This is a genomic window from Pseudoalteromonas sp. R3 (assembly GCF_004014715.1).
Taxonomy (GTDB): domain Bacteria; phylum Pseudomonadota; class Gammaproteobacteria; order Enterobacterales; family Alteromonadaceae; genus Pseudoalteromonas.
On sequence record NZ_CP034834.1, the window covers coordinates 1,153,429 to 1,211,099 of the forward strand.

At 46.9% G+C, this 57,671-nt stretch carries 39 protein-coding genes (2 of these 39 only partly in view); 21 read left to right on the forward strand and 18 right to left on the reverse strand.

Annotation, left to right across the window (positions count from 1 at the left end; genetic code table 11):
• The 10 genes from ELR70_RS04210 to ELR70_RS04255 all read right to left on the reverse strand — a co-directional run.
• Window positions 1-23: the 5' portion of a hypothetical protein gene (locus tag ELR70_RS04210; RefSeq protein ID WP_054013517.1), read on the reverse strand. 403 nt of this gene lie to the left of the window's left edge; only the first 23 of its 426 coding nucleotides appear in the window; the start codon lies at window positions 21-23; the stop codon falls past the left edge of the window.
• 30 nt (window positions 24-53) lie between these two features.
• Complete coding sequence (locus ELR70_RS04215) at window positions 54-839, reverse strand: DNA-binding domain-containing protein (protein WP_054013516.1); 786 nt, start codon at window positions 837-839, stop codon at window positions 54-56.
• Window positions 832-1,668 carry a DUF692 domain-containing protein gene (locus ELR70_RS04220; protein ID WP_235577042.1) on the reverse strand — a complete coding sequence of 279 codons (837 nt, stop codon included), beginning with the start codon at window positions 1,666-1,668 and terminating at the stop codon, window positions 832-834. The genes ELR70_RS04215 and ELR70_RS04220 overlap by 8 nt, the downstream gene beginning before the upstream one ends.
• A gap of 94 nt (window positions 1,669-1,762) precedes the next feature.
• Entirely contained in the window at window positions 1,763-2,221 is a 459-nt protein-coding gene (locus ELR70_RS04225; RefSeq protein ID WP_054013514.1) for a hypothetical protein, read from the reverse strand.
• A gap of 298 nt (window positions 2,222-2,519) precedes the next feature.
• Window positions 2,520-3,638, reverse strand: a complete 1,119-nt coding sequence (locus ELR70_RS04230; protein WP_054013513.1) for a DUF3466 family protein — start codon at window positions 3,636-3,638, stop codon at window positions 2,520-2,522.
• Between the two features lie 241 nt (window positions 3,639-3,879).
• On the reverse strand, window positions 3,880-4,134 hold the full coding sequence (locus tag ELR70_RS04235; RefSeq protein WP_054013512.1) for a hypothetical protein: 255 nt from the start codon (window positions 4,132-4,134) through the stop codon (window positions 3,880-3,882).
• A 25-nt stretch (window positions 4,135-4,159) separates the two neighbouring features.
• On the reverse strand, window positions 4,160-4,552 hold the full coding sequence (locus ELR70_RS04240) for a hypothetical protein (RefSeq protein WP_054013511.1): 393 nt from the start codon (window positions 4,550-4,552) through the stop codon (window positions 4,160-4,162).
• 1 nt (window position 4,553) lies between these two features.
• The gene (locus ELR70_RS04245; RefSeq protein ID WP_054013510.1) at window positions 4,554-4,862 is read right to left on the reverse strand and encodes a DUF883 C-terminal domain-containing protein; all 309 of its coding nucleotides are present in this window, start codon (window positions 4,860-4,862) and stop codon (window positions 4,554-4,556) included.
• Window positions 4,863-4,994: 132 nt separating this feature from the next.
• Entirely contained in the window at window positions 4,995-6,110 is a 1,116-nt protein-coding gene (locus ELR70_RS04250) for a DUF418 domain-containing protein (protein WP_054013509.1), read from the reverse strand.
• A gap of 129 nt (window positions 6,111-6,239) precedes the next feature.
• On the reverse strand, window positions 6,240-6,686 hold the full coding sequence (locus tag ELR70_RS04255) for a helix-turn-helix transcriptional regulator (RefSeq protein ID WP_054013508.1): 447 nt from the start codon (window positions 6,684-6,686) through the stop codon (window positions 6,240-6,242).
• 415 nt (window positions 6,687-7,101) lie between these two features.
• On the opposite strand from ELR70_RS04255, the gene ELR70_RS04260 reads away from it, so the two are divergent.
• From ELR70_RS04260 to ELR70_RS04325, 11 genes are all read left to right on the forward strand, one after another.
• Window positions 7,102-9,054: an alpha-amylase family protein gene (locus tag ELR70_RS04260; RefSeq protein WP_235577045.1), complete on the forward strand. Its 1,953-nt coding sequence runs from the start codon at window positions 7,102-7,104 to the stop codon at window positions 9,052-9,054.
• Between the two features lie 630 nt (window positions 9,055-9,684).
• On the forward strand, window positions 9,685-10,644 hold the full coding sequence (locus tag ELR70_RS25295; RefSeq protein WP_241566279.1) for a hypothetical protein: 960 nt from the start codon (window positions 9,685-9,687) through the stop codon (window positions 10,642-10,644).
• Window positions 10,644-11,894: an RHS repeat-associated core domain-containing protein gene (locus ELR70_RS25300; protein ID WP_241566280.1), complete on the forward strand. Its 1,251-nt coding sequence runs from the start codon at window positions 10,644-10,646 to the stop codon at window positions 11,892-11,894. Before ELR70_RS25295 ends, ELR70_RS25300 begins: the two co-directional genes overlap by 1 nt.
• 1,179 nt (window positions 11,895-13,073) lie before the next feature.
• Complete coding sequence (locus tag ELR70_RS04275; protein WP_128064479.1) at window positions 13,074-13,412, forward strand: hypothetical protein; 339 nt, start codon at window positions 13,074-13,076, stop codon at window positions 13,410-13,412.
• Between the two features lie 188 nt (window positions 13,413-13,600).
• On the forward strand, window positions 13,601-14,362 hold the full coding sequence (locus tag ELR70_RS04280) for a hypothetical protein (protein ID WP_054013503.1): 762 nt from the start codon (window positions 13,601-13,603) through the stop codon (window positions 14,360-14,362).
• Between the two features lie 1,154 nt (window positions 14,363-15,516).
• Window positions 15,517-15,765: a hypothetical protein gene (locus ELR70_RS25835; protein WP_206613302.1), complete on the forward strand. Its 249-nt coding sequence runs from the start codon at window positions 15,517-15,519 to the stop codon at window positions 15,763-15,765.
• Between the two features lie 524 nt (window positions 15,766-16,289).
• The gene (locus ELR70_RS25060; RefSeq protein ID WP_347232115.1) at window positions 16,290-21,449 is read left to right on the forward strand and encodes a PQQ-binding-like beta-propeller repeat protein; all 5,160 of its coding nucleotides are present in this window, start codon (window positions 16,290-16,292) and stop codon (window positions 21,447-21,449) included.
• A complete protein-coding gene (locus tag ELR70_RS04310) occupies window positions 21,446-21,991 on the forward strand; it encodes a hypothetical protein (protein ID WP_054013501.1) in 546 nt (181 codons plus the stop codon). Before ELR70_RS25060 ends, ELR70_RS04310 begins: the two co-directional genes overlap by 4 nt.
• Window positions 21,992-22,560: 569 nt before the next feature.
• Window positions 22,561-23,532 (forward strand): hypothetical protein, encoded by a 972-nt coding sequence (locus tag ELR70_RS04315; RefSeq protein WP_054013500.1) that lies wholly within the window; start codon window positions 22,561-22,563, stop codon window positions 23,530-23,532.
• A 49-nt stretch (window positions 23,533-23,581) separates the two neighbouring features.
• Window positions 23,582-24,802: a hypothetical protein gene (locus ELR70_RS04320; protein WP_128064480.1), complete on the forward strand. Its 1,221-nt coding sequence runs from the start codon at window positions 23,582-23,584 to the stop codon at window positions 24,800-24,802.
• A gap of 116 nt (window positions 24,803-24,918) precedes the next feature.
• The gene (locus ELR70_RS04325) at window positions 24,919-25,161 is read left to right on the forward strand and encodes a hypothetical protein (RefSeq protein ID WP_128064481.1); all 243 of its coding nucleotides are present in this window, start codon (window positions 24,919-24,921) and stop codon (window positions 25,159-25,161) included.
• A gap of 72 nt (window positions 25,162-25,233) precedes the next feature.
• Here the strand turns inward: ELR70_RS04325 and ELR70_RS04330 are convergent, their stop codons facing one another.
• Window positions 25,234-25,407 carry a hypothetical protein gene (locus ELR70_RS04330; RefSeq protein ID WP_235577041.1) on the reverse strand — a complete coding sequence of 58 codons (174 nt, stop codon included), beginning with the start codon at window positions 25,405-25,407 and terminating at the stop codon, window positions 25,234-25,236.
• 582 nt (window positions 25,408-25,989) lie between these two features.
• Between ELR70_RS04330 and ELR70_RS04335 the strand changes: the two genes are divergently transcribed.
• Together ELR70_RS04335 and ELR70_RS04340 are read left to right on the forward strand one after the other, a co-directional pair.
• Window positions 25,990-26,907 carry a triacylglycerol lipase gene (locus ELR70_RS04335; protein ID WP_054013498.1) on the forward strand — a complete coding sequence of 306 codons (918 nt, stop codon included), beginning with the start codon at window positions 25,990-25,992 and terminating at the stop codon, window positions 26,905-26,907.
• Window positions 26,904-27,767: a lipase secretion chaperone gene (locus ELR70_RS04340; protein ID WP_054013497.1), complete on the forward strand. Its 864-nt coding sequence runs from the start codon at window positions 26,904-26,906 to the stop codon at window positions 27,765-27,767. The genes ELR70_RS04335 and ELR70_RS04340 overlap by 4 nt, the downstream gene beginning before the upstream one ends.
• A gap of 8 nt (window positions 27,768-27,775) precedes the next feature.
• Here ELR70_RS04340 and ELR70_RS04345 read toward each other — a convergent pair whose 3' ends face one another.
• Together ELR70_RS04345 and ELR70_RS04350 are read right to left on the reverse strand one after the other, a co-directional pair.
• A complete protein-coding gene (locus tag ELR70_RS04345) occupies window positions 27,776-28,162 on the reverse strand; it encodes a DUF393 domain-containing protein (protein ID WP_054013496.1) in 387 nt (128 codons plus the stop codon).
• A gap of 130 nt (window positions 28,163-28,292) precedes the next feature.
• Window positions 28,293-31,289 (reverse strand): hypothetical protein, encoded by a 2,997-nt coding sequence (locus tag ELR70_RS04350; RefSeq protein ID WP_054013495.1) that lies wholly within the window; start codon window positions 31,287-31,289, stop codon window positions 28,293-28,295.
• A 634-nt stretch (window positions 31,290-31,923) separates the two neighbouring features.
• Here ELR70_RS04350 and ELR70_RS25670 point away from each other — a divergent pair.
• Window positions 31,924-32,208, forward strand: a complete 285-nt coding sequence (locus ELR70_RS25670) for an MCP four helix bundle domain-containing protein (RefSeq protein ID WP_277749858.1) — start codon at window positions 31,924-31,926, stop codon at window positions 32,206-32,208.
• A gap of 11 nt (window positions 32,209-32,219) precedes the next feature.
• Window positions 32,220-33,551: a methyl-accepting chemotaxis protein gene (locus ELR70_RS25675; RefSeq protein WP_277749859.1), complete on the forward strand. Its 1,332-nt coding sequence runs from the start codon at window positions 32,220-32,222 to the stop codon at window positions 33,549-33,551.
• A gap of 16 nt (window positions 33,552-33,567) precedes the next feature.
• On the opposite strand, the gene ELR70_RS04360 is transcribed toward ELR70_RS25675, so the two are convergent.
• Complete coding sequence (locus ELR70_RS04360; RefSeq protein WP_054013493.1) at window positions 33,568-34,455, reverse strand: LysR family transcriptional regulator; 888 nt, start codon at window positions 34,453-34,455, stop codon at window positions 33,568-33,570.
• A 139-nt stretch (window positions 34,456-34,594) separates the two neighbouring features.
• Between ELR70_RS04360 and ELR70_RS04365 the strand changes: the two genes are divergently transcribed.
• Window positions 34,595-35,773, forward strand: a complete 1,179-nt coding sequence (locus ELR70_RS04365) for an MFS transporter (protein ID WP_054013492.1) — start codon at window positions 34,595-34,597, stop codon at window positions 35,771-35,773.
• Window positions 35,774-35,942: 169 nt separating this feature from the next.
• On the forward strand, window positions 35,943-37,127 hold the full coding sequence (locus ELR70_RS04370) for a GTP-binding protein (protein ID WP_054013491.1): 1,185 nt from the start codon (window positions 35,943-35,945) through the stop codon (window positions 37,125-37,127).
• A gap of 54 nt (window positions 37,128-37,181) precedes the next feature.
• Here the strand turns inward: ELR70_RS04370 and katG are convergent, their stop codons facing one another.
• Window positions 37,182-39,497 (reverse strand): catalase/peroxidase HPI, encoded by a 2,316-nt coding sequence (gene katG / locus ELR70_RS04375; RefSeq protein WP_054013490.1) that lies wholly within the window; start codon window positions 39,495-39,497, stop codon window positions 37,182-37,184.
• Window positions 39,498-40,409: 912 nt separating this feature from the next.
• Here katG and ELR70_RS04380 point away from each other — a divergent pair.
• From ELR70_RS04380 to yidD, 3 genes are all read left to right on the forward strand, one after another.
• Window positions 40,410-52,793 (forward strand): Ig-like domain-containing protein, encoded by a 12,384-nt coding sequence (locus ELR70_RS04380; RefSeq protein ID WP_054013489.1) that lies wholly within the window; start codon window positions 40,410-40,412, stop codon window positions 52,791-52,793.
• Between the two features lie 489 nt (window positions 52,794-53,282).
• Complete coding sequence (locus tag ELR70_RS04385; protein ID WP_054013488.1) at window positions 53,283-53,735, forward strand: nuclear transport factor 2 family protein; 453 nt, start codon at window positions 53,283-53,285, stop codon at window positions 53,733-53,735.
• 37 nt (window positions 53,736-53,772) lie between these two features.
• Window positions 53,773-54,129, forward strand: a complete 357-nt coding sequence (yidD, locus tag ELR70_RS04390) for a membrane protein insertion efficiency factor YidD (RefSeq protein ID WP_054013487.1) — start codon at window positions 53,773-53,775, stop codon at window positions 54,127-54,129.
• On the opposite strand, the gene ELR70_RS04395 is transcribed toward yidD, so the two are convergent.
• Genes ELR70_RS04395 through ELR70_RS04405 form a run of 3 tightly spaced genes read right to left on the reverse strand, consistent with a single transcriptional unit; the run spans window position 54,130 to window position 57,268 of the window.
• On the reverse strand, window positions 54,130-55,644 hold the full coding sequence (locus tag ELR70_RS04395) for a polyamine aminopropyltransferase (RefSeq protein ID WP_054013486.1): 1,515 nt from the start codon (window positions 55,642-55,644) through the stop codon (window positions 54,130-54,132).
• A complete protein-coding gene (locus ELR70_RS04400; protein WP_054013485.1) occupies window positions 55,645-56,433 on the reverse strand; it encodes a hypothetical protein in 789 nt (262 codons plus the stop codon).
• Between the two features lie 10 nt (window positions 56,434-56,443).
• Window positions 56,444-57,268, reverse strand: coding sequence for a DUF350 domain-containing protein (locus ELR70_RS04405; protein WP_054013484.1), 825 nt, complete (start codon window positions 57,266-57,268; stop codon window positions 56,444-56,446).
• A 168-nt stretch (window positions 57,269-57,436) separates the two neighbouring features.
• Here ELR70_RS04405 and ELR70_RS04410 point away from each other — a divergent pair, with 168 nt between their 5' ends.
• Window positions 57,437-57,671, forward strand: the 5' portion of a protein-coding gene (locus tag ELR70_RS04410; RefSeq protein WP_054013483.1) for a hypothetical protein. 203 nt of this gene lie beyond the right edge of the window; only the first 235 of its 438 coding nucleotides appear in the window; its start codon is at window positions 57,437-57,439; its stop codon lies beyond the right edge, outside the window.

A 57,671-nucleotide genomic window follows, 5' to 3' on the forward strand; every position in this document is an offset into this window, starting at 1 on the left:
CGGATTTTTTCACTAAGTTTCATAGAGTTCCTGGTCCATTTAGACGTGGCGTTTTATGGCAGCTGATAGTCACCCAGCCAGTTTGCTGCGAGAGCTTTTTGTAATAACTGCATGACTGCGAGCGTGCCAGCCTCAGCATCGTGATGAATATTAGCTGCGGCCTCGCAAACGAAGCTAAAGGGCAAGCCTCGGCCCATCGATTGCAGGCATTGATACTCATGTAGTGATAAAGGATGAAAGGTAGTGCGCAGATCGGTCTCGCGAATAACCAGCCAATAGCGTTCAGACTCAAGCTCTGGCGAAGGGGGCGAATTCCCGTGCTTAAGTGCCTGCCAGCTTTCAACCGCGGCAAACTGACAACACAGCAGTCGTGCGCTTGGGTGCAAAGAAAAAACAATATTCGGCCATAAATCAGCGGGGATTTGTTGAATATCAGACAGGGTCAGGCGCTTAGTGTCAGGCGCATCGAACGCCTGTAGCAGCTGACGCTCAAACAACGCGATTTCACTCAGGATCCCATATTCAGAAAAAGGAAGCTGACTGGCAAGAAAGTGGGGGAGTTTGTCGCCAAAATGCCTTAACGAAGGGTCATTTGAGGGATGCTGAGCCAAATATCCCGTCACCATTTCATCAAACAAATCGTCACCCAGATAGCGCCCCAGCATCTCATGATCTTGCTCTAATACTTTGGTGAGGCGGATGCGGTAAGCATTTTGGTAAATGAGGGCTCGGTGCTTGGCATCCAAACCAGGTTGTGGCGCAATATGGTTAATCAAATCCTGATCAGTGCCGTTAAGCAAGGCCATAAACGCTTGTTGAATGCTGGCCAGTTCAGTCATTAGCTCTCCAATTCAAAGGGGCAAGCTTTCTTGCTTGATTTAACTCGGCCATCAGAGAATCAAAAGGCGGGAAATTATCGTCTCTTTCGATCATCGAATTGATAGGTAAGCGAGATTGTGCGTAACGCTGAAATAATTGCCATACTGCGTCACAAACAGGCTGATCATGTGTATCCACAATATGGCTGCCAAAATCACTGTGACCAGCCAGATGGATCTGTGCAACGGCTTGCTGTGGAATGGCATTGAGGTAATCCATGGCATCAAAGCCATGATTTCTGGCGCTGACATAGACATTATTGATGTCGAGCAAAAATTGACAGCCCGATTGTTGATGCAGCGCAGCGAGAAACTCCCATTCGGTCATCTGAGATTGATGATACGTCAGGTAGCTGGAGACATTCTCCAGGATTAGTGGGCGCTCCAGGTAGTCCTGAACAATTCGCAAGCGATCGCATAAATGTGTGAGTGCCTCTTCGGTGTAAGGGAGTGGCAACAAGTCATGACTATTAAAATCGCCAAGAGATGAAAAACACAGATGATCAGATACCCAGGCTGGGCGGATGCGCTCTATGGTGCGCTTCAAATCTTTCAGATAGTCGAAATTGACCTCCGTGGTGCTGCCAATTGACATTGAGACACCGTGCATGGCTATGGGGTAGCGTTCTTTTATCTGATCAAGATAGTGCCAGGGCTTGCCACCCTCAACAAAGTAGTTTTCTGAAATAACCTCAAACCAGTCGACTTCAGGCTCAGAGTTGATGATGTCTTCAAAATAACAGGTACGTAGTCCCAGGCCAAAACCCAGATAGGGAGGTGATGTGTTCAAAGTTAGGTCCATTTGGGCTAGTGGCTTTGTTTAGCTTGCGATGCGGATTCGTATCACAAGCTAAAACTGGGCCGTAAATTGTAATACGGAACGATTAGCTTTCGACTTTGCCGCCGATATCCTGGCAAGCTTTGACAGGCATTTTTACAAATCCCGTGCCTTTACATGAAGCATGACCACCACACGCGTTGTTGGCAGTTTTACAGTCGTTATGGCCACCGCAGATATTGACATCATGGCATTTAACCAGATCTGACTTGGCAACAGAACCGACCCATTTGTCTTTCACTTTACCGCCTACATCTGCGCACGCTTTACCTGGCATAGCGACGAACCCAGTGCCTTTGCAACTGGCTTGTCCTGAGCAGGCATTGTTGGCGGTTTTACAGTCATTGTGACCACCACACACATTCACATCATAGCAATGTACCAGATCGGTGCTTGCACCGCTCGTACCTGTGGTTGCTGCATTGGGTGATGAATTGTCTGTTGCATTACAACCTACCAGGCCTGCAACCATGACCGCCATAGCGGCCCCCGTTAGTGCTTTCATTTTATCTTCCTCATTGAGTGTGTGCCAAACAGAGTATGGCGGTTACCGATCCATAATTGCTGTTGTCATAGAGTGGAAAGGTAGTTCAGCAGCATGTTCAATGCCCGTACTTATTGGTAGCCAATTGCCACCTGAACATGCTGCTGTAACGACAAGACCTGCCCTGACCAAGTTTCATTTCAGTTTAGTCGAAAATTTTTTATTGTAGGGAGGAGGGAAGTAGGGAATATGGTGGGATCCCTGACCAAACCTCACGGCCAGGGATCCAGTTGCTAATTAACGTCTCAGGGGAGCGTGATTACTGTACTTCTAACAAAAAGGCACGACGCTGGTTGTCCTTGTTAACGTAAATGCCCACAATGTCTCCACGTTCATTCACTGCTTCAGCTGTTTGCAGCCAGCCCGGTACTGAAACCAGGCGGTTTAAATCATACAGTTTGCCTCGATAATAAACAGTGGCCTGTATGGTGTCAGAGGTCGATGAGAAACCAACGGCAGTACCTGAGCGGTTAATGTCATTGAAGGCTGATTCTTCGCGTGATGTTTGCTGTAGTCCGCCGACAACATGTTCTGCAACACCCCCAAGCATAGAGGGATACCAGATGGTTGCTTTCAGCGGAGTCATGGCACGGACCATCTTAGAGCCGGCAATCATGCCATAGTCATTGATTGCATTCATTTCGCTCATAACGCCTTCATGCTCATCTATCACCGATACCTGTCCGTGTTTATAAATAAAGGCTCTGTTGGGCTTGTATGACCAGGCTTCATATTCAAAGCCAATAATATCACCCAGATTATTCAGGCCAGTGGCGCGTCGATAATAAGTGTTGTGCTGTGCTTCTGTTGAAATGATATTGTTCTGCCAGGATACCAAAGTGTCCTGGCCGCTATGGTTGTCAGCCCAGCCAATGATTTTGCCCTGGTCATTGATATCAGCGGCCATAGCACTGTCAAGAGGCTTGTTACTGAGTACCGGCAGAGCTTGGGGAGCACCTTGCTCAAATCTGACTGGTTGATGATAGCTCTCCCCCATTTTTGTATCATTGTTAATGCCGCGTAAAATCTCATATCCCACGGCCACTGAGTGATTGTTTATGGCTACCGCATGTGAAGACTGTACTGTGTCCTGACTATGGCCGAGATCAATCATGACACCGTCTTGATACTTGAACGCATATTCACAGTTCATCGGTTTACTTACCGGAGAAGTACAACCCATATTGTTATCTCGGGTGGACCAGCCAACTATGACTCCGAGGTCATTTATATCCAGCGCAGCCGCTTCACTTCCTCCCAGAGTACCCAGGTCGACAAACCGGTATGAGGGCGACTCAGAAGCCAAAGTCGTGGCAGAAAAAGTGCAAAAAACGGTACTAGCGATTAGCGTGGCAGTGAGAGATTTAATGTAATACATCTTAATACTCCTTTTAGTTACATTAATAAAAAAGAATGGGTTTTGTAATCTGTTGAGACTAAAATTACCCATTAATGATGACAGAAAAAAGTATTAATCGTTAAGGTAAAATAACAGCACCTATTGATCTGGAGCAATAAAGGTACATTTTATTAGTTTCTATATCATGTAGATAGCTTATAAAATGTTCAGGCCAGGTTCTGTTAAGGGTTAGACTGCAGACGTAGGATCGCATGGCCGCCTATGTTTGCCGGATCAAGCGCCTGAGCATGACCAGCTTTCGTAATACTGAAATTTTGTGTTTGCTTTTGAACAACAGCACACCGCCAAGTGCCAACAGTGCAATACCTTCAGGTGTGCTCGCCATGGCCTTGGTTTTGCAGCAAAAGCGCCTTTTATTGAACTGCGCATGATATAACTGCTTCATAAGGCGCAGCTGTTGCTGCTGCACCTCTTTGTGTGCGGTTTGGTAAATGAAACGTGCAAGCCAGTTCATTATAACGCCCTTCGAAAATCTTGAATCAAAACACATCAAGCAGATCGTTAGTGGTTTTATCGAACAACTGTATTGCAGTTGCTATCAGGTAGTAAATCAGTGCCAGGTTTAGCGTCATCAGCAATCCCGCGGATACAAACCAGCTCAGACCGGCTTGTACCATCGCATAGGCAATCAAGCCCTGAAGAGACAGCCAGGTTACTGTAATAAGCAGTGCAGAAATCATCAGCAGGATAATACAGGCAAGGATAGCTTTAAAATGGGCACGAAGTTTGGCCTTTAACAATGCAGCGCAAGCGCGGGCAAGTTCAGCATAGCTGGTGGTAACTGACTTACCTGCGTGCAATAGCCCTTGCAACTGCGCACCCATGCTTGCCGATTGGTGATGTCCAGCGTTATTGCCTGATGACGCGCTCATATTACTTACCCCGCAATAGCATGGTCAGAAGGACACCGGCACCAAATGCAATGCCCGCTGTTTTAACTGGGTTTTCGGTTGCGTATTCCTTAATACCCGAGGCATTCCATTTTTTCTCAAGAAGGCGTTTCTGTGCTTGCAGAGCCTGGCTTGAGGCATCGCCCTTGTGCCTTAATTGCTCTTCAGTTTTGGCTGCTGTGTCGTGCAGAGCATCAACGGTGGAATGCAGAGAATCAGCTAACTGATCTGATACCGGGTGTGTGTGCTCTTGGTTTACCTGACTGTTAGCGGCCGATTTTTTGGTACTCATAATAACTCCTTGATTGCGAGAATTAGTATGGTGTTAGGTGCAAGCAGCTTGCCATAAAAATTCTTCCATTAATCAGGGGATTAGTTGTTTTTTGTGAGTTGGAATAGGGGGATTTACCGGTTTGTGAATATTTTACTCTGTATTATTTACGCGCAAGATCCTATTTGAACAGGTCTCAGCACGTGAAATGAGGTGCCTGAATAACCACTCGACGGGACCCTGAGTAAATCGTCGGTGCCATAGTGTGGCAAACAGCCAGGCTGACAAGCAAAAAAACAGACTGCTACATAGAGCCATCTCAATTGATTGACCTCCGAGCATATTCATTGCCTCTAATATGCCCATACCAATAATAATGTGCGCAATATAAAATGTGAGTGATAACTTACCTGTTGCTTCCAAAGAGCGAAATAGCGCTGTATGGTGATAACTTTGTGCCAGCCTGATGCAGATGATCAGGACTATCATTGAGCTGGCGGTGGCAGAGAGCAAGTACTGGGGTAAAGGCGGGATAGGCCCTGTACTCAGTAAAAAGGTGATTTCTTCACCATGCATACCCAGGTTTTGTGCCATCACACGGAAGAGATAAAACGCGCTTTCAATGAGTATTAACACCAAAAGTGCAACTTTAAACAATCGTTTTTGAGTTGCCTTCTGATGTAACGGCTGGCGGCCAAGCCACATGCCAAACACCAGTAGTGCAAACCAGGGTAAAACAGGATGAAAGCCATTATAAAAAATGCGCCGAAGCATCCCTTCTGGAGTCCAAAGTTCAAGGTAAGTTAGGGTATCCCAGTGCCAGCCCTGCGAGTAGTCAATGATGAGTAACAGGGCCGGAAACGTCGAGACAATTGCAGCACAGAGCACAAGTAAGGTGCGATGAGATGCAAATAGTAACCAGGAAGCCAATATAAAGTAGCAGCCATAAAAATGCAGAATATCAGCAGGCCAGACTGGCAGGTAAACCAAACCTAAGCACAACAGTAAAATACCGCGCATGGCGACTTTATTTTGCAGTTGCTTCCTTTGCAGCAGGTTGTGTTGCTCGGCTTTTCGACAGCTCAGTGCCAGACCAACTCCGGCAAGTATCACAAACAAAGCAGCAGCACGGCCTTCAAACAATGCACTTGCTGATATCAACAAAGTGCTGCCTGTGGTCGCGCCCATCACGAGTTTAAAATTAACGACCACCATACCAAAAATTGCCAACGCTCTGGCAAGGTCAATACCATGGATCCGCTTACTCATTAGTGTGCCCGCTTGTCTGTTCAGTGTGTCTTAAGTTAATGGGTGTGGGCAGAATATTCCGTTAATAAATGTATAAATTTGTAATTGATACGGGTACGGGCTAAGCGCTTAAAATACTTGCCTGCTAACTTAGCTTCCTGACCAGATTGAGAATTTATCTCCCAGATATTTGCTGTAGCGAATGAAATACGCATTGACGAGCAATAATAATCCACCAACGAGCGCCGCTTCGCTGAACAGACCTATAAGGCAAAAACTTAAACCAAAGGCATGTAGTATAAACTCCAGACGTGTCAGAAGTCGTCTGTCGGGTTGGCTTTTAAACGTTCCCAGAAAAAACCATACTTTGAGCCACAAAGGTAATGGGCGAATGGATGCGTCTTGATTTGGCATAAATGACTCCTTTTGTAATGTATTAATGTCGGTCTCCAATGCAGCAGCAAGGCATTTTAGAGACTCCATGCTGGGCTTATGTCCTTGTTCGATACGTTGAATGGTTCTGATATTGAGTCCTGACATCATGGCCAGTTGAGCCTGAGTCAGGTGCTTGCTTAATCTGAGTTGTTTTAGGATCATAAGTAACTCGCTACATGGTGATGTTGAAAAGTGTTACCAGAAGTTCTGAAACAGGCAAGAAGTTACGGTCGGCTTTTTTGTGACAAAGTATAAATATCAGTAAGTTACATTATTTAAAAGTTACTGAAACAGGCAATTAAGTCGAGCTTTTTAATCGTGTCAGAGTGATGCCGTTCGATTGCTAAAAATATAAAACTTGGTTGGAACGGAAGAAGTTAGTGTGCTTTTTGAACGAATTGTGTGGTGAACAGACTGGCGCGCTTTTATGCATACGTATTCAATAGACGTTTAATCGGATCTCTCTATATTGTTACCGTGATGTAAATATTATCGTTATGACAACAACAGAGAGCACACAATGGTTAAACAGTCACTCAAAGCGTTGAATACTGCGCTAATTACCGCAGGGTTGGGCATGTCCGCTCAGGCACTGGCAACTCCCACTACTTTTGTTCATTTATTCGAATGGTCCTGGCAGGATATCGCCACCGAATGTGAAACTTTTCTTGGTCCAAAAGGCTATGCTGCGGTTCAGGTATCTCCTCCCAGTGAACACATTACCGGAGCGCCGTGGTGGACACGTTATCAGCCAGTCAGCTATCAACTTGAGAGCCGCAGCGGTAATCGTGCCCAGTTCACCGATATGGTGGAGCGTTGTAAAGCCGTTGGTGTAAATATCTATGTTGATGCAGTGATCAACCACATGGCACACGGCAGCGGCACAGGCGTGGCTGGCAGTACTTTTGGTGATAAACACTACCCTATTTACAGTCCGCAAGACTTCCACGAGACGTGTGCAATTAACGACGCTGATTATGGCAACAATGCATGGCGAGTACAGAATTGCGAACTGGTTGGCCTGGCCGATCTAAACACCTCTTCAACTTATGTTCAAAACACATTGGCGGCTTACCTAAACGATCTGGTTGGAATCGGTGTAGCCGGGTTCAGACTCGATGCCAGTAAGCACATGGCCGCATCGGATATTGCGACAATCATGAACAAAGTAAATGGTGAGCCTCTGGTCTTCCAGGAAGTGATCGATCAGGGAGGTCAGGCTGTGCGTGCAGATGAGTACTTTGGTAATGGATTGGTGACAGAATTCAAGTACAGCACCAAACTGGGGGATACTTTTAAGTCGGGCAAACTGGCCTGGTTAAACAGTTTTGGTGAAGCCTGGGGTATGATGCCAAGTCACCTTGCAGTAGTCTTTGTGGACAATCATGATAACCAACGAGGTCACGGCGGGGCCGGAAATGTGGTGACTTATGAGGATGGCGCACTTTATGATCTGGCTAACGTATTTATGCTTGCCTTCCCATATGGCTACCCCAAAGTGATGTCGAGCTATGACTTTAACCATGATGGTGATGCAGGCCCTCCGGGAAGCTCTGTACATCAGGGCAGTACCCTGAATTGTTTTGCTAATGAGTGGCAATGTGAGCACCGTCGCGGCATGATTGCGGGAGCCATGGATTTCAGAAATAACACCACGGGTCACTGGACGGTAAACAACTGGTGGGACAACGGCAATAACCAAATTGCATTTTCGCGCGGTAATGAAGGCTTTGTAGCGATTAACCGTGAAGGTGGGTCGCTTAATCAAACGTTGCAAACAGGTCTTGTCGAAGGTGTGTACTGTGATGTTCTGAGTGGCGGAAAAAACACCGCAGGTAATGGTTGCTTAGGCAGTCAGATTACCGTGTCGCAAAGTGGCGTTGCCAATATCAACATCAGCCCGATGAGTGCAGTTGCAATTCACCACAACAGTAAAATCGGCGATACTCCGGATGTTCCGGTGGGTGACTGGCAACGGACTGTGATCTTTATTAAGGCCGAAACAGCTGCGGGCCAGGATATGTTTGTCCGTGGTGGCTTAGATCACACTTTTGCAGCCACCTTAGGCCGTGACTGTGCTCAGGAACCCATGCAGTGTGCGATGCCTGTTCGTCACAATAATCTGAAAAACCCGACTACACAAGGCTGGAAGCAGGGTGATAACTTCCTTGACTGGCAAGGCGCGGAGTCTGGCCAAAGTGCAGATGCCCAGGGCAGCGCACTGGACTGGACCACCAACTTGTGGCCTGCCCAGTGGGGAGCCAAAGCCACGGTTGAAAGCAATGGATATGGTGAAACGCAGCTGAACCAATGGGGTGCTCATTACTGGATGTTGGATGTAGATATGGACTGTAGCCAGACCCACAATGGCTGGTTTGAGATCAAAGCCTTTGTTAAAAACGGCCAGGGCTGGGAAGGCGACATTAGCCAGATCAACACCCCCTACAACAGTAATAATCACTTCGCTCGTTGCGGACAAATCTCAGTATTTGAATTTAATCAATCGACTGCGATTTACAGTAATTTCTAACCAATAACGCCGGGTCTGCGGCGGTCAGTATTCGGTAGCGGTCACTCTCCCTGGTGGCCGTTGCCTCTTGCAAACTCTGCTTGCTAAGTTGTCTGCATCCGTTTATCGACTTTCAAAGCGACGCCAGTAAAACAGTCTCCTGGGTACTTTCCGCTATGAATACCTTCCTAATCTGTCTCCCTTTTATGTACAAATTCACAACTTGGCAGGTCACTGTTTTGGCTGGATTGATGTGAGAAAGTAGTTGTTTCTATTATGGTATAATTTTGCCCTATATTAAGGTTAAATAAACTTCTTTAGTAGTAGATAGATAAGTTTTTTATAGTGAGTTTGTTTACGAACCTTCACCAATTCTGGAAGCAACTGGAAACAAACTTACTATTACGACATCTTTGGGCGATCATCCTCCACGCTGACGTCACTGGATGGAACGGCTCAATGTACTGGTAAAGTTGAGCCCAATGAAACAACGGCAGATTTACGTATTACTGATGGCTCTAACCTGGACCCAATCGAAAATCGCTGTGTGATCCAGCAGAACTTTTACGATAGCTACAGTCGGTTAGCGTTGCAGTTGACGATTATCGCCGCACGGAGCAGGGCAAGTTTATTGAAGCCCGCGGTGTTGCAATGACTTATCAGAATGGTCAGCTGTTGGAAAAAAGAGATGCGCGCAACAGCAACACAGGACAGGTTTACTACAAAGTTGCTGCACTCAATGAGCGTGGTCAGGTCACCCAGTATGAAAAGGGTGGCGTTACTATGAACATATCGTATGACCAACAAGGCATGGTCGAGACGATTTCAGACAGTAGCCGTAATATTCAAAACGATATTTATAGTTTTGATAGCCTGGGTAACCTGAAAACCCGCTCTCAAATTGGGATGGCGGTACGTACTTATCATTACGATGCTCTGAACCGTGTGCTGGGCGTAAATCAGGTCGATCTGTTTAAGTACTCAGCGTCAGGTAATCTTATTGAAAAAGCCGACTATCTGGTTGGTACTGACATCGAATGTTCTGGGTATGGAGAGACTTCGGTCATGGTGTTGGGTCGCTGGACTCAAAAGTATGGTGAAAGCAACGCGCCGCTGCATGGCATTTCATCTAGGAGCCGCGCAAGCAATTCTGGCTGTTTTGGTACCCTGCCAGGCAAGACTGAGTCGTTCAGATATGATGCCAATGGTAATCAGGTTGAACGGGTTGGCAGTGACGGTACGACATCAATCGATTACAGCGCCCGAAACAAAGCGACTGAAATCTCTGGTAACGGAGAAACAGTTACCTTTAGTTATGACGCAAACAACCGTCGCTACAAGCGAGTCGACAACACGAATACCGTGTACTACGTTGGTGCGCTGGAACTGACTATCCCGAAGGCGAAGGACGGTAAGCCTGTAATCAACCGTTATATCGGCAATGACGCACAGCAAACGTATTATGATACTAAGCTGAGTAAAACCAAATGGCTGTTTACAGATCATCAGGGCTCAACGATCGCGGTAACCAACAGTGAGCATAAAGTCCTGACGCGTTATGCGTACGATATCTTTGGCAAACAGCGCGAGGTAGAGTCTAACCCGGGCTGATGGGGGATGTGTTTAGCAACATTAACGACAACCTGAGAGCGTACACGGGCCATGAACCGGTTTCACTGGGTGGCGACAAGCGTATCATTCATATGAATGGGCGTATCTATGACTCAGAGACTGGTCGATTTATGCAGGCGGACCCGGTGGTACAGGCGCCGAGTAATTTGCAGAATTACAATGCGTATTCTTATGTGTTGAATAATCCGCTGTCATATACGGATCCGAGTGGGTATTTGTTTAAGAAGCTTGGGAAGTTTATTAAGAAGTACTGGCGACCAATGCTTGCTATTGTGGTTGCATATTACACTGGGGATTGGGCGAATGGTTTAGAGCTGTTTACAAATCCTATTGCACAAGGTGCTGCAACAGGTGCTATAGCTGGTGGTGCAGCTGGCGCTGTAGGTAGTGGCTCACTCAAAGGTGCGCTAACTGGCGCGGCCACAGGTGCTGCTTTTGGAGCGATAGGAGCCAACTTTACGGGGGCTGCTGAGGGAAGTTTTGAGCATATTGCATCACATGCATTGGCAGGTGGAGTACTTGCTGAAATCCAAGGGCAGAACTTTGGTCATGGATTCTGGAGTGCGGGCCTAACGAAAGGGATGGATGTCAACGGGTTTATGCCTGGGGTTGGTGCTGGAATGAATATGGCACGAACTTTAGTTGCTGGTATTATTGGTGGTACTGTATCTGAGTTGGTTGGTGGCAAGTTTGCTAACGGTGCAGTTACAGCGGCTTTTGCTCAGGCATTTAATGGTAATTCATTTTGGGATAGGGCGCAGGAATACGGAGAGTTAGCTTTAGAGTTGGCACCGGGTTATGACCTGGCAATGTGTATGAGAGCGGCAGCAAGTTGTAGTACGACTGAGTGGGCCATGGCTATGGCTGATTTTACGCCATTAGCTGGTATTGCTAAGGCTAAGAAAGCTTATAATTTAGTTGATAAGGTTACAGATAAGGGATTGGGCTCTACTCGCAAAAGAGTACGGGAATATTTAAACAATATTGAGGATGTTCCTCGGGAGCAATTAGTTAAAGATTTAGAAAAAGCGGGCTTTGAAAAGGTATTTGATGGAAATGGCATGCAACATTTTCAACGAGGAAAGTGGAAAGTTAGGATAGACCCTCCTCATGGTAAGACTGACTATAATCACATGCACATCAATCGAGGTGGAAACAAAAATGCTTTTGATAAAAACTTGAAGCCGGTTTCTCATAAAAGTCCAGATGCGCACATATCGATACAGTAATGAGGTGAAAATGTGAGTTTTTTTGAATATAGTTTCCCCGATGAGATTGTAGAGTCTTTTTTATACGACTCCAAAAACAATTTAATAGAAATTAGTTTCGAGTCGTACAGTAGAAATGGTGACTTTATTGAGACGCCATGCAAATTAGTTATCAAAGATTGGGTTCAAGCTAATAGTAAACTTCATAACGCTAAAGAGTATGGCCCTTTGGAGTCATGCTTGGGAGTGATTAGCCTTATTTTAAGTATTACGAGCGATAAAGAACGGGTATGCATTGTTGCGAATACTATTGACGATAAGTATATCGATTTGTTGTTCACTAATCCTTATATATATGTGGAAACCTTATCTTAATGTAGTGGTGAATTATCAAGGACACCCACCCAAAATCGCAGGCATTCAGTCTGGATATTTGGTAGCCGCATGGACATATATGGACGCTCCAGCTATGTCAAGCCGAGCAGGCCTGCTGGATAGCGAGTTTTCGGTACTCGCATGTAGCCGCATAGACAGCAACCCAAAAATGGCGTACGGACTGTACGCCGTCTAACTTTAGGTAACACTCATTAACCACCCTGAATGGTTGCATAATTTTAAAAGGGAAACCATCCCAAACTGGCGATTCAAGTTTTGGTAAAACCATTGACTCCAGAGTAAAGGAATTTAGGCACGGTGAATAAAGTGAGTGATGTTATAAAAATCTTTGGAAGGCTTTCTTATAGTTCGTTTGCAGCTAGCTTGGTTTTTTTTTGCGTTTCTTACGCTATTTATAGTGGTAAGGAAGTAGGGTGTAAATATACTGAAACTAAGATATGTGACGACTTCTCAGAACCTTTAATTATTGGTCTGGTATTAGCTGCGTTGTCCGGACTCTTTCGTTACATTTATTGTAAATTAAGGGACCAATCTCGCAGGTAGACACTACCTAAAATAGTGCCCTGGATTAGTTGACCATTACACGCTGATGTTTATGAGGGTTAAGTTACTATGAAAAAACAATCAATAGGTATAATCATGATCTTGGGGTCGTTTTTCTCTTTGCTCTTAATGGCTTTATTGGGGAAGGAAGTAACTGACTCCATTCCTTTGGTCATCAAACTATTACTTTTTTTAACCTTTATTATCGGTATGATTTTAACGGGAAGACATATAAAGCTTTAGTTGAAAAACCAGTTTTAGATGAATTTTCAAATGATTATGGATATTAGAAAGTACTGGTCACCGTTTTTCTGGGGGACGTTTATTTATGCATTGGTTGGACAGTTTACGGTTGTTCTTGTGCTTCAGAGCTACGGACAAGCAGGTGTCGATAGTTACAAAGCAATAGAAAAAGCTTGTCTTATGATTACTATGCTTGTGATGTGGGGGTATGCTTTTACTAGAGCATTTAATGCAAGTACTCTTCCCAGGAAAGCAGTATTAACCTTTTTGTCAGTAGTACTTATTTTCGCTTCAGGCTACCTTTTTTATGTATATGATATGATCAAGAAATACAATAAAGCCAGTGTCTTACGATGATTAAAATAGGTGGGTTTAAACTCACTTTTTAAATGTCGAAGTTATGAGAGAAGAGGAATTAAGAATTTCAAGGGTACCCACTAAAAATCGCAGGTGGAAAGCTCTTTATATAATAACGTGATGACGTATTTAACTGCTTTTGCAGGGGGGGAATCTTGCAGTCTCAATCCCCCATTAGGAGGTAGGTAATGAAGTTAATAATTTTGCTATTAATTTTTTCTAGTTTTTCTTTGAAAGCCGAGTTGACTCTTAAGGATGTTGAAGTTGATATTTTTAAGGAAGGCAAGTTAAAGAAAGATGATGTAATGAGCTTGTTGTTGTCGGGCTCTCATGAGGATAAGAATTTATCTAACTACTTGTTATCTTTAGTATATGGTTATGGGCTTTATGGTGTAGAAAAAAACATTGAAAAGTCTGAATATTACTTTTTACCCTTGTTAGAACTAAAGTATAGAGATATTTTCTTTGTGGCTGGCACTTTTTGGTCTAATTCCAGGAACCCAGAGAAATTTAAAAGAGGAGTGATATTGCTAGAGAAGGCTTCTGAGGAAGGAGATTTGGATGCGTTATATAATTTGTACTCTTTGTATAATCATGGGCGTTATACTAATAAAGATAAGCTCGGGGACATTCTGGGTAGAAACTATGATAAAGGTGATAAGGAAATCGCACTGCAGTATGGCAAGGTGATGATAGATGGTCTTATTGAGAAACAAGACAAACTTGGAATGCTAAAAGTTTTAGATAATCTGAGCCGAATAAGTTTTAAAGGGTATGAAGGAGAGTACTATTATGTATTGGCTGGGTTCTATGGTTATACAAATTCTCCGTTATACGATGAAGAAAAAAGGAACTACTACCTAATTCGCTCTTATGAAAATGGGTATTACGCTGCTGAAAAGTTATTGAAAGGAATGGGAATGCTACCGGATTTACCTATAGAAAAGTAAGTTTGGGTGACAGTTACAAGTTAGATGGACATATATGGACGCTCCAGCGATGTCAAGCCGAGTAGGCCTGCGGGATAGCGAATTTTTGTTATCCCGTTCGTTATGTTACCCGTGTTGCCATGCCTGATGTTTGGTCCGCCCCTGGGTTACCAACAATGTAAAATAACCGTGGATAAATGCTTGTGAAACTAATTTATAACGTCCTTGCTGGGGTTTTCTTCTTTTTAGCCTACTATGCAATTGAAATAGAGAGTCACTTACTTTTAAGTTTTTTTATTAGTTTGTGCCTAGTATGTATTGCCTTATATATTCGTGAAACAAAGGTTAGGTTTTCTGTTTTCTATTATTTTTTGATATCTATTCTGACTTTTTTGGTTTGGAATAGCTATTTTCTGAAAAACTGAAGAGCAGTTATGAGTCAAGTGGAGCTCCTAGGACAGCCGCCTTAAATGGCGTACAGACTGTATGCCATTTAAGCTAATACTCATAGCCACTCTGAATGGTTGCGCAGTTTTTACAGGGAGCCCTCCCCTAAACTGGCGGTTCAAGTTTTGGAAGAACCATTGACAACAGAGTGAAGGAATTTAGGCGCGGTGAATAAAGTGAGTGATGTTGTAAAAATCTTGGGAAGGCTTTTTTATAGTTCTTTTGCAGCTAGCTTGGTTTTTTTCTACGTTTCTTACGCTATTTATAGTGGTAAGGAAGTAGGGTGTAAATATAGTGAAACTAAGATATGTGACGACTTCTCAGAACCTTTAATTATTGGCCTGGTATTAGCTGCGTTGTCCGGACTTTTTCGTTACATCTATTGTAAATTAAGGGACCACTCTCGCAGATAGACACTACCTAAAATAGTGTCCTGGATTAGTTGACCACTACACTGATCACACAAGGCAAGATTAGTTCAATGATTTAGGAAACAACGCCTATGTCGGGTCAAACTTTTCTATGAGTTTGAAAGTTAAAGTATCTTTCTGTCTTATGAAATTTTATTTAAATTTTTACAACATTGTGGTTTCTTTTCGGGTAGTCATTTATACTCTTTCCCTTTTTTAGGTACAGTAATCTAGAGACTTGGCTCAGTGTTGGTCACCATGTGAGACATTGAGGCGAATTATTGGACGCTAACTTTTTCACATCATATGGAGATTTTGATGGTGATTAACTCTCGTTGCTTCGTTGTATTGTTCACTTTGTTCACTCTGGCTGCATGTGGCGGTGGTGGTGGCGATGCTGCGACGAGCACAAACGTAAAAAATACTGCTACTAAGCCGCTGGACAGTGATGCTGATGGTTTACCGGATAACGCAGATTCAGATGACGATAACGACGGTGTTGAAGATGCACAAGATGCATTCCCGCTGGATGCGACAGAAAGTGTCGATACCGATGGGATGGCATAGGTAACAACGCCGATAACGATGATGATAACGACGGCGTTGAAGATGCACAGGATGCATTCCCGCTGGATGCGACAGAGAGCATTGATACAGATGGTGACGGCATAGGCAACAATGCCGATAATGATGATGACAATGATGGTATTGAAGATGCGCTGGATGATTATCCTCTTGACCCCGCTAAAGGTTTAGATTCAGATAATGATGGTATTAATGATCAGCAGGATGCTTATCCTTTTAACAGCGAGCCAGTCTTATGGTCTACCTTTCAACAGTCTGAAAAACATCAAGGTAGTGTAAACTTTTCTGTTGCACCGGAGTACTTTTCTGAGTTGTGGCATGCTGAGTTTTCAAATGGCGCTAGTAATAGCCAAACTTTTATTGCTGCAAGCGAATACCATGTTTTTAGGTCGGCAGGTACCAAGTTACACGCGCTTGACGCTTACTCGGGTGAGGAGATTTGGCATGCTGACTTCTCAACTAGAGATTCACTAAACCCTCCGGCCTTTGCAAACGGAAAAGTTTATGTGCAAACCGGTGGACATGATAACGCTTATTTATGGGCTTTAGATGAAACAGACGGAAATATAATTTTTAACTCACGATATGGAAATCAATGGTCCACGTATTATGCGCCAACAATTGAAGACAACATTGTATACATTGCTGGTGGGTCTTATGGCGGGATGTATGCATTCGACGGTACCACAGGTGATGAGCTATGGTTTAAAAGCTTAAACCAATACGATCAATTTACGCCTGCTATTTCTGGTAATTATGCAGTGGCGTATACCGGTGACTATGCTCCAGCGTTAACCGTGGTGGATAAACTAACCGGTACAGAGGCGTTCTCCATAGCGGATCCCGATTTTGAATGGCGTGGATGGAGTATGGATGCAGTTCCATTAGTTGGTAATGAAAACAATATTATTGGCTATCAAAATAATCGCCTGGTAAATTTTGACCTAAAGCAACAAAGTATTAGCTGGGATCTAAGCGGAGATTTTGTTGGCCATCCCGCCATTGCCGAAGCAGGCATATATGTTGTAAACAATAATCAAATTGAGTTAATCAGTGAAACAGATGGTCGCGTTTTATGGAACTGGCAAGCAGCCTCAAATATTACGTTAACCGGTCAAATTATCCCTGTAATTGATCACCTTTTTGTGTCGACAGCTCTTGGCGTTGAGCTCATTCATATTGCTACTAAGGAAACTGTCTGGAGTTACGACAAAACGGGTATGTTAGCGCTAAGCAATGGAGTGTTATATGTGTCCAGCCGGAACATGGTATACGCGATTGATGTTGAGGGTGACAGAGATAACGATGGATTGCCACAGGGGTGGGAGCGTCGCTATGGTGGCGACCTTGACCCGGCTTCAGATGATGATGGCGATGGCCTGACAGCACTGGAAGAATATACGGTAAATACATCACCGATAATCTCTGATACCGATGGTGATGGCCTGTCAGATGGTGACGAGGTCAACGAACATGGCACTTCACCCCTTAAAACCGATAGTGATGGCGATGGCCTGAGCGATGCGGCAGAAGTACTTGAGTGGTTTACTGATCCCTTGTCGGTCGATTCGGACAGTGACGGAATTGATGATCAGGCAGAAACACGTGCAGGCCTGGATCCCAACGATGGCACTGATGCGGCGCTGGATAACGATAATGACGGCTACTCCAATGCCCATGAAATATATGCCGGCTCAGATTTGAATGATGCTCAGTCCATTCCTGTGGTAGGAGATTGGGCGATGGTGCAGGGGAATGCCAGCCACAATGGGTTTCAGGCCCTGATGCTGGATGCGACTAATTTCACACAGCGCTGGACTCAGTCATTTAGGTACTCTGTATCTACGCCGGCCATTGCGTCAGGTCAGATTTTTGTCACGGGTAATGGTAGTGTGTTGGCTTTAGATGCCGGGACGGGCGCAGAGCGTTGGTCGAATGCCTCTGTCACAGGCAGTATCAGTGCACCGAGCGCAGGTAATGAGCTTGTTTATGTGCATACGGGCGGGCACGGTGATACTGCTCTGTGGGCATTCAATGCGCAAACGGGTGAGCAGGTATTTCGAGGTACACACGGCTCACAGTGGCCAAACTACCGCGCCCCTACCATTTTCAATGACCGTGCGTATATCAACGGTGCTTACTCTGGCGGTATGCAGGGATTTAATGCCCTGACGGGAGAGCACTTATGGGAAGGCACAGCCAGCTGGGCTGATCACTGGGAGCCAGCCGTCAATGATGACTATGTGTTTGCCCCGTATAATGGTGATATTGCGGTGTTAAATCATGATAATGGTGAGGTGCTGTTTTCGCTTGATGCTAATCTCGACTCACAAACACCGGTGCTGGGCACACACAATAATGTGATTACCTATGGGGCTCAGCTCGTCAGTTATGATATTGAGACACAGGCAGTGCTCTGGACCGCAGGTGCATCGGGTGGTGATTATCAGATGCCGGCGGTAGGTGCAGGTCTGGTGGTCACCGTGCAGGACAATGTACTTAAAGCCTTTAATGAACTCAATGGAGCGCAGTTATGGCAGTGGGCCCCGTCGCAGCATCTTCAGTCCAATATCATTCTGACAGCAAGTCATGTATTCGTTGCTTCCGGCAGTACAACGTTTGCCATTAACCTCAGAACACAGGAAGTCGACTGGGAATACAGTCAGGGTGGTCAGTTGTCATTAGGCAATGAGGGGGCACTGGTCATTAGCAGTGGCACAGTTATTACGGTAATTGAGGTTGAAGGAGATACCGATCAAGATGGTTTGCCACAGTGGTGGGAGCGTCGCTATGGTGGCGACCTTGACCCGGCTTCAGATGATGATGGCGATGGCCTGACAGCACTGGAAGAATATACGGTAAATACATCACCGATAATCGCTGATACCGATGGTGATGGCCTGTCAGATGGTGACGAGGTCAACGAACATGGCACTTCACCCCTTAAAACCGATAGTGATGGCGATGGCCTGAGCGATGCGGCAGAAGTACTTGAGTGGTTTACTGACCCTTTGTCGGTCGATTCGGACAGTGACGGAATTGATGATCAGGCAGAAACACGTGCAGGTCTGGATCCCAACGATGGCACTGATGCGGCGCTGGATAAGGATAATGACGGCTACTCCAATGCCCATGAAATATATGCCGGCTCAGATTTGAATGATGCTCAGTCCATTCCTGTGGTAGGAGACTGGGCGATGGTGCAGGGGAATGCCAGCCACAATGGGTTTCAGGCCCTGATGCTGGATGCGACTAATTTCACACAGCGCTGGACTCAGTCATTTAGGTACTTTGTGTCTACGCCGGCCATTGCGTCAGGTCAGATTTTTGTCACGAGTAATGGCAGCGTGTTGGCTTTGGATGCCGGGACGGGCGCAGAGCGTTGGTCGAATGCTTCTGTCGCAGGCAGTATCAGTGCACCGAGCGCAGGTAATGAGCTTGTTTATGTGCATACGGGCGGGCACGGTGACACTGCCCTGTGGGCATTCAATGCGCAAACAGGTGAGCAGGTATTTCGAGGTACACACGGCTCGCAGTGGCAAAATTACAGCGCCCCCACCATTTTTAATGACCGTGCCTATATCAACGGTGCTTACTACGGTGGTATGCAGGGGTTTAATGCCCTGACGGGAGAGCACTTATGGCAAGGCAACGCTACCTGGGATGATCACTGGGAGCCAGCCGTCAATGATAACTATGTGTTTGCCCCGTATAATGGTGATATTGCGGTGTTAAATCATGATAATGGTGAGATGCTGTTTTCGCTTGATGCTAATTTCGGTTCACAAACACCGGTGCTGGGCACACACAATAATGTGATTACCTATGGGGCTCAGCTCGTAAGTTATGATATTGAGACACAGGCAGTGCGCTGGACCACGAGTGCATCGGGTGATAGCTATCAGATGCCGGCAGTAGGCGCAGGCCTGGTGGTCACAGTGCAGGACAACGTACTTAGAGCCTTTAATGAACTCAATGGAGCGCAGGTATGGCAGTGGGCCCCGTCACAGCGTCTTCAGTCCAATATCATTCTGACAGCAAGCCATGTATTTGTTGCTTCCGACAGTACAACGTTTGCCATTAACCTCAGAACACAGGAAGTCGACTGGGAATACAGCCAGGGCGGTCAGTTATCATTAGGCAATGAGGGGGCACTGGTCATTAGCAGTGGCACAGTTATTACGGTAATTGAGGTTGAAGGAGATACCGATCAAGATGGTTTGCCACAGTGGTGGGAGCGTCGTTATGGTGGCGACCTTGACCCGGCTTCAGACGATGATGGCGATGGCCTCACGGCACTGGAAGAATATACGGTAAATACATCACCGATAATCGCTGATACCGATGGTGATGGCCTGTCAGATGGTGACGAGGTCAACGAACATGGCACTTCACCCCTTAAAACCGATAGTGATGGCGATGGCCTGAGCGATGCGGCAGAAGTACTTGAATGGTTTACTGACCCTTTGTCGGTCGATTCGGACAGTGACGGAATTGATGATCGGGCGGAAACACGTGCAGGCCTGGATCCCAACGATGGCACTGATGCGACGCTGGATAAGGATAATGACGGCTACTCCAATGCCCATGAAATATATGCCGGCTCAGATTTGAATGATGCTCAGTCCATTCCTGTGGTAGGAGACTGGGCGATGGTGCAGGGGAATGCCAGCCACAATGGGTTTCAGGCCCTGATGCTGGATGCGACTAATTTCACACAGCGCTGGACTCAATCATTTGAGTATTCTGTGTCTACGCCGGCCATTGCGTCAGGTCAGGTTTTTGTCACGAGTAATGGCAGCGTATTGGCTTTAGATGCCGGGACGGGCGCAGAACGTTGGTCGAATGCCTCTGTCGCAGGCAGTATCAGTGCACCGAGTGCGGGTAATGAGCTTGTTTATGTGCATACGGGTGGGCATCAGGATACTGCCCTGTGGGCATTCAATGCGCAAACAGGTGAGCAGGTATTTCGAGGTACACACGGCTCGCAGTGGCAAAATTACAGCGCCCCCACCATTTTTAATGATCGTGCCTATATCAACGGTGCTTACTACGGTGGTATGCAGGGGTTTAATGCCCTGACGGGAGAGCACTTATGGCAAGGCAACGCTACCTGGGATGATCACTGGGAGCCAGCCGTCAATGATGACTATGTGTTTGCCCCGTATAATGGTGATATTGCGGTGTTAAATCATGACAATGGTGAGATGCTGTTTTCGATTGATGCTAATCTCGGTTCACAAACACCGGTACTGGGCACACACAATAATGTGATTACCTATGGGGCTCAGCTCGTAAGTTATGATATTGAGACATCGGCAGTGCGCTGGACCACGAGTGCATCGGGTGGTAGCTATCAGATGCCGGCAGTAGGCGCAGGCCTGGTGGTTACAGTGCAGGACAACGTACTTAGAGCCTTTAATGAACTCAATGGAGCGCAGGTATGGCAGTGGGCCCCGTCGCAGCGTCTTCAGTCCAATATCATTCTGACAGCAAGCCATGTATTTATTGCTTCCGACAGTACAACGTTTGCCATTAACCTCAGAACACAGGAAGTCGACTGGGAATACAGCCAGGGCGGTCAGTTGTCTTTAGGAAAAGAGGGCGAGTTATTGATTAGTAATGGGTCAGATTTGACCTTAATAGCAGTGCAACCAGGTTTATGATATTTCTTAAGCATAAGTATACAATTTTAATTGGTGTTTTTGTCATGGGGGGGCTGCTCTTAGTAGACTCTCAGAACAAGGAGGAGGCTGAGCAAAACCAGAGGCTGGAGCAAGAACATCATCTCAACAACTCTGAGAAAGGTGTGCTAAATGTGTATCAAGAAAGCCATGGGACAGAATTGAGCGGTGAGCAGTCAGGGAATGCAATACAGCCTGCTCCCCTTCATTTGTCATCTGGAAAGCCAGAAAATAAAGTCCCGTTGACTGATGTGCTAGATAGGCTAAGGGCCTTAGAGGCGAGTTTGGATGACCCGGATAAGAGATTGATCGTAAAACAAAGCGGCAATGAGATTGTAGAGTTAGAAAGTAACGCCACAAGCAGTTATTTTAATCAGCCTGTCGCTAAGTATATGTATCAAGAAGAGCTGTTGGTGTCTTATACCGAAATTTCATATTCTTTTGGTGAGAAAAAAGCACATACCATTTATCTGGTATACGATGAAAATAAGGATGTGATTGACTACAAAGAACGTTGGCAGTGATAGGCTGAACAACGGTATGAACTACCTTAGCTCAGCTTCACCGGTGTGTTGAGCTATACCTTTCCAAAACGGGCGTGCAGACAGCACGCCGTATTCCTTTGTATGACCGCTCAGAGCGATGTCAGGTTCCATGCGTCCTCTGGCCATGAGGTTGCAGCCAGAGATATTAAACGACCATACAGCCCTTGCGGTTGGCACATTGTGAAGTTGCATGTAGTTACATGGATAGCCATCTAAAATTGGCGTACAGGCTTTTCGCTGTGTTCTAGATCGAATAGCGTTGCCGTTGTTGCAATGATTGATTTTCTCACAAGGCAGCATGTTACAAAAGTGACTGCTCAGCGCTGCTGAAAGTGTATTCAGTAGGGTAAAAACTCTAATAAATTCAAAAGAAAATAAGAGTGACACTATAGTGCTAGTTTTTTTGCACATCATATATACAAACAACTAATTTCCCATTAAAAGGTACTTTTGAAAAGTAAATGTAAAGATCTTGGGGTATTTTGTTCCCGTTGCGCAACATCTGTAGAAATGAAATTCGAAAATACTAATAAATTAATGAGGAAATTATGAAGTTTAAATTTGCTGCACTGTTGGGCATGCTCTGTGCTACCACACTATCTGGGGCAGCGGAAGCGTATCTGTACAAAGACCCGGGTTATGTTGAACGTAACGCCCGGACTATTCAGAAGAATCGGGTAATAGGTCAGTCTCATCAATATCGAGATCAACAAGGCTGGATGTATGTTGATAAGGTTGAGAATGGGGCAACACAGGGTTTTTATCAGGCAGGGAACTGGTTAAAGCTGCACAATCGTGATTTTAAGATGTCGATTGGTGAGCTGGAGTTTTCATTTAATCCCAGCAAGCTTGATTGTACTCAGGGCATGAGCTTCAACTTTACCGTTGGAGATGACACTGTCGCGAGTATTAAACCAAACTGCGATGATTTGTTGGATGCTTCGATCACCTACCCCGTTGAGTACTACTTTGATCTGATCCCTGAACCGGTTAAGCCTAAGGTGGAATTGCCACTAGACCCGTTGGGGTTACTAAAACTTGGCGTGAAGTTTGGTGCGGGTATCGAAGCTGGTGCTGAATTCACGGTAGGTGGAGTAATTGGTGGGCATGGAAATGAAGTGCCATTCGAAGCCGAAGGGGTTAGACGTCCAGACTATATCTATGCGTCTGTAGAGCCATATGTTGGTGGCGTTGTCTCTAGTTCTGCTTATGGTTCGTTTGGTCACGGCATATCAGAAGCCGGTGTAAAAGGTAAAGTTAATCTGCTCAAAGTAAAAGGCAAAGGGTATGTAGAAGCTGGTGTGCGCCGTATCGTGGAAGACGAGGCGGTGATAGAGCAAGGCTTTTTGGAGTTAAAGGTCAGCACTAAATTGACAGGTGGAGACGGCAAAATTCAGGCTTACTGCAAAAAGCTCTGGGGACTGCTGCAATTTAACGTAGATGTAATGAAATGGGATCCGCTGTACCAGCGCGAAACCGTCCTTTACGAATACGCGAGCCCTGTTTGGGAAAATTTATAAACTGTTGTAACTGGTGGCCTGAAAAAGGCCACTATGTCGGGATTGCTTTATGAAAAGAATAATTATTACACTGGCTTTCTTAAGTCTGTTGGGGATCGTGTTTTTTGCACTCAGTGGGGCATATCAGGGTGTTAATGAGCATTCAGAAGCTGATGCGCTCGGAACTGGTGATATTAAAAATACCTTAGGAGAGGTACAAGCTTCAGGTTATCAGGTAGTCATTCAATCTGCGGTACTGAGCGAAAAAGGCACTGCGTTTGCGCACTCGGATTTATCCTGGAAAATGTACTTTTATCCCAATACAGATCCCTCTTCAATATCGCCCGCATTGTTAACGGATATTGAGTTTATTTCTGACAGCAAAGTACAACCGATGCCGCAGCAGCTGCCTTTTTACTTTTCTTATAACGGGCAACAATTTACCCAATCCGATTTGCTCGGGCTGCCTCAAGCGCACCCATTGTGGGTGTTGCCTAAAGTGCTCGATTTAATGAGTTACTCACTATCAGAGCCTCTGACGTTTAAAGATGCGTTGGGTAAGAGTACATATCGTTTTCAAAAGAGTGGTAATACAATAAGTCGAGTAAAAATAGAACAACACCGACAGCAAAATCAACAGGAGCAAGAAAGTTGGGGGCTTACCCTAAAACCCTCAGATCACAGGGTTGCAAATCAGCCCAATCTGCAACAGCTGGACTACCGTAATCAGCAAGTTTTGCACCAAGGTACTCAACAGTATGAAGTCATACAGACGGTAACTATCCTGCCTATCGAGCATATGCATACAGGTCAAACGAACTGGGATGCCTCTCATAATAAAGACATTATATCACCGGGTCAGCAAGCGGCTGTTGTTGAGATCACCGGCGAAAACTTTCTGAAACAGCTGGAACAGTTGGCAGATTCTTTAGATCCCGCTTTGGCAAAAGCGATAGGTCAGTTTATGTTGGAAAATTATGATTATGGCACTTTGAAAGCGTACCTGAAGGACCACGCAGGCTTGAGCTCAGCACTGATTTATTCATTACAAAAAGCGCAGACACTGGAGGCCGAGCAAACGCTTGCTGATCTGTTGACGGAGCGTGACCTCAGCCAGTCATCATTGCAGAAAGTTGCGATGGCGCTTGGGCGAATAGAAAATGCGTCTAACGTCGCATTTGCTAGTTTGCAGTCTGTTGCAGACGACTCTGCCAAGCAGGCGCTTGCCGATGTGGCACTGCTCAGTATTGGCACAATGAGCAAATTTTCCCCCAACAATCTCATCAGGTAGCGCGTTTCCTGAGTCGTAAACTGACAGAGCCTCAGCAACTGTCAACGGCCATACTCGCGGTTGCGAATAGCAAAAATCCAGCCCTGATCGAAAAGCTACCTGACTATTTACACCATGTGGATACTCAAGTCAGGCGAAATGCGATTAAATCGCTTGCACACAACGAAGCGTATCAGGATCAGGTCATAGCAAGTCTGGCAGGCACGTCTGATGTCAATGCCATCGATGCATTTATAAGAACGTATGAACGGGCTGATTATGCGCTATCCAATGAGAATATAGAAAAGTTGACGGAGTTTTATCAAACAACAACGCACCCAATTATTAAAAAGCGACTGGCCACTGTTATCCGGTTATAGTCAGCATGAGTGGCGGGGCTATATCGCCACTCATTCAACCTTATGCTGTAAGTCCGCAAAGCCATAGTTGCCTTATTTAACAATTTCATCGTCTTTAACCACTGCCAGCTGTAAACCCGGAATATGCCTTTCCTTCATCAGTGCCTTAATAAGTTTGTCTACCGGCTCTGCTTTTACCAAGGATGACCACAGAAGGGTGCCGAACCAGAATAAGCTGGATAGTAAGACTCTGTTGTTCTTGTACATGATAGTTCCGTTACGCATTTTCATTGTGAAGATATCTTCATATACAACAAGTAATATACCAACATTAAAATATTTTAATATCAATGCCTTGTGATTTTAAGTAAGAGCGCATCCTGCCTTTTTTTTCGAGATATAGTCAGATTTACCAAGAAGTGGTTATTTTAACAATGAAAAAATGCAGCACAAAAGGCGTGTAACCAAACGTCTTTTCCAAAGAGTTTTTGTGTGTCCTCAGTATTATTGGTTAAATCAGAAAAGTCATATTTACCTCTTTCTTATGTCAAACCAGAACGATAATTTGGCATCATTCTCTGAAATTTTGAGTAAAAACACTAACCCTGTTGACTAGCCAATCACCTTATGTGTAACTAAGCGCATCGACAATTCTGTTAGTAAGATTTGATTTTTATTTATACAATTGTTGTTGATTTAAAAGAGTTTTATGCTTCAGTGTTCACAAGATTGCGCAGAGCTCATTAATTGAAACAGTACAAATTGAGCTTTTTTTGTTCTATCTGGCTTGACCTCCTACCACAATAAGCTAGCCTTTTGTTGCTAAATTGTAACTTTTGGAGCAAGTAAATGAAAAGAATAACACTCACTGTTTTACTCAGTATTATGTCACTCTTTGCACAACTGGCGCACAGTAGTGATGAACTGGAATATCCTGTTGTGTTGGTTCATGGCCTATTTGGTTTCGATAACCTGCTGGGTGTGGATTATTTCTACCGCGTACCCTCGGTTATTCGCCAGGAGGGCGGTAATGTTTATGTAGCTGAAGTGTCGTCCGCACATAATTCAGAGCTGCGAGGTGAGCAACTTCTTGAGCAGGTGGCACTGATCAGAGCCCTGACAGGTAAAGACAAAGTGAACCTGATTGGCCATAGTCAGGGTGCACAAACCATTCGCTATGTGGCATCTGTAAAGCCTCAATGGGTGGCCTCGGTAACCAGTATTGGTGGCGTAAACTGGGGCAGTCGCTTTGCTGATGTGGTACGCGGGGGAGTCGATCAGGGGTCTTTCTCTGAGCAGTTTTTAGCGTCATTAGCCAATGGTCTGGCTGGCCTAATTGACTTATTATCGGGTAAACCTACGGCACCCAAAGATGCGCTTGAAGCACTCGAGGCTCTGACCACAGAGGGCACACTTGCGTTTAATCAAAAGTATCCGGAAGGCGTGCCTGCTAACTATTGTGGTCAGGGCGATATGCTGGCCGACAATGGCGTCTATTATTTTTCGTGGAGTGGTAGCCGGGCCTGGACGAATTTGCTGGACCCTGCCGACAATGCTCTTTTGCTCTTCTCCGGCGTATTTGACGAAGCTAATGATGGCCTGGTCTCGGCCTGCTCCAGTAACCTGGGATATGTGATTGGTAACGACTTTAAGATGAACCACTTGGATCAGGTTAATCAGACTATTGGTGTTCACCATTTATTCGAGACCGATCCACTCACTATTTATCGTCAGCATATTCGTCGTCTGAAAGGTCTGAATCTATGAGGCACTGGCGTCTGCTTTCACTCAGTTGTATCGGGCTTTGTGCCTGGCTGTGGTATCTGGCTGGACAGTCAGCCAGTACAGGCACGACTCATGTCGCAGCGACAAGTCAGCGCCCGGTGACAGAGGCGCCACACATGATTGAGCAACAATCCAATGCCGCGATGCCAGCACAGGCAGAGCATTGCGGCGCAATCGTTAAAGCACACAAACATCAGCTTGATGACTGGATCTTAGCTTTGCAAAGCGAGCAGTTGGAGCACAACTGGGCTCAATATACACATCGTTTACCACTGTGTTTGCAAGAGTTGGCGCATGACTACATGAACTACAAACAAGCACTGACGGAAGTAGAAACTACGCTTACGATTCACGAGCGTTTTGAGGCACTGCAAACGCTTCAGGGTCAGTACTTTTCCGATGAGGTGATAGCTGCCTGGTTTGCGGATGAGAGTCGCTGGAATGCGCAGACACTGGAGCGCTGGAAAATTCTCTCTGATCAATCGCTCAGCGAGCAGACGCGTGATGAGTTAATGGATGCACATATCAGTCAGCTGCCACAGGAGGAACGTGAGACCATAGTGGCAACCCAAACTCTGGTCACATTAAAACACAGCTGGAAAACCATGGATTACAACCGGCTCAGCGCCAGATACGGGGATGAAGCCGCAGAGCGCCTGATGCAAGCAAGGCAGTCACAAACTGACTGGGCGCAGCGGGTAGCGGACTATAAACAGCAGCGCGATGTGATCCTTGCTCAGGAGCCAGACTCGACAAGTCATGACAAAATTGCCGCGCTTGAGCAGGCACTGTTTAGTGAAAATGAGCAAAAGCGCCTGGCGGTACTATTGGGTAATGATTAGCGTTGCGCTTATTTTCGGCACACGCCGCTGTCGCAACGAGACTTACCGGTAAGCCAGTAAGAAATCCGATAGCGGTTTTTGGCAAACAGTAAATAAAACTGATCGGCAATGGGCTTAATGATGGGCCATCTTAGAGGAGCGTACAACCAGCCCATCCCCACGAGTCTCCACGCCTGATGTGTAACATCCAGACCTAGCAACAGCTTGCCATTGGCATCCAGGGCATGCAAAATTGTATTTGCTTGATTCGGGTCAATATCGGGGTAGCGGGCAAAATCGTCGCTGAAAATATCGACCGTTTTTATGCGCTGCGCTTTATCTCGTTTGGTCAGCGCGGTCATTTCCTTTACGCACAAAGGGCAGGTGCCATCATAAAATATGGTAAGTTCGCTCATGTTAAGCCTCGTTTTTTAGCGTCATACGCATTAATCACAGAAGCGGATCAGACGATAAGCCTTACCCGACCTGCTTAGGTGTAAAGGGGGCGGTAGTGCCACCCTTAACAGTAATTTGCTGTCTTATATATTAACACCCTTTCATTGGTTGCCTGAGCTTTCCCCAATTGGTCGGGCTGTCGTTCTCACAGCTAAAAGTCGGTTGGATTGTATGTTCTCCGGTGTGTATGCTCATTCCATATTCACCACCAGATACCTTGTTGTTTTTCAAGTTGATACTGATTGGATAGTGAGCATGGATAATAAAGTTTGTAGACTTGTCCAACAATAAGGGCTGAGCACTAGGAAGCCGACTCCACTCAGAGCTATTGTTCGTTTTTATCTCTAAATTGCTTAGCATGATACTGTGACTCGGGTCCTCACCTTGCTGTTGTTCTTCTATGAATTTTGCATAAATACCTGCCACACGATTGTTGAGCAACCGGCTGTTAGAGATATTCGTGGTGAGCTTTTCCGTGATACTTTTTGCAGTTAGGCGCAATGCTGTCATGTTGTTTACCAGGTCAACATTCGTCATCGTCAAGTTGGCTGTATCAGAAGAGATGCCATTACCTCCATCAAGGAAGTCAGAACCTGGCTGGGCATCTCGGTAAAGACCGCCTGTCACAGTCACTTTCGGTACGTTTTGGTTGTCACCTTCAATCACAATACCCCCTTTACCCGATATGGTTCCAAGTCCATTCTCTGCGGCGGATGAGCAGTAATTAAACGTATATTTGCCATTTTTGTTGATATTTGCATCAACCCAGTTGTCTGGGTTAAAGCTTGCATACCCATAGCTACCGGCATTTGCGAATACGTAGTTAAGTGTTACGCGGTTATTAGACGACAGGTATACTGAAGCCACGGAGCCAGCCAGTCGCGCATCTAGGTTGGAGAGAGTCACATCGGTTGAACGCGAAACAAGCAAGGCTGAACCACCAGCATTTTTGGCCCATTGCGCTTTAAGCCTGCCATATGCGTCAAAGCTAAGCTGAGGGTGGTCGGTATCGCCCCAGAACTTGCCGCGCGTCTCAATTACCATATCGCGAAGCGATATCGCATGACCACTGTCAATAGTTAAGGTGGTAAAGTAAGGCACAGCTTCGATTTGCTCAGGACCTCGGTTGGGATATGGAGCAGGGTTGCCAATTCCCTCAATGCCAAATTCATTTGTTATTCTTTGTTTTGCAGGTCTCAAGCGGGTGACTGGCTTACTTGACCTGCGTACGTTTGGCAGGTAAAGCTGCTCGCTGGCGGTGTAACTTTCATCGGTATCGGCTTTTCTTTCGTGATTGCCCGCTCCAAATATTTCAACATGTGACTTGCCTTCAATTGAAAAGCCACCACTGTTTAGAAGATATTCGCCCGCTGGAATATAGATAGTCCAGTGGTCCTGAATGGAGTTTGAGAAGCGATGAAAAGCAGCTGAATTGTTGGTCATTGCATCGCCTACCGCTCCCCACCATTGTGGTATCACATTGAATGGAGTTTGACTGGTTGAAACTATATCATCATAACCATAGACGCTCGCTTTTGGTTGTCCTTTAACCTTACCAGAACCATAAAATATACGGTGCATACCAGCCTCTAGTGTTCCATTAATGGTAAGAGAAAACCCTGCAGGCACTTCAACTCGGGCACTTTCAGAAAACTTGACCACATGGTCAATCGGCATAATTATATTTTTACTGCCAGACAACGTGTCTTTTACTACACGGTAATTACCGCTCAACTCGACCACACCATTTCTGGAATCAATCAGCTTACCATTGATATAAACACCGTTATTATTTGCGCTTAGCGATTGATTAAACGCTGGAGCAAGTCTTACCGTACTGTCCAGAGCAAACCTGTCAGCATACCGGCCAACAATGTATATGCCATACTTGCCACCACCCAAGTTGTTTATTGCGTGAATGGCAAGAGACTGTCCGTCGCTCGTGCCCGACCTAATAGGACGTAACAAATTATACCCGGCCTTAAAAGGGCGTTTGAGGTTACTGATCTCGACATAAGTATACTGATTTCTCAAGCTTCGGTGCACGACCTTTGCAGAGTTCTCATATTGCTCTGAAAGATAGATATGTTGACCAACATGAAAGTTATAACCTTGCGTACCCGGTAGGTATACAACGATACTGTCTGGACTGGATTCCAGACGGGTTTCACGGCGGCCATTAACAGTGACTTCTGACCTTTTGGTATTCAACTGAGTAGATAGAATATCGAGCGGTGTACTCATTATGTCGGGGTATATCACATCATAGGTTGAGTCGAATTCATATTTAGGATGTTGCAGTGTGATATAGGTATTGTTGCCTGCTATGCCAAATGCAGTAATCTTTGCTGTGTTTTCAAAAAACAAAGTTTCCTGTAGAGGGTTGTGAGTATAATAGGAGCCAGCAAGCGCAAACCCCCCTGTTGTGCTTGCCCCAGCAATGTCAGTGGAGTTTACAAAATAAGTCACGGCCTGCTCTTCTATCACAGTGCCGTTTTTATCATCACGATACTGATTGCGCAGCATATCGGATATACGATATGCCTTTTTAGCGTCGTGCGAAATCAGATATTGATAGCTGTTTAATAGTGGGCGTGCCACAAGCTTATGTCTAATCTTGTATGTTTTTGCCGAAAAGTAGGCTTTTTGACCGGCTAACCCTATGCTTACTTCTCCATTGCCATTATCGTTAAATGCGTTTTCCTTCGCGACGGAAAGAGCAACTTGGTTACCTATTGCAAAACGGGCATTTTCACATCCTGTTTTTTGCTTTTTTTGATTATCCAAATATAACAAGTAGTAGCCAGATCTGGGACTATCTCCCACGCCATCTTGACGATTGGTATTGGGTAGTGCTTTTACAACAGAATAGGCTAAGCAATTGTTTGGAAGCTTAACCTCACCGTACATAGGATGAAATTCATACTTTAGTCCTTTCAATACAACATAAGTATATTTGCCAGCCAGACCTATATTATGAATAGTAGCCGTATTGAGTGTGAGTTTATTATATAGCTCTGTAGCGCTGGCATATACGTTTGCAGAAAACAAATATGCTATGGCAAACCAAAGCGAACGTGCGCACATAGAAATGTCCTTTAAGTGGTTGGTTGTTATGATAGCTGTAAACTATACAGGTTGAATGATGCCTTTTAACATAGTAAGTGCGTTAAAGAAAGTAGTGGTGAAGATAGGTGTAGAAATATTGCTTTTAGGTGGTAAAAGTCTCAACTCTTTTTAACTAACGTGGTGAGGTTTAGATGTATTTTCTAATTTAGCTGCATTTTTCACTTTCATACTGCAGTTTGATTAGGTTTGCTGGGCAATAAATGGGTCGAACTTTAATGTGTTGATATAATTGTGTTGTTCTTTATTTTTTTTGTGATTTTTTTGTCAGGGTGTTGGGGTTTTGTTTGTTTTTTGTGGTTCGCTCTGTGTTCTAATTGTGTAAGATGGTGTTATCAATAAAAGTGTTGTTTTAAATGGGTTTGTTTCTGATTATAATTTAATTTTCAAATAGAGGTCTTGGTTTTAATAAAAACATGTTATCGCCCGATTCTTTGAAACTTCTTAGGTGTATTGTATGCGCGGATATTGAATAAATATGCTTTTTACACGATATTATCAGTTTCATGTTGGCCGCCAAAAAACGTCTTTTTACTCACCTTAGGTGGGGTTATTAACCAGGATTATTTTTAAATTAGGGAAACATATAAAGAGCATGGCAATAAAAGATTTATCCATCACCAAACAAATAGGTTTGAGCTTTTCTTCGGTATTTTTTGTTTTCTTCGCAGTCAGCCTATTGACTTATAACGGACTGAGAGGGATCAGCGATGATCTTGATTCAATTGTACAAACCAGCATTCCCTCGGTAGAAATCGTTAAGGATTTAAAGATAGAGCTAACCACCATACGCAAAGATGAGTTTGGTGCCACCATGAACCCGGATCACCCCGAAATGAGTGAGTGGCTGAGCATTCTTAGTGATTTACGCGCCGGGTAAGTCGTAAAATTGTGCTATATAGTCAGCTTAATGTAAGCGCAAAAGAGCGGCGCCAGTTTGAGGCGTTTGAGTCTGCCTGGCGCAAATATGCGGTGGTGACGTCGGACTTTAACGCACTGGTACGCAGTGGTGAGGTGAGCCGCGCTAATGAGACGGTGTTAAACAGTTATCCCATCTTTGCTAAGGCCATGGACGAGCTAAGCGAGCTGGAGAAAATCAACAGTGAAAATGTTGGACATGCTGAGTCATCTGCTATTGGGGCTGTCAAAACCGTGATCACGGCCATTATCATTTGTACTTTGGTGTGTGCCGCTATGATTGCGTTGATCAGTGTTGTGCTAAGCGGAGCAATCAGGCGACCACTGGAAAAAGCTATGAATCTGGCTGGCAGCATTGCCAATGGTGATTTAAGTACTCGAATCGATATTGACTCGGCAGGCAGCAACGAACTGGGCTCTTTGCTGGTGTCGCTGGAAAAAATGCGTCAGCAGTTAAACAGCCTTGTTGTGAAAATTAATGACAGCGCTATCTTGCTCTCTTCTGCAGTTGAAGAAGTGAATATGATTTCTGCACAAAACGCCAAAGGCATGGAGCATCAGCAAAACGAGTTACAGTCTGTTGCTTCTGCCATGACCCAGATGCAAGCCGCCGTGTCTGAGGTAGCACAAAGCACCGAAATGGGTGCAGAGTCTGCTAACCAGGCTCATATGAAATCGCGCGAGGGCAATACGGCACTGACAAGCAGCATGTCGCATATTTCGGCCGTGGCAGAAACTGTAACGCACGCTGGCGAGCTGGCGCTCAACCTTGAAAAGAACGCGCAGAATATCAATGTGGTAGTCGACGTGATCCGCGAAATTGCAGAGCAAACAAACCTGCTGGCGCTGAATGCTGCCATTGAAGCCGCCCGTGCCGGCGCACAGGGCCGTGGTTTTGCTGTAGTGGCCGACGAAGTGCGCTCACTGGCGCGTCGTACCCAGGAATCAACCACACAAATTGTTGAAATTGTCAGTGACTTGCAACAAAAATCCAAAGAAACGGGGGAAGCCACACGCACCTGCCAGACCGGGATTGATGTGTGCGTGGAGCAAACTGAGACGGTCAGCCAAACCATCAGCCAGATTGAGCAGGAGATCGACAGCATTGCAGCAATGAGCACACAGATTGCGGCCGCTTGTAATGAGCAGTCTGTGGTCTCTGAGGAACTCAATCGCAATATTGAGAACATTAATGTGGCCGGTGTTGAGATGACACAAGGAGCCAATCAAATCTCCCATGCCTGTCATGACATCAGTGAGCTGGCCCACAGCCTTAAATCCAGTGTCGAGCAGTTTAAGTTATAGCCTTTGCGGTTTGCGTTCACAGCGCGAAGCGTTGGGTAAAAAACTCCAGAAACGCCCCTACCCGTGGAGAAACAGTCGAGTGCTTGTAGTAGACTGCATTGACCTCTTCACGTGGATTAGGGCTCATAATCGCGCCGGGTAGCACCTCTTCAAGCCGCTGATTTTTCATGTCTTGCTGGATCATAAAGCGTGACAGCAGTGCAATACCATTGCCATTTAGTGCCAGCTGACGAATTGCTTCTCCATTGCTGGCACTGATAGCTGGTTTTATGGTCATTTGCTCTCGTAAGCACCACTGGTTGAGCTTGGGTGCATCAGCAAAACCAATCAGTACGTGTTTATTTAAATCAGCCTCGCAGCTTGGCTGGCCATGTTTTGCAAGGTATCGGGGACTGGCTACCAGATGCAATGTACTGGTTCCGAGCCTTTTAGCATGCAAGTTCGAGTCGTTTAGTTTGCCAATACGGATCGCCACATCGGTTTTCTTTTCAATCAGGTCGACAATGTTTTCATTGGAGATTAGCTCCAGCGTTATGCCGGGATAGGCCCTGGCGAAGTCTTCCACATGGGGGATAACCTGATGGAATAAAAAGGGGCTGGCAGCATCCACCCTGAGTTTACCCTTAGGCGCACCTTTTATGCTATTAAGTGCTTCCTCACCTTGCAATAAAGCATTGAGTCCGGTTCTTGCGTGGCTCAAAAAGACCAGCCCTTCTTCGGTGAGCTCAACCCGACGTGTACTGCGAATAAACAGCGTGACATCCAATGTTTGCTCCAGCCTGGCCACAGAGCGGGATACTTTGGCTGCATTTGTATTAAGCAAAATTGCGGCTTGTGTGAAACTGCCACAATCAGCGACTGTAATAAAACTCTTAATGTCTTGTGTTTTGGACTTTAGATCCATGCCTTGCACTACCGATTAGCGAAGTCGTATACGGTAATATTATTGCATTTTTAGCAAATTTATTTTGTTATTTATGTCGTTTTTGTTGGTAATTAAATGCGGCACACTCCTTTCACTTAATTATTGTTAGGAGAGCATTATGCCTTTAGCTTTGTTTGCGCTGACCTTAAGCGCATTTGCTATCGGGACGACCGAGTTTGTGATTGTTGGGCTGGTACCTACGATTGCCCAAGATTTAGGTGTTTCACTTCCCTCTGCGGGTTTGCTGGTGAGTTTATATGCGCTTGGCGTTGCTGTCGGGGCACCAGTATTGACAGCGCTGACCGGGCGATGGCGCCGTAAACAGGTACTGTTAACACTAATGGCTTTGTTTATTGGCGGCAATCTGCTGGCCTGGCAGGCGCCTGGTTATGATTCATTGATTGTTGCGCGGATCCTGACTGGATTGGCACATGGGGTGTTTTTCTCTATCGGCTCGACCATAGCGACTAGTCTGGTCAGTAAAGAAAAAGAAGCCAGTGCCATTGCCATTATGTTTACTGGCCTGACTGTTGCTCTGGTCACTGGTGTCCCACTGGGTACCTGGATTGGTCAGGAGTTTGGTTGGCGAGCAACCTTTTTGATTGTGTCATTACTCGGTTTGGTGGCATTTTTGGGCAGCGCTTTTTTGCTACCCGGGAACCTTAAACAAGCAGAGCCTGCCAAGCTGAGCGAACAGCTCAAAGTACTGACTCAGCCACGTCTGTTACTGGTGTATGCCATGACTGCTGTCGGCTATGGTGGTACGTTTGTGACTTTCACTTACTTGGCCCCTATCTTGGAGCAGGTTTCCGGATTTGCCGCCAGCTCAGTTGGGTTAATTATGCTGGTTTATGGCGTCTCCGTTGCCGTAGGGAACATTTGGGGCGGCAGGTTGGCTGACCGTCTGGGTCCTGTGAAAGCACTGTATATTATTTTTAGCGCGTTGGCGCTGGTGTTGTTTGTGTTCACATGGACGGCGGGCAGCCAAATTGGTTCGGTATTCACCGTATTGTTGTGGGGCGCATTTGCATTCGGTAATGTACCAGGCTTGCAAGTTTATGTGGTGCAGTTGGCCGAGAAGCATACCCCCAATGCGGTGGATGTTGCATCCGGGCTTAATATCGCGGCATTTAATATCGGGATTGCCATTGGCTCGGTGGTCGGTGGGGTCGTCGTTGAAGAAATGTCATTACAGGATACGCCCTGGGTTGGGGGCACTATCGTGATATTGGCATTGTTGCTGACACGAGCCTCTGGTCTTATGGACAAGCGAGTGCACCGACTGGCATCTTGTTAGTGCGCTAAGTATTTACAGTGTCAGGCGTGATTTAAGCCGCCCTAACTGAGCGTTAATCATGCCTGCTGTGAACTATCAGAATTTTAGGTGTAATACGATGTTATTGATATTTAGATATATCCTTTCCCATAATGATGCTTAAACATCACATGAGTCAGGAAGCTATAGTATGGCAAGCAACGATGAATTTATTAAACAAGTGATCTTTGTCGATACGATAGGTGCCAAAGGACGCGGTAAAACAACCTTAACTGCTGCTATCACGAAGGTGCTGGAAAAAGACCATATGGCATCAGCACAAGACTTTGCCGCATTAAATAATGCGCCACAACACAAAGCCCGCTCAGGCGTGACCTTTTACCGCTCGGAAGCAGAGTACGAATCCTCAGCGCGAGTGTGCGTTCAATATGATTATCCTAGCTTGATGGACCAAGCCAAGGGGCTGATCAGTGGCATATCCAGGGTCGATGTGGCAATTCTAGTGGTCACACCGGAGCCTGAACTTATTGAGTCGTGTGGCGAATACCTGACGCTATTGCGTGACTGTGGTGTAAGCCAAGTCGTTGTGTTTATTAATAAGTGCGACGTTGCGCAGGGCAAAGAACCCATCGGTCTTATCGAGCCGCTCGTGAGAGAGCAGCTTGATCGATACTGGTTTGATAGTGAAAGGACACCTGTGATCTATGGTTCTGCATTGCAAGCGCTTGAAGGAGACCCCGTTTGGGAAGATAAGATACGGGATTTAGTCAGGGCAATGGATAGTCACTTTTTGGATCCCGTTCTTTTTAAAGATCAGCCTTTCTTAATGCCTGTCGAAGATGTATTTGAGATTCAGTTTCGTGGCACATATACCTGTGGCAGGATTACGTCCGGTACTTTACGAGTAAAAGATTCTGTTGAACTTGCTGGGATTAGAGACTCACGACAGACAACTTGTTCGAGAATACAGATTGGATCTCAGCCACAAGACTGTGTGGGTGCAGGAGACCACACAATGATTGTGCTCAAAGGGATCCCACGCGATGAGATTGAAACAGGCATGGTGCTTTGCGCAAAGGGCACGCTGAAGTCATGTAAACGTTTCGAAGCGCTGCTTTATTGTTTGACCGGTGAAGAGGGCGGACGTAAAACGCCTTTGCACAATGGATTTGAAGGTGACTTTAGACTGCATTACCTTGATGTGGCAGGTACGGTGAGCTGGACCAGCGACATTGAAACGATGGCGCCGGGCGATAAGCTTAACGTGACCGTCAGGCTGAGTAAGTCTATGGCGATAAAAGCGGGTGTAGAATTCGAGGTCCGCCAGTATGGTCAGGTTGTCGCTGTCGGGCGTGTAACTTGTCCCATTGACTGAGTGTTTTAACTAAAAAGTCAGCGCCTATCGCAGGCGCTGACATTTGGGATGGGATTACAACTGATGACGCAAGTCAAAACGGTCCAGTTGCATCACTTTGTGCCAGGCTTTAACAAAGTCCTCTGCAAACTTTTGCTGGGCGTTGTCATAGGCATAGACTTCGGCCACGGCGCGTAGCTCTGAGTTTGAGCCAAAGATCAAATCCACACTGGTGGCCGTGAAGCGCTTTTTGCCTGTGCTGCGGTCGATACTCTCGTATAAACCGGGCTGACTGGTTTTTTGCCACTGATGAGACATGCTCAGCAGATTGACGAAAAAGTCGTTGCTGAGCGTGCCCACTTTGTCGGTGAATACACCGTGCTGAGAGCCCATAGCATTGGCACCCAGTACACGTAACCCACCCAGCAGCACCGTCATTTCTGGCACAGTCAGATTAAGCTGGTCGGCTTTATCAACCAACATTTCGGTTGGTGAGCGGTAGCTGGCGCTCACGTCAAAGTAGTTTCGGAACGCATCCGCTTTTGGCTCAAGCAGCGCGAATGAATCCACGTCGGTTTGTGCCTGGATCGCGTCGGTGCGCCCCGGAGTAAAGGGCACAGACACCGTAACACCGGCATTCTTGGCTGCCTGTTCAACTGCGGCGGCACCTGCCAGTACAATCACATCCGCCATGGAGACTTGCTTAGTGCCGCCTGCTGCGCGGTTAAAGCGTGCCTGCACAGCTTGTAGCTGATTTAAAACCGACGATAGCTCATCTGGGTTGTTAACTGGCCAGTCTTTTTGCGGTGCCAGCATAACACGGGCGCCATTGGCGCCACCGCGCATATCCGAGGCACGGAAGCTGGCAGCAGACGCCCAGGCAGTGCGAATAAGCGCCGGTACGCTGATACCCGTTTTCAGAATATCCAGCTTAATCGCTTTGGCATCGGCTTCATTAATTAAAGCATGATCAACTGCCGGAACCGGATCTTGCCAGATTAACGCTTCATCAGGCGCGGTATTGCCCAGATAGCGGGCACGCGGGCCCATGTCGCGGTGTGTGAGTTTGTACCAGGCTTTGGCAAAGGCCAGGCGGTATTCTTCCGGGTTGGCCAAAAAGCGCTCGGCAATTTTGCGATACTCAGGGTCATACTTCAGCGCCAGATCGGCCGTGGTCATTACCGGTGAGTTGAACTTACCTTTGACATGCGCATCGGGTACTGAGGTGTGCAACGCTTCATCGGTTGGGATCCACTGAATTGCGCCACCCGGGCTGCGTGTTTGCTGCCATTCAAAGTTCAGCAGGTTTTGCAGGTAGAGTGTAGTCCAGCGGGTCGGTGCCTGAGTCCATGCGCCTTCCAGACCACTGGTAACGGTATCTTCGGAGTGACCTTTACCACATTTGTTTTTCCAGCCAAGGCCTTGCTCTTCAATCGCTGCACCACCAGGTTCTTTACCCACACATTTACTGGCTTTATGCGCGCCGTGCATTTTACCAAAGGTGTGCCCACCGGCGATAAGTGCCACGGTTTCTTCGTCATTCATGGCCATACGACCAAACGCCACGCGGATGTTTTTGGCGGAGCCTACTGGATCGGGCTTGCCTTTAGGACCTTCCGGATTCACGTAGATTAAGCCCATGTGTGTTGCACCGAGCGGACGTTGTAATTTACCGTCTTTTTCTTCGCGATCACTGGCCAGCATTTCAACCTCTGGACCCCAGTAGACTAAGTCCGGTTCCCAGTCGTCCGTGCGTCCACCGGCGAAGCCATAAGTTTTAAAGCCCATGTTTTCAAGGCCAACGGTGCCGGCCAGAATCATCAAATCGCCCCAGGAAATTTGCTCACCATACTTTTGCTTAAGCGGCCACAACAGGCGTTTGGCTTTATCCAGGTTGCCATTGTCTGGCCAGCTGTTGAGCGGGTCAAAGCGCATCTGACCGCCATCACCACCACCGCGACCATCTAATGTACGATAAGTACCTGAGCTGTGCCAGGCCAGGCGAATAAACAGCGGCCCGTAGTTGCCCCAGTCAGCTGGCCACCAGTCTTGTGACGTGGTAAGCAGCTCATTCATATCACGCTTCAGCGCAGCCATATCTAACTGGTTGAATGCCATAGCATAGTCGAAGTTTTCACCCAGTGGATTAGAGCGGCCGTCGTGGTCGCGCAGGGCTGACAGGTCAAGCTGATCCGGCCACCAGAACTGATTGGATTTGGCCACGCCCATAGGTACATTGCCGGACCCGACAGCGCCTTTAGGCTTGCTAATCTCGCCATTAGACTGGCTGCCTTGTTGCAGGTCGTCGTTGCTGGCGCAGGCGCTGAGGCCCGTTACCGCTATACTTACCAGCGCAGCTAAGGCTGATTTTCTAAATATTTTTGTCGTCATAGTGGTTACCTTATTTTTGTGAAACGCCTGCCGACTAGCCAAACCCTACCCAGCCGTCAGTACATCTGCTTAATTCTCAGCGAGTATAGTTACAGGTTTGCAAAATTGTTAATAGAATTTATAGATGCCTGTATTCGTAAAAATCAATCAAGGCTAGTTTCTCGACGGTCTAATCGTAAAGTGCTGGTTTTATCTGATAATGGATCAGCTTTTATTTGTGTGTAATAAAGTGTAATGGTTAGTCGTTGGGGTTCTCCTGTACCCTTTATAGCTTTTCATGAAAACCTAAACGCAAACAGAATAGCCTCACTTTGTTTCTTTAATGTGTATAAATGTCAATTTTAGGTTTAAATATTAATCTCTTAATATTTGAAATATAAAGGAAAAAATATTCTCCTCTCTGCTTTTTGTGTATATAATCTAAATAATTAAATTTAGTTACAAAGTAAGATATAAGGCAACTGAAGCACTCAGGCTGTCTTCTGTCAGGCGAAAAAAACCGCAGTTTTTCAGGTTGTAGGGTTAGGTAAAAAGTAGGTCATCCAATCGGATGGGTCGATGTTACCTGCGTATGGTGCAGGTAAGCGTTTAAAGTATTATTACCAGGCTCAGAAATAGGTTTGCATGCCTGTCGTGTTCAGGTTGTATCGTTCAGTCCTTATTATTTAGAGCTATCAGCCATTTTGGCTACCCCTCCTGTTTCGTGGGTTCCTGTGAACTGACTCACGATTTCTTACGTACCGTTTTGCTTGCCAATTTAGCCCTGAAAAGGCTGGCAAACCTGATGCGCTTGCTCAATGTAACGTTCCATATTCAGGCTGTGTGCTGTTTACCCGTAGCCACACAGCCGTTGGCCAAAAGGGGATTTGGCTGGGCAACATATTTTAAAATTAAGTGTTAGTAGGTAGTTTGATGTCTCTTAGTCATAAAAGCATAAGTAAAAAAAGTAAATTAGTCCGGCATATCCAGGCCGCGTTATTGGGTGGGGCAACGCTGAGTACGGGTTTCATTAGCACCAGCGTTCAGGCATTTATGGCGGACGGCCATTGCTCAGGTATTCCCGGCGATCCTGACTGTGATTCAAATAGCAGTGGTGGCAGTAATTCGGGTGGTGGCAACAGTGGAACAACCGACACCAAACCGACGATAGACCTGGACACCAGTACAAGCGGCACTGGCAGTCAGGTTTCTTTCAGTGAAGGTGGTTCGGCAACTTCTATCGCCCCTAATGCCAGTGTTAATGATGACGGCACAATTTCAAGCATTACAATCAGACTGGTTAACCCTGCTAACGGCACAAGCGAAGGACTAACAGTGAGCGCCAACGCGCAAAATGCGCTGGGCGGCATCAGTGGTGCGGTTGATATCAATCGCGAGCACAGCATATCAATTACCAATGCCAGTGCAACGCCGGCTCAGGTAAGCACCTTTTTAAAAGCAATTACTTATGACAACCTTGCTTCATCACCTGGTGAATCACAAAGAACGCTTAGCGTTGTAATCAATGATGGAACACAAGACAGTGAAACTTACAACGTTAGTATTGATGTGACCGATGTTAATGCTGCAACGACCTCTTCATCTGTGCCAGATACCACCACAGGTGCCAATTTAAGTCCGGGAATTGTGTTTGGTGACGGAGCAGAGAAACTTATTATAAAAAGATCCTTAGACGCCAATGCCAAAGTGATTGGCGGTGCAGGTATAGATGAGCTGGTAATTGCTGATGGTAGCTCTGTCGATATCAGCCGGGCTGGTACTTTATCGGGCTTTGAGAAGCTGACGGTAGAGTCTTCATCTAGCAGGAGAGTAACACTGAGTTATCAACAACATAGTGCGTTCTCTCAAATCGCTCTTCCGAACTCAAACGGTTTAATTATGAGAGGGGAGCCTGGGCATATAAGCGCTATTGCTGAAGCTTCAAGCTACTGGTTGACAGGTGGCACACTTGAATTAGCAAATGGCACATTTGAGCTCGATGTATCTAGTGCATCGACTGATGAAACCGTTGTACTGAATAACACTCAGGTCAAGGGAAGGTTCAGCCTGGGAGATGGTCAAGATAAAATTGTTTTTGCAGGAACAATCGATGCTCAAGAGGCCAATTTTAACAATGCAAATGCTGAAACTTTAGAGTTTAAGGATGGACTACAGCTTTCAGTCTCAAGCCATTCCTGGAAGTATTTAACGGAAAATGTTATTCAGAGCAGCGCTGAAGGTAAACAGACACTCGATATTGCATTCGGCCCATACAGCAGCAGTGATACGTTTCACACGCTTGAGGGAATAGAAAATTACAACCTGGTTGAATGCAGTGGGCCGTCCAATACAACTTTCAGGCTGAAAAGTGACGCAGCCAAGATAGATGCCTCTCGCTTAAATGCTGATAAAGGTACGTGTAATTATAATAACAGGTACTTCTTTGACAGTCCTGAATTCACAGGGCAATTGATTGATACAAACCTGCCAACCTTCTATACATTTAACCAGAATTTGGATATCAGCAAAGCGACTTTACCTAGTAGTTTCATCTTCAGTGCTTGGGGCCGTGATGAGCAGGTGATCACTATGACACCTGGGCAACTCGGTTCGATTACTAACCTGAGTCTTGTGGGTGATGCTAGCAAAACATTTAAAGTAAGTGGAGATGGTGATGTTGATTTATCTGCGACTAGATTGACAAAGCCCGTCACATTTGAATTGTTAGATGATAGCCGAGAAACAAGAAAGATCGCGCTTAGTAGCAACGGTTATGTGTCAGTTGTTGCGACAGAGCCATCTGATGCTGTCACAATCGTGGCTGGAGCAAGTACCACAAAGGGCTACGGTACATTTAAAGGCGAGCTGACCGCCCCTGACACCCTTGAACTTCATGCCAGCAACATTGCGCTTCGAGACTTCCCCACAGAGAATATTCATACCCTGTCACTTGGAAGCATCAACACTACACAAACACTCGAGTTAAAACCGCAAGAGTTGGTGTCATTTAAAAAAGTAACGGGTGCCCTGAGTGCGCAAAAGTATTTTAAGCTTCGTGAAGGTGGCACCTATAACTGGCAGGATATGCAAATATCCGGTATTAAAAGACTAGATCTGGTTGGGTATAATAATGACTTTAATATTACCTTGCCCGATATCGATAACGGAGAGTCTGGTGAAGTTCAGGTTCAGATAACCACCCAAGGTTACATCGTAGGTGACCACACACTGACTTTAAATGCGTCGGCATTTAGCAAAACACGACTGGATTTATCTGCAACTGAAGCACGTTTCTTTGACGGCAATGATGTGATCATTGGTGGTGCGGCGGCTGATTCAATTAACGCTGGTACTGGTACTGATACCGTTACCGGAGGAGCTGGTAATGATTTGTTTTACGGCAACAAAGCTCAGCTTAACGGCGACACCATTACCGATCTGAGTATTGGAGATTCAATCCGGGTGCTTGATGCTCGAGTCGATGAAAATTTTGAGCAGGTCCGCTTTAACGGCGCCGATGTGCTTGAGATTGACACAGAAAGTACCGGGTTTAATAACCCGGCTATACGTATAAATTTGAGTAATAGCATTGGTAATAATGCTGACCTTGAGATAACTAATCGCAGCCCATTGACGGTTACCGTCGTGCGGCCGAATACCGCACCAGGCATTTTTAGATTGCCTGATACGCTGCCGTATACAGAAAATGCAAACCCAGTGAGTATTGCTCCGGAAGCGGTCATATTTGATATCGATCTAGATGAAAAAAATCAAGGCATAGGTAATTATGCAGGCACTACGTTAACGGTTTCCAGAACAGGCGGCGCAGACAGCACAGATGTGTTTGCAAATCTGGGCGATTTGGGGTCTTTGGTGACAGGGCAGCCGCTTGTTTATCGACAGCAGGTGGTGGGCACCGTTATTAACAATGCGCAGGGTGAGCTGAAACTAAGCTTTAACAGTAGTGCCACCACTTCGATTGCTACCAATGTGCTGCGTAATATTTCCTATCAGAGTAGCTCTGAACATCCCGACGAATCCATTGCGCTTAAAATCACCTTTAATGATGGTAAAGCAGACAACTCGGGCAACAGTCAGGTTAATTTGTCCGTTACTCGATTAAATGATGCGCCGACGGATATCACCTGGACTCTCGAGTCGGGTGTGACCTTACCGCTCAAGCAGTCTTTGCTCGGTGAATACAATATTTCTAACCCCGGAGCACTGTTAACCCTGTCCGCCACAGATGTCGATATGACGGATAATCATATATTCACGCTGGTTTATTCCGGTCAGGGGGCACAAGGCTGCGATAATACGACGACATCAAAGTCTTTCTTGGTCAATGACAATGTGTTGTATGTCAGAAAAGACGCTGAGCCAAAAGAGCACCCAGTATGTGTGACTGCAACGGACAGCGCAGGTGCCGTTGTCCGTAAAAAACTGTTGATCAACATCATTGATGATGTTGCGCCATCTGTCGATTCAGTCTCTTTGAGTCGTGATAGCTATGGTGACAGCCAAAAACGCCATGTTGCGTTTAAATTTCATGGGGCAACGGACGTCGCTTTTGATTATACCTATGTGATAAGCAGTGAAAACGGTGGCGAGGTATCTGCTAACGGGCAATATGCACTTGCGAGTTCATTGCAGAATAAAAATATCGATATCAGCAGTCTGAAGGATGGCAAAATAACACTGGCTGTGACACTCAGAGACTCTTTAGGGAATATTTCAGCGCCATTTACAACCACAGCAGAACTCGACACCACTGCACCAAATGGTTTTAATGCAGCACTGAATAAAACCCTGTTTAACGAACAAAGCGCGGCGCAGGCAAGTTTTGACATCAGCGCGGCTGAAATCGGGGCACAATTTAACTATACCATTACCAGTAGCAACGGTGGCCCGGCGGTTACCGGCTCTGGCACCATCGAAAGTGCGGCGCAAACCATTTCACCTGTTGATCTTCGAGGCCTGAATGATGGTGAGCTGACCCTGTCGGTCACGTTAACTGATGTGGCGGGTAACACCTCAGCAGCACAAACCAGTTTTGCCCGTTTAGACTCAGCTGCTCCCGGCATTGCTACGTTTAGAGCCTCTCTTGCCAAGCTAAATAAAGACGGCACTGCGGTGGTTGATATTGTGCTGGGTGAGCCAAGTGATGACTTTGATATCAGCGACCTTGAGGCCGCAGGCGGCACACTGACTGGATTTACAAAGCTGAGCCCTACCGTCTATCAGGTAACCTATGTGCCCGCAGTTAATTCTAGTACTGCTGGTTCACTTAAAATTAAAGCCGGTGCGTTTACAGATGCAGCAGGGAATACCAACACCGCAGCGCCTGTGCTTAATTTTGACATTGATACTCAGGCACCAAACCAACCCAATGTGGTTGTCAGTGGCACGGCGTTTAATGCAGAAACCATTAAAGATGGCTTGTTTAGACTGCTGGGCGCTGAGCAAGGTGCAACGTATCAGTGGACTATGCAGTCGCTAAGTGGTCGTGGTGATATTAATACTGCTGAGCAAGTTGTTCGTTTTGACTCAGACAGCAATGGTATCCAAAACATGAACGATGGCACTTTATCGCTGTCGGTCACTGTGATTGACGGCCATGGTAATGAATCACAGCCGTTCACTCAGGATATTGTATACGAGAATGTTAAGCCTGTACTGGATATTGTCGCCTCTGAGACCGTATTTGGCAGGTCCGCAGTGAGCTTTGAATTTACTGTCAGCGAAGCAATTCTAGGCTTTGAGCATGGCGATTTACAAGCCAGCTCCGGTTCCTTCAGCGAGTTTAAAGCTCTGGGCAACAACCGATACAGCGCCCAGTATAAAGCCGCAACTGATATCAGCGGTGCTGTCACCGTATCCGTCGCAGAAGGAGCATTTGCGGATAAAGCAGGTAACAAAGTCGCACTGACGAGCAAGCAATTTAACATCGATACCCAGGCACCAACCGGTTATGCAGTGACGCTGGATAAAGACGTTTACAACAGCTCTGCAAGCACTATTCGCTTTGATTTGAGCGGCGGCGAAGCCGGTGCAACCTATGCTTATACGCTGAGCAGCGACGGCCACAGCGTAACTGGTAAGGGCACCCTTGACAGCGCGCAGCAGCAAGTGGTTATTACCGATATCGAGAACCTTAACGACGGACCGCTGAGCCTGTCTGTGACGCTGACCGATAAGGCTGGTAATGCCGGTGTGGCAGCAGTGAACACGGCAATCCTGGATACCGCAGCGCCAAGTGGCCACGACGTAACCTTAGATCAGCAAACCTACAATTTAGCCAATCGCGATGCGGCGAGCTTTAGCTTTAGCGGCGCCGAAGTGGGCGCGACATATGCTTACACGCTGACCAGCACAGGTGGCGGTGAACTGACCGGCACTGAGACTATCACAGCGGCGAACCAGCAAGTTAATATTGCGAACCTCAGCCAGCTTAAAGACGGCACCCTGAGTTTGTCGGTGGTCGTAACCGATAGTGCGGGCAATGCGGCAGAAGCACAGGTTAAACAAGCCAAGCTGGATGCAACCGCACCGACTATTACCACTTTGAGTGCGTCACAGACCGCCCTTAAAGCGGGCGAGACCAGCGTGATCACCATTGGTCTGAGCGAAGCCGTTAGCGACTTTAATAAGGCATTACTGAACGTGGCGGGCGGAACTGTGTCTGAGCTGGAGCAGATCAGCGACACCAGCTATCGTACCGTGTTCACGCCGAGCGAGAACTCGCAAGCCGCGGGCTCCATTGCCATTGCCGCTGGCAAGTTTAACGATGCAGCGGGCAATCCTAATCTGGCTTCTGACACCCTGACTCTGAACATAGATACCCAGGCTCCGGGTAATCACAGTGTGGCGTTTGGCGCACCTTATTACCATGGTACGAATGCCAATGCGGCCAGCATTACGCTGGGCGATGCCGAAGTGGGCAGCCGTTATCACTATGTGATCAGCAGCGCGCAGGGCGGCCTGCCGGTGTCTGCACAGGGTGACGTCACTGAGTCAAACCAGACTATCAGCGGTATCGACCTGAGCAATCTGAATGATGGCCAGTTGAGCGTGACAGTGACCCTGACCGACCCGGCAGGCAATGTCTCTGAAGTGGCTTCAGCGACTGCAATACTTGATACCGCCGCGCCACAAGTGGTGAGCCTGACGTCTAACGACCCGGCACTGAAAGTCGGTGAGCAGGCGTTGATCACCATTGTACTGAGCGAGCCCAGTGAAGATTTTGTACTGGAAGACATCAGCTGGAGCAGTGGTAACCTGAGCGAGTTTAAGGCACTTAATGCGACCACCTATCAGGCGACCTTTACGCCAGATGAGAATACTGAAGGTGATGTGACCATCAGCATTGCAGCGGGGGTATTCAATGACGCGGCAGGCAATGCCAATACGGCAGCAGAGCCGTTGGTGTTGAGCCAGGATACGACAGCCCCAAGCGGTCAGTCGGTCAGTATCGACCAGACCTTGATCAACCGTGATAACGAAACCGCTATGAGCTTCACCCTGAATGGGCTCGAAGGCAAAGGTATGCTGACTTATCAGGTCAGTGATGGCACCACCTCGGTGGGCAGTCAGTCGCCTGTTAGCATCACAGCAACCACGCAAAGTGTTACCGGAATTGATGTCTCTGCATTGGCAGAAGGGCGTCTGATCCTGACCGTTGTGGTATACGACGACGCGAACAACGCAGGTGAGCCTGTAACGGCCTCGGTGACCAAAAAGTACAATGTGGCCCCGGTGCTGTCGGGCACACCACAAACCACAGTAAACGAAGATGCCGAGTATGTGTTTGAACCGCAGCTTACAGACCCGGACAGCGATGACACCCATACCTTTGTGATCAGCAACAAACCAGACTGGGCAAGCTTTGATGAGCAAACCGGTAAGCTGAGCGGTACGCCAGGCGATGAGCACGTTGGCAACTACGAGCAAATCGTTATCACCGTCAATGATGGTAAAGCCGAGCACGCACTGAGCGCATTCAACATTGAAGTGGTTAACACTAATGATGCGCCTGTAGCACAAGACTTTAGCTTTACACTGGATGAAGCTGAGCAGCTGGTGGTGGCATTGGAGCAGGGCCTGCTGAGCACAGCAACGGATGATGACTTAGACAGCGAAGACAGCCTGAGCGCTGTGGTGGTGGGCCAGCCGCAGTTTGGTACTTTGCTACTGAACGCAGACGGCAGCTTCACTTATAGCCATGATGGCAGCGAAAATCACAGTGACAGTTTCACTTATCAGGTGAAAGATGCCGCAGGTGAACTGTCTCAGACTCGCACTGTAGCGCTGACTGTTACCCCAGTAGCTGATGCCCCTGTTGTACTTGACGATACTTTGGCGGTCACAGAAGACACGCCGAACACCATAGACCTGCTGGAGAACGATTCTGATGCAGAAAATGATATGGTGGCAGCCTCTGCGGCCGTAGTAACTGAGCCTCAGCTGGGTAGTTACACCATCACCAATGGTAAGCTGACTTATACGCCTAACGAAAATGCCACGGGTCAGGATTCACTGACCTATACGGTAAAAGATGCGGCAGGTAATACTTCCAAAGCGGCCACGCTGACCATCAGCATTGCGGCGGTGAACGATCAGCCTGTTGCCAAAGGCGCGACGTTAACAGTAGAGGAAGACACGCCGAGCGATGAGCTGGATGTACGCACCTTATCGAGCGATATCGAAGACACCCACCCACAAGGTGAGGTTGCACTGAGCGTGTTGCCGACCAAAGGGGTTGTCACTGTAAACCAGGAGTCTGGCAAGCTGGTGTATACGCCAAACACCAACGCTACGGGTAGTGACGCATTCAGCTATACTATCGCGGACAGCGAAGGCCTGGTGTCTGAGCCGGTTGAAGTGATTGTTAACATTGGTGCGGTGAACGACCGTCCGGTGGCGGACGGCGACAGCGTCACGCTCAACGAAGACGAAACCGGCACACTGAATATCCTGGACAATGACACAGATGTGGAAGATCAGGGCTTCAATGGTGCCAACGTGATGCTCGAAGACTTGGGCAATGGCGCAGGTGCCTACACGCTTGCCGACGTGACAGTGCTGGCCGATGGTATGCTTGAAATCACGCCTAAGGCGGATAAGAACGGCAGCTTTAGCTTTACTTATACCCTAATGGACAGTGAAGGACTGAGCTCTGAGCCTGCAACCGTTACCGTTGATATCACACCAGTGAATGATGCGCCGGTGGCAGTCGACAACACTGCACAGCTCGAAGAAGAAGGCTCGTATGAAGTCAATGTGTTAGGTAATGACTACGACGTGGATGCAAACGACCAGTTAGACCCGAGCAGCGTGACTGTGGTCGCTCAGCCACAAAGTGGTCGAGTTACATTGGCTGAAAGCGGTGCGATTGTCTATGTACCAAATGCCAACTTTAATGGTCTGGATACCTTTACTTATACAGTGAAAGACACGGCGGGTGTCGTATCGAACGAAGCGCTTGTCACTATGACGGTCACTCCTGTGAACGATGCGCCAGTGGCAGACGCCCAGGTTCTGGACGTGGATGAAGATGGCAGTGTGCTAATCACCCTGACAGCCAGCGATATTGATGCAGACGCACTGAGCTATCAAATTGTACAAGGCGTCAACTCAGGCACGCTGACACAGCAAAGTGAAAACAGCTGGCTGTATACGCCAGACACTGACTTCAACGGTGAAGACAGCCTGCAATTTGTGGCCTTTGATGGTCAGGCAGAATCTGAGCCGGTGCAAGTCACCCTGAATGTGACTGCCGTGAATGATGCGCCAGAGATCAGTGGTACGCCTTCAACCAGTGTGGATCAGGACACTGCTTATCGCTTTACACCGGATGCCAGTGACCTGGATGGCGATACGCTAACCTTCAGCATTGAGAATCTGCCTGTCTGGGCTAACTTTGATACACAAAGTGGTACTTTGTCTGGTACACCGAGTCGGGATGATGTGGGCAACTACGCAAACTTAGTGATTAGCGTGTCGGACGGCGAATTAACGGCATCACTGCCTGCATTTGCCATCGACGTTGGCTATGTGAATGCCAAACCTGCTGCGCAGGGCATGCAAGTGTTTGTGAACGAGGATGCCTCCACCAGCTTCAGTGCACCGGTATCGGATCCGGATCAGGATAGCCTGAGTATCTTGGTTACCCAGCAGCCAAGTAATGGTACGCTGAGCGTACAGGGTACCCTGTTCAGCTATATCCCAGGTGCTAACTTTAACGGCACAGATAGCTTCAGCTATGTGGTGAATGACGGCGAAATGAACTCGGATGAGGCGCAGGTCAGCATTACGGTGAATGCCGTAAACGATACGCCAGTGGCACAAAACGATGCCTTTAGTTTCAGTCAGGCAGCAAGCAGCTACAGCCTGGATGTACTGGCAAATGACAGCGATGTGGACTTGGGTGATACCCTGACTCTGGTCGGTGCAAGCGCTTCCATCGGTAGCGTTTCAATCAGCGATGGTCAGCTGGTGTACCAACCACAGGCAAGCGCGCAGGATACGGCTGTGATCACCTATATGCTAGCGGACAGTGCCGGTGCGCGTGCACAGGCAAATGCAACAGTTGAGATCACCGCTTCTTCAGGTATTGCAAATGCGCCCACTCTAACCGTACCTGACGATTTGAGCGTAGACGCAACAGGCCTGTTTACCAAAGTTGATTTAGGTACGGCTGCTGCCTTTGACAGTAATGGCAACCCTCTGGCGGTCTCGCTGGTGGGGGGCGCGACGGTTTTTGCACCGGGACTGCACCAGGTTTACTGGAAAGCGACTGATGGTAATGAGCAGGCTACCGTGAAAAAGCAGACCGTTACCGTGAACCCTTTGGTGTCTCTGAGCAAAGACAGCCAGATTGCGGAAGAGCAAAGCCACACCGTGAAGGTCTTCCTCAATGGTCCGGCACCAAGTTATCCTGTCACTGTTCCATATACAGTGAGTGGCTCTGCTAACGGCAATGATCATGACCTGATTGACGGCGAAGTGGTGATTGAGTCGGGCACTGAGGCCAGCATTACCTTTAACGTTTTTGCCGATGGCACAGTCGAAGGCAATGAGAGCATAGTGATCACCCTGGCTGACTCACTCAATCGCGGTGCTAAGCACAGCACCACAGTGACAGTCGTTGAAGACAACGTCGCGCCTGCGTTGAGTGTAGATACCACACAAAATGGCCAGTCGCGTACCTTGATTGTTCAAAGTGGTGAACCGGTTGTGGTTGCGGCAACCGCAACCGATGCTAATCCACAGGACAGCATCAGCTACAGCTGGCAAGCTGCAGATGCACAAATGCTCAACCTGAGCGTTGCAGCGAACCGTTTTGAATTTGACCCAAGCAAGCTTACTGCGGGAATTTACAAACTCAGCGTCACAGCAACAGATGATGGCACTCCTGCGCTGTCGTCTACTCAGGATATCTATCTGGAGATAGTTGCAAGCCTGCCACAGCTAAGCAGTGTAGACAGTGATGGCGACCTTATCCCGGATGATCAGGAAGGCTTTGCCGATTCGGATAACGACGGTATTCCGGACTATTTGGATGCCAATGGCGACTGTAACGTTATTCCTGGCCAAGTGAAAGACACTGAGCAGTATTTGGTTGAAGGTGAGCCAGGTGTTTGTCTGCGTAAAGGGGCAACTGTGGCACAAAACACAACAGGTGGTGCACAGCTGCTGGAAACTGAGCTGCCTGAAGATACCGAAGCCACCAACATTGGTGGTGTGTTCGACTTTATTGCAACCGGATTGCCTAAGGCGGGCGATGTTTACGGCATTGTTATTCCGCAGCGTAAACCCATTCCGGTTAACGCGATTTATCGTAAGTTCCGTGACGGGGAGTGGGTGAATTTTGTGACCACAGATGGCAATGCCGTGCTCTCGGCTACGGGTGAGCCGGGATACTGTCCGCCTCCGGGTAGCAACGAGTGGCGCGATGGTCTGAACGAAGGTGACTGGTGTGTGCAGTTGCAAATTGTCGATGGCGGTCCAAACGATGACGACGGGATTGCAAACCGCAGCGTGGTGGACCCCGGTGGTATTGCGGTACTCAAGAGCGATAACACACAACCGGTTGCACAGGCCGATACGCTGATCCTGGGTGCGGGTTTGTCAGTGTTTATTGATGTGCTGGAAAACGACCTTGACGCAGATGCAGATCCTCTGACTATCACAGGTGCCAGCGTCGATTTTGGTGACGTTGAAATCCTGGATAATCAGCTACGTTATACCCCACCTTTGGATTATGTGGGTACGGCGATCATCACTTACAGCATTGCCGATGGTCAGGGCGGTACGTCCAGCGCCACGGTAACGGTTGAGCTTGTGGTCAATGCAGCGCCGGTAACTCAGCAAGATACTGCCAGCACCAATGATAAAGCGAGCGTGGTAATTGATGTTCTGGCCAACGATATGGACCCTGATGGCGACACATTAACGCTAATCAGCGCAACGGCAACATATGGTAAGGCGGTCGTAAATCTTGACGGTACGCTAAGCTACGAGCCAAAACTCGGCTTTAATGGAGAAGATACAGTGACTTATCAGGTCAAAGACAGTAAGGGCGCGGTGAGTGATGGTATTGCGAAAGTGACCGTGACGGCCCATCAGGTTGCAACCGTAGAAAACAAATCATCAGGTAGCCTTGGAGGTCTGTTAATGGTCATGGTATCGGCGCTGGTATTGCGTCGTCGCAAGTCGGCACTACCGGCTTATGCAGTAGTAACGGCCAGCTGTCTGGTCAGTGCTCCTGCACTGGCTGATGCGTGGCGCGTACAAGCCACGTTAGGGCAGGCTGAGGCGAGTAGTCAGTTCAGTGCATTGCCTGCGGGCACTCAGGCCTCGAACGTGGATGACAGCAGCCAGTCATGGTCAGCCGGTGCTTTCTATCAGCTGATGCCAAAGTGGTATGCGGGTCTGCGCTATATCGACCTGGGCCAGGGTCGGGTGACGCTAAGCGGTAGCACGCTGACACCAGACAGCTGGCACCAAAGCATGGCGCGTGTCGCCCCGGTTCTGCCAGAAGGGTTTGCACTGCAAACGGGTCTGGAAGTGGCACGCTTTGGTAAAGTGCATGGCGAGCTGTTCCTGGGCGCCTATAACTGGGACTATCAGATTGAAAGCACTCTGAACGGTCGTCACTTGGTTCAGTACGAACAAAAAGGCACCAGTGCGTACTTTGGTGGCGCAGTGGGCTACCAGCTGAGCGACAGTACCACGCTGACGCTCAGCTACAGCCACTACCGCCTGAGTGCTAACCGTATCGGTGAAGTAGCCGGCGGTATTGAAGTGCGCTTCTAACGAGCAATGGCTAGCCCGGCCAGGGACGGTGGGGTTTTTATACAGTCAGAAAAAAGACGAATGCCTGGTTTGCAATTCTAACCAGGCGTTTTTGATTTTAACGTCACTTGCCTGTATATCTCCTGCGTGTTTTCACGCGCTAAAGGTTCTCGGAATAAGTGGTTAACTGTGCCAGGTCAAAATGTAACAGAACATGAATCCCTTCCTACTTGCTTGTATTTAAGTGATTGATATTTAATGCTATATTTGGTTTTCGAAAAATCATAAAAGCAAATTAGCTTAAAGTTTAGACTCTTCATCGCATGCACACTTGAGCAGCTACAATTTACTTGTTACGTTTTCCTCAGAACGGTGTTGTACCAATTTCAATTAACTAAGGAAGTAGATATTAACAACTTATATTGGTGTTTAAGAAACATACTAATTGCTCGGCCAATTATTATTGACTGGCTTTGATAATAAAAACACAACCCAAAGGAACATATTATAATGAAGTTATTTTTTACAGTCCTGAGTGCGGCAACTCTACTTTTCTCTTCATTTAGCCGTGGTGAAGGGGTTACCGGGGAAGAGTATCAGGCTGTCGTGGACACCGCTTACACATATTTTAACGGTGCAGCGAAGGGCGATCAGACGCTGTTGGCACAAGCCTTTGATCAGGAGTTTGGTCATGTCAAAATGATCCGAGTAGACAGTGAGACCAAAGAAGAGACAATCAGAACGGTCCCGTTGAAAGAGTTTTCAGGCTATTTTAAGAAAGCGACCAAGGATAAATGGGAAGCTAATATTTTATCTGTCGATATCGTGGATAATAAAATGGCTATGGTAAAGATGGATTTTCATACACCAAAAACGCACTATATAGATTATCTGGTGATGTATAAGCGTGAAGGCGCTTGGCGAATTGTGACTAAAACGTTTGTCGCCAAGAGTAAAACATAACGCCGTAACTATAATGTAATACAATATTGGAATTGCCATGGATTATCTGGCCATACTATTGATCCGATTTTATCAACGTTTTATTTCTCCACATAAAGGGTTTCGATGTGCCCATGCGGTTGTTCATGGGGGAGAGAGTTGCTCACATGCTGTGCTGGCCATTGTAAAAGAAGATGGCCTCTGGGGAGGATATCGCAAGATAAGGGCACGGATGCGCGCATGTAAGCAAGCTTATCTTATGCTTGAGCAATCAGCGTCAAAAGACAGGCGAAAAAAAGACGAGAGCCGTTGCGACTGCTGCGACCCAAGTGCGGGTTGTGACATTGCCAGTTGTGGTGGCAGAGGGAAAAGCTGTGATGCGGCAGACCTGTCTTGTGATTGCTGGCCGTTTTAGCTAGTTCCAGTATTTCCAGCCATCGAGATAGTAGTAGAGCACATGGGGCTGATCCAGGCTGCTGATCTTGCTGTGGGTGTTATGCATATCAGCCGGAAAGGTCATTAATAAAGGTTCAATATCTGGGTGGTAAAAACGTGTGTCGGGTAGCGCATTGTGTTGTAATTCGCACGCTGCTTTGCAGGCCATAACAAACCCCCAATTGCCAAATGAGGGCACATCCACATGATAAGGGATGACGGAGTGAAAGCCCACCGACGTCGCCGTATTGTGAATTGACCAAAACGCTTGCCTGGCAAAATAAGGGCTGGTTGCCTGAGTCACCATAATACCTTGCGTATCAAGACGATGCTTTACCAGAGTATAAAACTGCTTACTGTACAACCTGGCCAGGCTAATGGTTTTAGGGTCCGGTAAATCCACTACGATTAAGTCGTATCTGTCGGGCGTGTCTGTCAGATAGACAAACGCATCCTGATTGATCACCTTAACTTTGGGGTTGTGCAGCGCGTTTTGATTGAGCTGTGTGAGATGAAAATTGCTGCGGGCAAGCGCGGCCACTGCCGGATCCAGGTCAACCAGGGTAATGGACTCAATATCAGGATACTTGAGCAGCTCCCTGGCGGCCAGGCCGTCACCACCCCCTAAGATAAGGACGTTGCGAGTCGCTGTTTGCCGCTGGATTGGCAGGTGGATCAGCGATTCATGATAGCGATACTCGTCAATGGCAGAAAACTGCAAGCCGCCATTCAAATACAGGCGCACATCCTCTTTGTGTTTAGTCATGATCAGCTGCTGATAACGTGACTGTTCACTGTGTACAATACGGTCTTCAAACACGGTCTCGTTCCAGTGATGATTTAACTCTTTGCTGAAGAACATCAACCCTGCCAGTGTGAGTAGCACCAGCACCAGGAGCCCCCTCAACAAGCTTGCCTGCCCCTTTGGAAACTGAGCGTAAAAATACCACAACAGGGTCAAGGCGATGGACAAGTTGATAAGCCCAAACAGCAATGACGTTTTAAATACGCCAAGCCAGGGCAGCAGTGCCAGCGGAAAAACCAGAGTGGCGATTAACGCGCCCAGATAATCAATAGACAACACATTGGCCAGGTTCACCTTTAAGGTATAGTGCTTTTCCATCAGCCGTGACAGCAGCGGAATTTCAAGGCCCACAAAAATCCCAATCAGAGCGGTGAGCGCAACCGACATGCTCTGAAAATGCCAGCCCTGAGCATAACAAAAGTACAACAGCGGTACTGAGCTGCCACCAATCAGCGCCAGCATCAGCTCGTACACAATAAACTGCGTCAGCAGGGTGTTGTCAGTGACCCACTTAGACAGGTACGAACCCACGCCCATAAATGCCATATACACGCCAATGGTAATGGAAAACTGCATCACGCTGTCACCCAGAAAATAAGCGCCCGTGGTCGCTATCAGCAGCTCGTAAACAATCGAGCATAAGCCGGCAATAAAGATGCTAAACAGCAGGATATGACTTTCTCTGAGCACTTATTTACCACCCCGACCGCTGCCACCGCGATGATTGGCACCGGATAAACTCTGCTGGCGAATACTGCGATCAACCGTCATTTTTTTATTGCCATAGGCATGCAGCGCATAATTGATATCATCATCTTTGGTCTGGGCATACAGGAAAACCGCAGCAAATAAGCTGAGTGAAATCGCCCCAATGTAAATTGGCTCGCGCTTGTATTTTGTGTTGTTGTCAAAAGGTTTTTTGCCCGATAAGGCATACCCGTTTTCATGACGATAGGCCAATATACAAAAACAGCCAAAAGCAATGATCCCGGCTATTGTCCGGAGTGGGCGCAGCATGCTGGCATCTCCACGTATAGGGATAACTCGGAAGTAATATTTATCTCTACTAAACTTAAACCCGTAACTGTTTGAATCAGTTAAATACAGCGTGTAGTGCCCTTTTTTCGCAAAATGGATTTCCAGTGAGGCCTTGGTTTTACGCTCGGTCCAGTCGCCTTCGGAATCTCTGCCTGACTCTGACCACAGCTCATCCTGATAACTGAATATATAGGTACCGTCGGCATTATATACTTCCATATCCATGGCCTGCCAGGAGTTCATTTTCATTGTGCCGTTAATTTCAAAGCGCATCATCTGGCCGTCTTCTGGCACCTCAAATTGATAGGCTTTGTCTTTGTTAGAGAAATCCGTACTCAAAGCAAAAGGGGTCTCGGCTATTGGCTCTTCCAACAAGGCACCGCCAAAGAAGCAAAGAATTACGATAACCAAAGACAGGATAAAGGTCTTTATGACACTCATATCAGGCCCTTTAAAGCGTGTAGAAAATCGCGATTGCAACAGACACCGCAACACTCCCTTCAATCAGGGAAACGGCGCTATTACCTTGTGCAATGGCTTTGTTTACCCTGACGCCGGGCATGAGCACCAGGTCAGTAAGTAAACGTACGACTGGCAGTAATGCCAGCGCAATTAAAGCGTCGATAAAAAATAGCGTAATGCTGTGTGACCAGGTTTCTAACCCGCCACGCAGTGCGTGAAATAAGATAATACCAGTGGCAATTTTGGTTGCTGCAAAACTGATGGCTGCCGCCATATTGTTGTTTTGGAGCTCCTTGTGCAGGTCAAATTGCGTTAGTAAATCATATAGTTTGCTTGCAATGAGTAATACAATCTGTGCAAGCAAATAGAACACAATGGCTGAGGTAAAACTGCCTTCTCCCATTAAAGCGCCAGACACAATTAATCCGGCGGTGATATAGCTGGCAAATTGCACAATACCCACAGGCAAATTCTGATGGCTGATAATTTGCGCTTTATTGCAAAACTTAGGCAGCAACAGCTTGTCATTAATCACTCTGGTTACCAGTAATAAGCCTAGTCCCACCAGTGAGTAAAGACTTACATTTATAAGGTCGGTTAACAGGCCCTTACTCGGCCCCTGAAGCACCGCTACGTACACCATAGTGACCGCAATTAAGAAACCACTGATTGATGTAGCCAAAGCCAGGTTCTTGTTCTGTTCAATTTCTGTGAAAGTGTTGTATGAAGTCGTCGCGTTATAGAGCCATTTTGCGACAAATAGCACCACAAGAAAGAGCCCGATATAGCTCAGTTCAGCCAAAGGAAAGTCCATGTTTTTTCCGTATGTTACCCATGAGTGTACAAGCGGGCGATTTTAGCACAGAAAAATTATCAGTAAATGCTCTCTAATATCAGGGAAAAAATACGTTTTTGCTTGCTATCTCTTACATGTACTATGTCATCGATAGTAAATACAATAAATGCTTCACGGAGTTGTGTGATGGATAAATCGAGCATAATTAGAGTTCTATTGATTGCCCTGAGTTTGATTGCCTCCATTATCTTTGGCTATATCAACTCAAATAATACCCAAAAGGTTATAGCGGAGGAGGTCAGTCAACTAACTAAGGGGTTTCCAGAACAGGCTGAACTGGGCAGGATATTTGATGATCATTCCCGGATCGTACTTAGTATCAGTTTTCATAATATGCCCGTTGACAACGATGAATTCGAAC

Coding starts and splice junctions, on each gene's coding strand:
- ELR70_RS04225 (WP_054013514.1), bottom strand. CDS start 2,221: ATGAAAGCACTAACGGGGGCCGCTATGGCGGTCATGGTTGCAGGCCTG.
- ELR70_RS04255 (WP_054013508.1), bottom strand. CDS start 6,686: ATGATCCTAAAACAACTCAGATTAAGCAAGCACCTGACTCAGGCTCAA.
- ELR70_RS25670 (WP_277749858.1), top strand. CDS start 31,924: ATGGCAATAAAAGATTTATCCATCACCAAACAAATAGGTTTGAGCTTT.
- ELR70_RS04405 (WP_054013484.1), bottom strand. CDS start 57,268: ATGGACTTTCCTTTGGCTGAACTGAGCTATATCGGGCTCTTTCTTGTG.
- ELR70_RS04315 (WP_054013500.1), top strand. CDS start 22,561: ATGAAGTTTAAATTTGCTGCACTGTTGGGCATGCTCTGTGCTACCACA.
- yidD (WP_054013487.1), top strand. CDS start 53,773: ATGGATTATCTGGCCATACTATTGATCCGATTTTATCAACGTTTTATT.
- ELR70_RS04230 (WP_054013513.1), bottom strand. CDS start 3,638: ATGTATTACATTAAATCTCTCACTGCCACGCTAATCGCTAGTACCGTT.
- ELR70_RS04360 (WP_054013493.1), bottom strand. CDS start 34,455: ATGGATCTAAAGTCCAAAACACAAGACATTAAGAGTTTTATTACAGTC.
- ELR70_RS04350 (WP_054013495.1), bottom strand. CDS start 31,289: ATGTGCGCACGTTCGCTTTGGTTTGCCATAGCATATTTGTTTTCTGCA.
- ELR70_RS04260 (WP_235577045.1), top strand. CDS start 7,102: ATGTCCGCTCAGGCACTGGCAACTCCCACTACTTTTGTTCATTTATTC.
- ELR70_RS04380 (WP_054013489.1), top strand. CDS start 40,410: ATGTCTCTTAGTCATAAAAGCATAAGTAAAAAAAGTAAATTAGTCCGG.
- ELR70_RS04340 (WP_054013497.1), top strand. CDS start 26,904: ATGAGGCACTGGCGTCTGCTTTCACTCAGTTGTATCGGGCTTTGTGCC.
- ELR70_RS04280 (WP_054013503.1), top strand. CDS start 13,601: ATGAAGTTAATAATTTTGCTATTAATTTTTTCTAGTTTTTCTTTGAAA.
- ELR70_RS04370 (WP_054013491.1), top strand. CDS start 35,943: ATGGCAAGCAACGATGAATTTATTAAACAAGTGATCTTTGTCGATACG.
- ELR70_RS04345 (WP_054013496.1), bottom strand. CDS start 28,162: ATGAGCGAACTTACCATATTTTATGATGGCACCTGCCCTTTGTGCGTA.
- ELR70_RS04400 (WP_054013485.1), bottom strand. CDS start 56,433: ATGAGTGTCATAAAGACCTTTATCCTGTCTTTGGTTATCGTAATTCTT.
- ELR70_RS04250 (WP_054013509.1), bottom strand. CDS start 6,110: ATGAGTAAGCGGATCCATGGTATTGACCTTGCCAGAGCGTTGGCAATT.
- ELR70_RS04240 (WP_054013511.1), bottom strand. CDS start 4,552: ATGAGCGCGTCATCAGGCAATAACGCTGGACATCACCAATCGGCAAGC.
- ELR70_RS04385 (WP_054013488.1), top strand. CDS start 53,283: ATGAAGTTATTTTTTACAGTCCTGAGTGCGGCAACTCTACTTTTCTCT.
- ELR70_RS04235 (WP_054013512.1), bottom strand. CDS start 4,134: ATGAACTGGCTTGCACGTTTCATTTACCAAACCGCACACAAAGAGGTG.
- ELR70_RS04215 (WP_054013516.1), bottom strand. CDS start 839: ATGACTGAACTGGCCAGCATTCAACAAGCGTTTATGGCCTTGCTTAAC.
- ELR70_RS04330 (WP_235577041.1), bottom strand. CDS start 25,407: ATGTACAAGAACAACAGAGTCTTACTATCCAGCTTATTCTGGTTCGGC.
- ELR70_RS25295 (WP_241566279.1), top strand. CDS start 9,685: ATGACTTATCAGAATGGTCAGCTGTTGGAAAAAAGAGATGCGCGCAAC.
- ELR70_RS04335 (WP_054013498.1), top strand. CDS start 25,990: ATGAAAAGAATAACACTCACTGTTTTACTCAGTATTATGTCACTCTTT.
- ELR70_RS04310 (WP_054013501.1), top strand. CDS start 21,446: ATGATATTTCTTAAGCATAAGTATACAATTTTAATTGGTGTTTTTGTC.
- ELR70_RS04320 (WP_128064480.1), top strand. CDS start 23,582: ATGAAAAGAATAATTATTACACTGGCTTTCTTAAGTCTGTTGGGGATC.
- ELR70_RS04365 (WP_054013492.1), top strand. CDS start 34,595: ATGCCTTTAGCTTTGTTTGCGCTGACCTTAAGCGCATTTGCTATCGGG.
- ELR70_RS25300 (WP_241566280.1), top strand. CDS start 10,644: ATGGGGGATGTGTTTAGCAACATTAACGACAACCTGAGAGCGTACACG.
- katG (WP_054013490.1), bottom strand. CDS start 39,497: ATGACGACAAAAATATTTAGAAAATCAGCCTTAGCTGCGCTGGTAAGT.
- ELR70_RS25835 (WP_206613302.1), top strand. CDS start 15,517: ATGGTGATTAACTCTCGTTGCTTCGTTGTATTGTTCACTTTGTTCACT.
- ELR70_RS04245 (WP_054013510.1), bottom strand. CDS start 4,862: ATGAGTACCAAAAAATCGGCCGCTAACAGTCAGGTAAACCAAGAGCAC.
- ELR70_RS04275 (WP_128064479.1), top strand. CDS start 13,074: ATGAATTTTCAAATGATTATGGATATTAGAAAGTACTGGTCACCGTTT.